The organism is Micromonospora sonneratiae, assembly GCF_042679305.1.
GTDB classification, from domain to species: domain Bacteria; phylum Actinomycetota; class Actinomycetes; order Mycobacteriales; family Micromonosporaceae; genus Micromonospora_H; species Micromonospora_H sonneratiae.
Map to the genome: position 1 here is coordinate 1 of NZ_JBHTMP010000047.1, position 49,968 is coordinate 49,968.

Below are 49,968 nucleotides of genomic sequence, written 5' to 3' on the forward strand. Positions count from 1 at the left end.
GAGGACCGGCTGCTGGCCCTGGCGGAGGCGGCGGGCAGCCCGTACCGCGCGGTGGTCAGTGCCGGCATCTGCGGCGGCTTCCCGGACCGGGCCGCGCTCGGCGCGATCGTCCTCGGCACCCGCAGCATCGCGGCCGACCTCGGCGCCGAATCACCGGACGGGTTCATCCCGGTCGACGACCTGGGTATGTCACCGGAGCAGCTCGGCGGAGGGTCGACCATCACCGCCGACCCGATCCTGCTCGGTCAGCTGTCCGCCGCGCTGCCCGACGCGACGACCGGCGCGGTACTCACCCTCAGCACCGTGACCGGCACCGCCGAGAGCGCGGAGCGGCTGGCCGCCCGGCACCCGGACGCGGTGGCCGAGGCCATGGAAGGGTATGGCGTAGCGGTGGCCGCCGCCCAGGCCGGGCTGCCGTTCGCCGAGCTGCGCGCGGTGTCGAATCCGATCGGCCCACGCGACCGGGGCGCGTGGCGCATCCGGGCGGCGTTCGACGCCCTGACCGCCGCCGCTGTCGCGCTCGGTTAGCCGGGCCCTGGTTGGCTGCCCCCTTGGTTGGCTGGTCAGGCGGGCCACGCCGACGGCCGGGGCAGGGTCAGGGTCAGCTTGACCGGTCTGGTCGCCTCGACCTGGAACCCGCAGGCGGCGTAGAACCTGACCTCCCCATGATCGACCACCACCCGGGCGACCTGGATCTCGGAACGGTCCATCTCGGCGGTAAGTTCCGCCATCAGCCGTCGAGCGATACCCAACCGACGACAGTCGGAGACGACGAAGACGCTGTCCAGCACGACTGCGGGCTCGGCTGCCCCGTAGTCGCTCGGGTAGCCCCCGCGGCGGCGTGCCCGCAGCTCCCCCACCGGACTGCCATCGGGCAGCTCAGCCAACCACTGCCAGGCGCCGACCGGCAGGCCCGCGGTCACCCTCCGCAGCCGTACGCTCCGACGTACCTCCTCCCGCCAGCGGCGCAGATCCCGCCGTTCCCGACACAGGTCGTACGTCGCGGCCGGTACCCGTAGCGGCCATCGCTGCGGCGGCAGGTTGTACCAGTACGCCCACCAGGCACCTGCCCAGTCCTTCGGGTGGCGCACCTCGCGTACGTCCAGATGTGCCGGGTAGTGCCGGCCCGCCTCGTCGCGCATCTCCTCGTGTGGCACCGGTTCCAGCCGCAGCAGCTCCCCGGTCCGAGAAACCGGTCCCGCGTCAACATCAACGCCGGGGGTGGCGTCGGCACCCACATCAAGCCGACCGCCAGCCGCTCGGACCAGCCGCTCCACGGTCCGGAACCGTGGATCCCGCGCCCGCCCCGCCTCGATCCGCGCCACGGTGCTCTTCGGTATGCCAGCCCGGGCAGCCAACTCCCGTTGGCTGAGATCCGCCCGCCGGCGCAGGGTGCGAAGCAACGCCGCAAGATCGATTCGTTCCGTCTGCTCGGCCACGCGCAGAGGGTTCCGCAGGTGCCGGGGCAGCTCAACCTCACGAACCTCAGCTGTGGATAACCAGCAGCCCTGTGGACAACTACGGGCCCGGCTGCGCGCCGACCGAAAGGCGTGCTGGTGACCGCCGGGAGGACCTTCGCGGAACCTGTCGAGCTGCCCCGTTCACGCCTCCGCAGAAGGCCCGCGTAACCGAAGCTGAGCAACCTTACGACAACTGCTGTCTGCCGCCCGTTCTTTGCCGACCGCCGCTCTGTTGCCGACACCGACCGCTCCCGCTCGGCTGCTGCCGCCCTCTTACCGACCGCCCCGCTTGGCTGCTGCCGCCCCCTTACCAACCGTCCCCGCTCGGCTGCTGCCGCCCCCTTACCAACCGTCCCCGCTCGGCTGCTGCCGCCCCCTTACCAACCGTCCCCGCTTGGCTGCTGCCGCCCCCTTACCAACCGTCCCCGCTTGGCTGCTGCCGCCCCGTTTGTGCACCCAGCTCGACAGGGAGTTGGCGCACATACCTGGACCCGCCCGTCGCAGGCCCGACCAGCCGATGGTTACGGTGACAACGTGGCGCTCTCTCTGGCGATCTCGCCCTGCCCCAACGACACGTTCGTATTCCACGCCCTGGTACACGGCCTGGTGCCGGGTGCGCCGCCGGTCGAGGTGACCTACGCCGACGTCGACGTCACCAACACCGCCGCCGAACGTGGCGCGTTCGACCTGGTGAAGGTGAGCTACGCCGCGCTGCCCTGGCTACTCGACGACTACCACCTGCTGCCCTGCGGGGGCGCGCTCGGGCGTGGCTGCGGCCCGCTGGTGCTCACCCGCAGCGACCGGAACCTCGGGGGCCGGAGCAGGGAGGACCTGACCGGCGCGACGGTCGCCGTACCCGGCGACCGGACCACTGCGTACCTGCTGTTCCGCCTCTGGTCGGCGAAGCATCCCCCGGCCCGGATCGAGATCGTGCCGTTCCACGAGATCATGCCGGGCGTCGCGGCGGGTCGCTACGACGCCGGCCTGGTGATCCACGAGGCCCGCTTCACCTACCCCCGCTACGGCCTGACCGCACTGGTAGACCTCGGCGAATGGTGGGAGTCCGACACCGGCCTTCCGATCCCGCTGGGCGCGATCCTGGCCCGCCGAGGTGCGGTCGACCCAGCCGAGGCCGCTGACTGGATCCGGGCCTCGGTACGACACGCGTGGGCCGACCCGGCGGCCTCCCGCGAGTACGTGCTGAGGCACGCCCAGGAGATGGAAACCGCCGTGGTCGACCGACACATCGCCCTCTATGTCAACGAGTTCACCGCTGACCTGGGCGAGGAGGGCCGGGCCGCGATCGACGCACTGCTGCGTCGCGCCGCGGACACCGGCCTCACTCCTCAGATCTCCAGCTCGCGGGCCACCGCGTGGACCAACTGAGCGACCGTCTGGGCGGTCTTCTTGTCGGGGAACCGGCCCCGACGCAGATCCGGCTGAACCTTCGCCTCAAGGACCTTGATCATGTCTTCGACCAGGCCGTGCAGTTCTTCGGCTGGCCGGCGACGCAACTCAGCCACGGACGGCGGGGCGTCCAGCAGCTTCACGCCGAGTGCCTGAGCCCCCCGCCGGCTGTCCACCACACCGAACTCGATCCGCTGGCCCCCCTTGAGGTCGGTGACGCCAGCCGGCAGCGCGCCCTTGGGCAGGAACACGTCGCCACCCTCGTCACTGGTGACAAACCCGTATCCCTTGGCCGCGTCGTACCACTTCACTCGACCCGTCGGCACCTGTAAACCCCTGCCTCGTTGAGACTGCTGTGTCACACAAGGCTAGCTGTAACGGGCGACACAGCGCCGCCGGGAATCGGGTCGGCGCGCTCCGAGCGACCCAGCCGTCCGAGAGGCAGGACAGCCCCTCGGCCGGATAGCGTGGAAAGACGATGACCACCACACTCGCCGACCACCTCAGGCTGCTGCCTGACGACGCCCTGGCCGCCCTGCTGGAGATGCGTCCCGACCTCGTCGTGCCGGTACCGGCCGACCTGTCCGCGCTGGCCATCCGGGCACAGTCGCGGGTCTCGGTCGCCCGTGCGCTGGACGGGCTCGACGATTTCACCCTGAAGATCCTCGACGCTGCCCGGTTGACCCGTGACCCGGACGATGGTCTGACCTCGGTCGACGCCGTGCTGACCATCGCCACCACACCCCGGGGTGTCGACCGGGCCACCGCCCGTCGGGCGCTCGACCGGCTCCGCGCGCTGTTCCTGCTGTACGGCCCCGAGTCGGCCCTTACCGTCGTGGCCAGCATCGAAGAGGTCTGCCTGCCGTACCCGGCGGGGCTGGGCCGGCCGGCGGCGGCGCTGGATTCCCGGGCGGCCCACCTCGTCGCGGACCCGGCCCGGCTGCGCCGGACGGTCCTGTCGGCGTCGCCCCAGGCCCGGGCGATCCTCGACCGGCTGGCCGCCGGTCCACCGGTTGGCACGCTCCCACCAGGGGTCCTGGACGATCTCACGGTTGCCGAGCCAGCCACTTCCGCCGACGGGAGCGAACCGGTCGGCAAGTCGTCCCCGGTGCGCTGGCTGGTCGACAACTCGCTGCTGGTGCCCATCGTCGACGCCGGGGCCCCGACCCGGGGCGCCACCGTGGAACTGCCCCGGGAGGTCGGGCTGCTGCTACGCCGGGACTGCGGCCCACTCGGCCCGTTACTGCCGCAGCCGCCCACGCCCGCCGCACCGAACCGGGAACCGAAGGCCGCCGACTCCGCCGGCGCGGGCCAGGCCATGGAGACCGTACGGCACGCCGAGGCGCTGCTGGAGGCGCTCTCCGCCGAGCCGGCTCCGGTGCTGCGTTCCGGCGGGATCGGCGTACGGGACCTGCGCCGGCTGGCCCGGAGCACCGGGCTGGACGAGTCGACGGCCGCCCTGCTGTTGGAGGTCGCCTACGCCGCCGGTCTGGCCGGGGAAGCCGACCTGGTCGGGGCGGCGACCACCCGTACCGGCGCCGATCAGCAGGTGCTGCCCACGGCCAGCTACGAGGTCTGGCGTAGCGGATCCCTGGCGCAACGCTGGGATCATCTGGCCCGGGCGTGGCTGTCCATGCCCCGGCAGGCGGGCCTGGTCGGCCAGCGGGACGACCGGGACCGGCTGATCACCGCGCTTTCCGCCGAGGTGGAACGGGCCGGCGCACCGGCTGCCCGCCGGGCGGTGCTGGGCATCCTGGCGGACCTCGACCCGGGGGCCGCTCCGGTCGCCGACGAGGTGCTGGAGTTGCTGGCCTGGCACGCGCCACGCCGGAGCAAGGGGCGGGAGGCGGCCTACCGTGAGGTGCTGACCGAGGCGGCCCAGCTCGGCGTCACCGGGCTCGGCGCGCTCACCTCGTACGGCCGGCTGATGCTGACCGAGGTCATCGCCGGGGACGCCCGTACGACGGCAGCCGAGCAGGACCCGCTCGGTCGACGTACCGGGTCCGGGGAGCCGACAGCCGAGCCGGCCACCGCCATCCGGGCACTGGACGCGCTGCTGCCCGCCCCGGTCGACCATTTCCTGATGCAGGCCGACCTGACCGTAGTGGTGCCCGGCCCACCCGAGCCGACGTTGGCCGCCGAACTGGACGCGGTGGCCGAGTTGGAGTCGGCCGGTGGGGCCAGCGTGCACCGGGTCACCGGGGCGAGCCTGCGGCAGGCGCTGGACGCCGGCTACGCCGCCGACGACCTGCACACCCTGTTCAAGCGGCGATCCCGTACCCCGGTCCCGCAGACGTTGACCTATCTGATCGACGACGTGGCCCGTAAGCACGGTGGGCTACGGGCCGGCTCGGCCGGGGCGTACCTGCGTAGCGACGACGAGGCCCTGCTCACCGAGGTGCTGGCGGATCGGCGGATGGCCGTACTCTCGCTGCGGCGACTGGCCCCGACGGTGCTGGTGACGCCGTTGCAGGTGGGGCGGCTGCTCAACGCGTTGCGGGACGCCGGCTACGCGCCGGTTCCGGAGGACGCCACCGGTGCGGCGGTGCTGACCCGGGCGAAGCCCCGTCGGGCACCGGCCCGTACGTCGATCGCCAACCGGGTCACCGATCCGCTGGCCACCCCGAAGCTGACCGTTCCCCGGTTGCTCGGCATCGTGGAGCAGATCCGGCGGGGTGACGCTGCGGCCCGGGCGGCCCGGCGGGTCCCGGCCTCGGTACGTTCCCTCAACGGCCGGGCCGGCGGTGACTCCGGCCAGTCGCAGGCGCACACCCAGGCGATGGCCGTGCTCCAGCAGGCGGTCCGGGACAAGGCACTGGTCTGGGTCGGGTACGTGGACGCGCACGGCGCGACCATGTCCAGACTGGTCCGGCCGGTCTCGATGGCAGCCGGCTATCTGCGGGCCGAGGACGAACGCACCGAGATGCTGCACACCTTCGCACTGCACCGCATCACGGCAGCGGTGTTGGAGGAATAGTCGCTGGTGAACCGATGGACGGCCGTCAACGACGTCGACTGCGGCGCAGCGTACCGACGATGGAAATGATGAGCAGCAGCGCGAACGCGGTGCCGGCCGATTCACCGACCGAGTCGACGAAGCCCTGTTGAAGCACCAACCAGCCGAACAGGAACCAACCGACCAGGATGACCGCCGCCAATGCGTACCAGATGACGGTGGCGCGGGAGACAGGAGCATTGGTGACCAGCGGAACCGTCGGCTCGACGGTCCGCTGTTCCTCGTCGTTGGGTCTCAGCTCGCGGTCGACTGTCATCCGTCCTCCCCACGTGTGCCCGTCCCTGTACCCAAGACTCGCACCTGAGAACCCGTTTTGACAGGGCGCCACCCCCTAGGTACCCCTGGTTATCCAGGCATTTCCCGTACCCGTACCGGTCGCCTGCCGACTGATCCGGCCCAGACAGCAGTGAACCCCGGCTCCCTCATCGTCGAGGGGACCGGGGTTCGTTCCTCTTTCGCTCAACGAGCCTCGAAGGCACCCGACTTGGCGGAGGTGACAAAACCCGCCCAGGCAGCCGGGCCGAAGGTCAACGTCCCGCCGTCACGGTCCTTGGTGTCACGAACCAGGACGACACCGGATAGGTTGTCAGCGACCTCCACACATGCCCCGCCGTTGTTACCGCTGCGGGTGCTCTTGCGCCAAACGGCGCCGGTCAGGTCATCCATGATGATGCCGCTTCCTTGATCAGGGCCAATGACGCAGGACCGGGGAGTGCGAGACTACGTATTCGCTCCCACCTACCCGTGAGGGTAGCAATGGCTTCTGTCCGGTCGGTAGTAACGCCTCCTGTCCGGTCGAGGATGTGCGCCGCGAGTTGGCTGTCCGCGTACACTGCCCGCACCCCGTCGCTCATCTCGGCAAGGATGAACGGTCCGCCGAGGCCGGGATAAAGTCCGGCGCTGGCTGGCACGATATGCAACTCGACGTTCAGCAACTCGGCGCATTGCACAAGCCGCTCGATCTGTGCCGCCCGCAATGCTGTCTCACATTCCCCAAGCCGGGTAATGACGGCCATGTCGATCACCGCGACAAGCAGGGGCGGCTGGTCCTGACCGAGGATGGACTGCCTCTTGAGTCGGGTGGCCACTAGCCGGTCGATCTCGGCCGAGGTCCGCATATCACCGGCGAGAGTGGCCCGTGCGTACGCCTCGGTTTGGAACAGGCCTGGCACCCACGCGGGTTCGTACCAGCGGAGCGCTGTCGCCTCGCGCTCGATGTCCGTCCAGGGACGGAACCAGGCGGGCCCCCGTCGTTTGTAGACGTCCGGCCAAAGGTCCCCAATGTCCCTACCCAGTACGGCAGCCGCCGCCGTCCGATGTCTGGGGTGCGGAATCCGATCCCGCGTCACCCACCGCGCGGCGGTCTTCGGATCCACCCCGACCCGTCTCGCCAGCGATTCGGCGGTCTCGCCCGCGTCAATCATGGCCGTACGAAGTGCATGGTTCATTCCCGCTCCTAGAGGGACGTCCTAAACGTCTGAAGGGCGTTTGATAGCGAGGTGTAATTGCACAACTACGCCGGGCAGCGTACGCCTAAAGCGCCAACTGCGGCAACACTCAGCCAGCAATCAAACACGCATCGGAGCCATCGCCCATTTCCTCGGCACGGGCGCACTCCCCATGCGCCAGCGGAAGGTACTTCGCAATGTCAGGACAGTCGCCGGTCGTACGACGTGCCCGTTACGCCGAAGTCGGTGCCATCGCGGAACTCGTCGCCGAAGCCGCGTACGACCTGCCACTCGCCACCTGGCTCGTCCCTGACCGGCAGCAGCGAGCCGCTGTCCTCACCGAGGCTGTCCGGATCTGGGTCGAACACGCCCTCTTCTTCGGCGAAGTCGACGTCCTCACCGACGCCAACGGCTTCATCGGTGCCGGTGTCTGGTTCCACCGTTACCGCCAGATTCCCCCACCCGCTGCCTACCAGAAGCGACTAACCGTGGCCTGCCACCAGCACATCGACCGGTTCACGACGATCGGCCAACTGCTGGACGGCCAACGCCCCGAGAAGGCGCACGAACATCTCGCTCTGTTGGCGATCAGACCGGACCGGCGGGGCACCGGCATCGCCGGCAGGCTGCTCGACCACCATCACACCCGACTCGACCGCTACGGCACGGCCGCGTACGCCGAGGCTTTCACCGCCGGCCACCGCGACCTGCTCATCCGGTACGGCTACCAGGCTCGTCCGCCGCTCCACCTGCCCGGCCGGGACGCCATCCATCCCATGTGGCGGCCCGGCTGCGCACCCGACCCCGAGACCTGACCCTCCGCCGCCTTGACCAGGGTGAAGTCGCACCGGGGCGGAGCAGCGCCTGCCAAGCTGGCCCGGTCAGAGGGCCAGGAAACTGGTGATGCCGGCGACCTTCAACACGTCGGTACGCACCTGGGGACACTCCGCAGTGGTCAGCCTGTCGATCTCCGCGCCGTTCGGCACGGCTCCGCCCTGCTGGTCGTACCAGCCGCTCAGCCCCATGGTGAGCTGCGCCATCGCGCCCACCTCGGAACCGACCGCCTTCAGGCCGGGGAGCTCGGACCGCAGGTAGTCGCAGAGCGCAGCCGCCGACACGCCACCGCCGGCCGGGGCGGACGTCGCGGTGGGAACGGACGATGCCGAGGGCAGGGGGGCCTGGTCCGGCACGAGTTCCCGTGAACCGCCGCTGTCCTCCCCACAGCCGGTCAGCGCCAGCACCAACAGACCCACCGTCGCGACCATTCCGGTACGTTTCATCGCCCTGTCCCCTGTCCCTGTCCGCGTGTGCGGGGGGGCAGCGTGACACGGCGAGCCTTTACCTCTGCTCCCCTGTTCGTGCCACCTTCCAAAGGGGATGTCGGTCGGCCCGCCGCGTCCGAGTCGCACGGCGGGCCGTCCCGTCGGATCAGTGCTCAGGGCGATACGCCACCGACCTTGACCATGCCGATGGTGATCCGGTCGTTGACGTTGCCGAAGACCACCTTGAGGCTGAGGCTCAGGGCACCGCTCGGCGTGAACGAGGCTGGCACGGTGTAGCAGTTGGCTGTCGGGGTGGTGCGGTTGGTGCCATCGTCCAACCGTACGACGGCTGAGTTGGGTGTGGTCATCTCGCTCACCCGGGTCTGGCTGATGTAGGTGGTGCCCACGACACTGGTGCTGATGGCGTAGCAGACGTCGACCGACGTAATCCCGGCGTTGTCCCAGTTCAGGCCGAGGTCCAGCCACTGAAGGTCGGCCTCCCCGATGACCTGCTTCGGTGTCAGCACGAGGGCGTTGGACGGACAGCAGTGTGGCCCGGCCGTGAACTTCGCGCTCGCCGGACCGGATGGCCCGGTGGCGGTCGCACCGATCGGGTTGTATCTGGCCTGCACCGCGACCGCCTGTACGGAGCCGGAGTCTTCGGCGTTGGCGGAGGGCGCGATGGCCAGCAGACCGCCGGCCAGCAGACCGGCGAGCCCGGTGGCGAGCGCGGCGAGGACGGTTCGTGGACTACGCACCATGAGCTTCACAGAGCCTCCCTGGACAGGTGATTGCCGTCGGTTCCGGAGTTCGACCCGACAGTCGACACATTGAAGCTTGTCAAAGTCTTGAAATCGAGTCCAGCGTCGTACGACCGCACCAACTTCCGCGATCCGCGAGACACAGCAAACCGCCACGACCCGGTTACTTCCAGCAGTCGACCCGGGTCGAAGGTCACTCCAGAGGACGGGCGTGAACCAAATCCGCGACGGGTCGCGATAGTCCAGTCGTGCGGTGGATTCGTAGCCGAAACGTCCCGCCTCCGACGGAGGACAGCGGTGACGCCGACCTGCTACGCGCAGTGGCCGGTCAGCAGGTGGAGGCGCTCCAACTACTGCACCGACGACACGCACCGTGGCTACGGTCGCGCCTGGCCCGTCGGTGCGCCGACCCGGACGTGGTGGACGCGGCCATCCAGGACACGTTCGTCGCCATCTGGCGCGGTGCCCACCGCTTCACCGAGACCGACAGCGACGCCGCAGCCTGGATCTGGACGATCGCCATCCGCCGCCTGCTGTCCACCCTCCGGGGTGCCGGCTACCGGTGGCAGAGCATCCCGGTACCGGAGGTGCCCGAACAGTCCCGCACCGCACCGTCCGCCGAGGAGGTGGTGCTGCTCGGCGTCGAGCACGGGGACCTGGGCGGCGCGCTGTCCCGACTGTCGCCGGAGCTTCGGTCGATCATCCAGGCGACCGTGCTGGACGGGCTGACGGTACGCGAGGCAGCGGTACTGCTCGGCGTACCGGAGGGGACGGCGAAGACCCGGCTGATGCGGGCCAAGACACGACTCCGGGAGTACCTGACGTGACGGGAGGAGCCCCGATGACCTGGCACGTTCCGCCGGAGCTGCTGGTCGACTACGACACCGGTCGACTCGACCCGGCCCGGGTGATGGCGGTCGAGGCACACCTGGCCCGGTGTTCCGCCTGCCGCAGCGCCGTACCGGCGGACGAGGCGTGGCTGGACCGCAACTGGAACGCGGTACTGGAGGTCGTGGACAGCCCACGGCGTAACCCGGTGGAGTGGCTGTTCGCCCGGCTCGGCCTCCCCGAGCACCGGGCCCGTCTGCTGGCCGCCACACCCGCCCTACGCTGGTCCTGGCTCACCGCCACGGTGGCCGTGCTCGCATTCGCCGTACTCGCCGCCCACCTCGCCGAGGGCGGCTGGCCGATGATGGCGTTCCTGCTGGTGGCACCGGTACTACCGGTGCTGGCCGTGGCAACCGCATACGGCCCGCAGGTCGACCCGATGCACGAGATCACCGCGACGACGCCGACGGCCGGACCGGGGCTGGTGCTGTGGCGGGCGGCGACCGTACTGGTTGTCTCGCTGGGACTGGGCACCGTCGCGTCGATGTTCCTGCCGCCCGTCGGCTGGCTGGCGCTGGCCTGGCTGTTGCCCGCGCTCTGTCTGTGCCTGGGCAGCCTCGCCCTGGCCACCGTCCTGCCGTTGCAGGTCGCCGCCGGTGGGCTCGTCACCGCTTGGCTGGTTGCCGTGGTGGCGCTGCTGGATCGCAGCGGTGATCCGTACCCCGCCCCCGCCGTGCGACACCTCTTCGAGCCGGTCGCGCAGTCCGGCTTTCTGGTGGCAGCCGTCTGCGCTGCCGCAGTCCTGATCATGCGGCGTCGCCGCCTCGACGTTGGAGAACCGCGTTGACACCTACCGTGACGATCCAAGGGCTGGTCAAGAGGTACGGCAGCAGGCCGGCACTCGACCAACTCGACCTCGAAATCGGCCCCGGGGTCACCGGCCTGCTCGGCCCGAACGGCGCGGGCAAGACCACGCTGTTGCGGTGCCTGGCCACCGCCCTCGCCCCCGACAGCGGACGGCTCGACATCCTCGGCTACGACCCGAGCCAGGCCGCACAGCGTACCGAGGTGCGGCGGCGTCTCGGCTACCTGCCGCAGGACCCGGGCTTCTATCCCAACTTCACCGTCTTCGGCCTGCTCGACTACGTGGCGATCCTCAAGGAGCTGACCGACCGCCGGCAGCGACACCGGGAGGTACGTCGGGTGCTGGACGAGGTCGACCTCGCCGATCGGGCCAGGACCAAGGTCCGCAAGCTCTCCGGTGGCATGCGTCAGCGGTTGGGCGTCGCCCAATGCCTGCTGGCCGATCCCAAGCTGCTCATCCTCGACGAACCCACCGTCGGAATCGACCCGGAGCAGCGGATGCGTTTCCGGGCACTCGTCTCGCGGCTCGGCGAGCAGCGCACCGTACTGCTGTCGACGCACCAGACCGAGGACGTGGGCGCGCTGTGTGAGCGGGTGGTGGTCATGCTCCACGGCCGGGTGGTCTTCGACGGTACGCCGGCCGGGCTCGCCGGCCAGGCCGTCGGTCAGGTGTGGCTGTCGGCGGACCCACCGGATGGAGCCAGGCTGTACTGGCGTAATGCCGACGGGCGCTACCGGACGCTGGGCGACCGGCCCAACGGTGGCACACCGGCCGAGCCGACGATCGAGGACGGCTATCTGATGCTGGTCGGCGACCAGGCTCGGACCGCAGACACGTCGGTGGTGACCCGATGAAGGCGCTGACGCTGGCCGAGGCCCGACTGCTGGTACGCAGTCCGATCGTCTGGGGCGCCATGGTCCTGGCGTTCGCGCTGGGCGTCACCCTCGGCTGGACCAGGATGCCGGACTGGGAACGGTTCGCGATGAACGCCGGCACGGCCGCGCTGCTGTTGGGTGCCGGGCTGCTGTTGGCCGGGCATCTGGCGGTCAGCCGCGACCACCGTGCCGGCGTCGTCGAGAGTCACACGGTGCTACCCATACCTGCCCGGCACCGTACGGTGAGTTTGCTGGCGCTGGCACCGGTCGCGGCGCTACTCGGTGCGCTGCTGCTCGGTGCGCTGCTGCTCAGTCTCCTGCCGGACTGGCCGGCAGGACGGTTGGAGTGGCCGAATCTACTGGTCGTCGTGGTGGTGCCGGCGCTGGCCGTCAGTGTCGGGGTGGCCCTCGGCCGGTGGTTGCCGGCGACCGCGGCCGGGCCGCTCGGGCTCATCGTGGTCGCAGCGATCGTCCTCGTCCTGCCCGGCCTCGGTAATGGGGACAGCAACCTGGGCTGGTGGCTGTCCCCGGTCCTGCAACACCGAAACGTGGTGCCGGGAGCACCACAGCCCACCGGCTGGCATCTGCTCTACCTGGTCTCGCTGGTGGTGGCGGTCGGTGCGGTGACGCTGCTACGGCACTGGCGGTTGTTGCCGTCGGCAGCCGGAATGGTGGCCCTGACGGTGGCCGTGGCCTCGGTCGGTCCACAACTGGACTCCATTCCGCAGGTGCTGACCCAGGAGTTGGAGGACCGGTACGCCGGGGAGGCGGTGCTGGTGTGCCAGCGCCACAACGAGGTGCGTTACTGCGCCCTGCCCGGATACGAGCGGTGGATCGTACGGTGGCGGGAGGCGGTGGCACCGGTCGTCGCCGTGCTGCCGCCCTCGGTCCGCGCCGACCTACCCCGGGTGCGGCAATTCGCATACTCCTTCCACGGAACCCAGAGCCCGGCCGACGTCGCCACCGACATGATCTGGGGACGGCAGGGTAGTTGGGCTGCTGACTCCCGGGCCCAACTGGCTGCCTCGTTCGCCGCTAAGATCGTCGGTCTGCCTGGTCTGTGGACGGTCGATCCTGCCATCCGGTTCCGAGGGTGCTCGGCCAGCGGGCAGGCCCGTACGGTCATCACGCTGTGGCTGGCGGCGCAGGCACTACCGGACGGCGCGGCCCTGCTACGGGCACATCGGCTCAGCCTCTTTCCGAGCCGCTACGGCCAGCCGGAAATCGACGCGGCCGTGGCGTTGCTCGGCCTGCCCCGACAGCAGGTGGCCGGCATCGTTGCGACTGGCTGGGATCGGCTGACGGCACCAACGGCCGGCTTCGACGTACTCACCGCACTCGGGCTACCGGTCCCGGCCGACGCTTCTGCCAGCGCGGCCAACGCTTCACCCGATTCGGAGGTGACCCGTTGCCCGTGATGCTGCGCGCACGACAGGGCCTTCTGCTGCTCCGGCCGCTGGCGGTCGCCGTACCGTGGGGACCGCTGGCACTGGCCGCCGGGCTCTCCGCCCTCATATTGCTGCCGGCACTGCTGGACGATCCTGCCCCGGCCGCAGCCCTGCTCGAACTACGGCTGGCGGCGGTGCTGCTCGGCGCGGGTGCGTCGTTCGCGATGACCGACGGGATGGCCCCCACCGTCGTCACCGCGACACCGCGCTGGCTGCGGCAGTGGCTACGGTTGGCGATCGTGGTCCTCCCCGCCGCGCTGGCGTGGCTGGCGCTGCACTCGATCGCCATCGCGGTGCTGGGTTCGGGTGCGACGGCACCGGCGGGCGACCTGGCGGTGGAGGCGATCGTGTGTGGGTTCACCGGCGTGGCGGGGGCGGCGGTCGCCGCCCGCTACCGGCACACCCAGACCGCCGCACTCGCCGGGCCGTTGACCCAGTTCACCCTCGCTACCTTCACCTTCTTCATCGACAAGCAGCACTCGCCGTGGCTGCCTCCGGGCAGTCCAAACTGGTCCACTGTCCATCGCTACTGGCTGCTCGGGCTGCCGATCATCGCCATCACGCTGTTGCTGGCCAACCGCGGCACCTGGCCGCTACGGCGTCCCAGCTTCAGACAAACGCCGTCCCAACTTCGGATAACCATTGAGCCGGATCGGATCAGCCGCTGACGGAGGGTTGCCAGGGGATGGCGGTGGGACGCTGGCCGCCGGACCGGAGAAACTCCCGTGCGGCCTGGCGGAGTTGCTCAAGGGAGACCTCCGAATCATGCGGGAAGTCGCGATCGCTGCCCATGTAGCAGTAGTAGACCTCATCATGTTTGCTGGGCGTGCCCTTGCTGTACCAGGTGCCATCGCCCATGTAACGGAGGCCACCGACTGAATCGTCGGCGTTGACGGCCAATAGCAGCTCGTGGTCAGGCACTCCCGAGGCCAGTTTGGGTCGGGCAGTGGAGTACATCGCCGCAACGCTGTTCTCGAATGGTTCGGCCAGCAGTGCGTCGACCAGTCGATCCACGTCCTCGTCGTTGGTTATGACAACCGCGCCCAGGTCATGCCGGAAGTACGCCACGACCTCCGATGTCGTCATTGGTGACCTCCCCGGTAGGTCTTGCTACCTTCCGGCCAGTACACGGTGAGCACAGCGTCCGGCGGCAGGAACCTCGACAACAGCTCGTCACATCCCAGAACTCCCGCACAGGGGGGCCGATCGATCACGATTGTCGCTTCCTGGATCTTGTCCTCGCGCATTCGCATGGCGAACTTCAACTCCACGTCGGCAGCAGAAGAAAGAACGTTTTCCGTCCGTACAACGAGGCCCAGGTCTTGTGCGTGCCGGGGTCGCCGCTGTCCCGGTCTGCGTCCGCTCGGGATCGGGGGCAGCATGGCCAGGTAGGGTGCCGGGTAGAACCCGCTCGGGTCATACGGGGCACCCGGTGGTGAGGATGTGCCCGCCGCTCCTTCGACCAGGCCGGCGTACGCGCGAATGTCGTCGCTGGACTTGCTCAACCAGCGCAGCGCCTCATCGACGAGATCACGTGCTCGACGCATTTCAGCGAAGTCGCGTATCGCCTCAGCGGTCAAGGCCAGAGGAACGCGTACGGCGACACCGCAGGCGCTGTGCCGCCGTACCGGAATTTGGTGATCAGGTGCCGGGGCGACGACCGAAGACGTACACCCGGGTACCGACCTTGCCGAGGGACCACAGTTTCTGGGCGTCGACCGGCAACATGTTGATGCAGCCGTGCGAGCCGATCGGGCCATTGTGGATGTAGGTGGTGGTCTGGTGGAATCCGATGCCCTGGGTGAAGTGCTGCCAGTACGGCATCCACACCTCGTACGGGTCGGACCATTCCTTGATGTTGCGGAAGTTGATTTTGTACGTGCCAGTGGGTGTCGCGTAGCCGGGCATGCCCGTACGGGTGACCGTGGGTGGCATCACGACCTTGCCGTCCCGCATCGCCCAGACGGTCTGCAGGGTCAGGTTGATGCAGAACGTGGTGCCCGAGCCGGCCTTGCACTGGGCGGTGTTGGTGTTCGCCAGCCTCCGGGCGACGTCGGCGGTGAGCGGTCCGGCCCGCCCCTGGACGGGACGGATGTCGTAGCGGGTCTGGAACTTCTTGATCGCCGCGCAGTCCTCGGCGGACTGCTTGCCGTCCACGGTGATCTTCCCGAACCCGCCCAACTTGGCGAGGTACGTCTCGACCTCCCGATGTTTCTCGCCGACCGGGCAGCCACTCGGCTTGGTGGGCGTAGGCGTGGGCTTGGTCGGCGTCACCCTGGGCCGGGGATTCGTCGTCGTCTTCGTCGGCTTGGGGGTACGACGATTGGACTGGTTCGGCCCGGACGTGTCGCTCGCCCCCGATTCCCGTTCCGTAGCGTTGACCCGGGTGGGCTTGTCCGCCCCTGCCCGCTCCTGCTCCGGATCGAACGTACACGCACCGGCGCCGACCAGCGTGACCACTGCCAAAGCTACGAGCCGGGCGACCATGCGTGGATGGATCATTTGCCCTCCCCAGGCAGTTGTCCCCAACGAGACGCATTGAGGTACGGGGATGGTTGCCGTCTGTTGGAAGAGTTTTCCGGTTCGTTATCTCTCGTGCAAGACTGGAGGGTCACCCAATGGGCCGCCAGCGTCGGTAAGCCCTGGTGAACAGGGACGTGGCGGAAAGGAAAACCAGCGTGAGCAGTGGACCGCTGATCGTGCAATCGGACAAAACGCTGCTGCTGGAGGTGGACCACCCGGACGCGCACGCCTGTCGGATGGCGATCGCCCCGTTCGCCGAGCTGGAACGGTCACCGGAGCACGTACACACCTACCGGCTGACCCCGCTCGGGCTGTGGAACGCGCGGGCGGCCGGGCACGACGCCGAGGGCGTGGTGGACGCCCTGATCAAGTACTCCCGCTACCCGGTACCGCACGCGCTGCTGGTGGACGTGGCGGAGACGATGGACCGCTACGGCCGGCTCCAACTGGCCAACGATCCCGCCCACGGGCTGGTGCTACGGGCCCTGGACCGGGTGGTCCTGATCGAGGTGGCCAAGAGCAAGAAGCTGGCCGGGATGCTCGGGGCGAAACTGGACGCCGACACCATCGCCGTACACCCGTCCGAGCGGGGCCGGCTCAAGCAGGCACTGCTCAAGCTGGGTTGGCCGGCGGAGGACCTGGCCGGCTACGTCGACGGCGAGGCGCACCAGATCGAGCTGGCCGAGCAGGGCAAGGACGGCCGCCCGGCCTGGACCCTACGGTCCTACCAGCGGGAGGCGGTGGAGCACTTCTGGGCCGGCGGATCGGGCGTGGTGGTGCTGCCCTGCGGCGCGGGCAAGACGCTGGTCGGGGCCGCCGCGATGGCCGAGGCGAAGGCAACCACACTGATCCTGGTCACCAACACGGTCGCCGGCCGGCAGTGGAAACGGGAACTAGTCGCCCGCACCTCCTTGACCGAGGACGAGATCGGCGAGTACTCGGGCGAGCGCAAGGAGATCCGCCCGGTCACCATCGCGACGTACCAGGTGCTCACCTCGCGCCGGAAGGGTGCGTTCACCCACCTGGACCTGTTCAACGCGCGGGACTGGGGTCTGGTCATCTACGACGAGGTGCACCTGCTGCCCGCGCCGATCTTCCGGTTCACCGCCGATCTTCAGGCCCGTCGTCGGCTCGGGCTGACCGCGACGCTCGTACGTGAGGACGGCCGCGAGGGCGACGTCTTCTCGTTGATCGGCCCGAAACGGTACGACGCACCGTGGAAGGACATCGAGGCACAGGGCTGGATCGCCCCGGCCGAGTGCACCGAGGTACGGGTCACGCTGACCGACGCCGAGCGGATGGCGTACGCGACGGCCGAGTCGGAGGAGCGGTACCGGTTCGCGGCGACCGCCCGTACGAAGCTGCCGGTGGTCAAGGCGCTGGTCGACCAGCATCCCGGTGAGCAGGTGCTGGTGATCGGCGGTTACATCGACCAGTTGCACCAGCTCGGCGAGTATCTCGACGCGCCGATCGTGCAGGGCTCGACCACCAACAAGGAGCGGGAACGGCTCTTCGACGCGTTCCGCTCGGGCGAGGTCCCCACATTGGTGATCTCGAAGGTGGGGAACTTCTCCATCGACCTGCCCGAGGCGGCGGTGGCGATCCAGGTCTCCGGCACGTTCGGGTCCCGGCAGGAGGAGGCGCAGCGGCTCGGCCGGGTCCTCCGCCCGAAGGCCGACCGCCGGCAGGCGCACTTCTACACGGTGGTGTCCCGGGACACGATCGACACCGAGTACGCCGCACACCGGCAGCGTTTCCTGGCCGAGCAGGGGTACGCGTACCGGATCGTGGACGCCGACGACATTCTCGGACCGTCCCTGCCCAGCGTGGATTGATCAGGCCGAGAGGGCCAGCCACGAGAGCAACGGGGACTCGGCACAAATGGCAACAAACTCGCGATCCCGAGGCGACCACGTGACACGGTAGGCGTAGTGGGATACCTCAGGATGGGGATCGCCCGATCGGCTTGCGTTTCTTGCGAATTGCCGTAACACTTGCAGCATGACCGCCGCAGCCCGCGTCATGGACGAGCAGACGATCCTGCCGGATGCCGCCACCAAGGCGGAGGTCGTGGACCTACTGAAGGTCCTACGCGAGCGCGGCCACATTGCGCCGGCGCGAGCGCGACTGGTCAGCGCGAACGGCTCCAGCAGCGTGCCGCTGCCCGACAGCCTGCACGACATCCTGGTCAAGGCGCTGGAAGCGCTCGCCGGCGGATACGCTGTCACGATCGCGCCACAGCACACCACCCTCACCACACAACAGGCCGCCGATCTGCTCGGAGTCTCGCGGCCCACGCTGACCAAGCTGCTCGACGATGGCAAGATCCCTTACGAGCGGCCCAACAGTCACCGTCGCATCAAACTCGCCGACCTGCTCGCGTATCAGCAACAGCGTCGGCAGGAACGTCGGGAACTACTCCGACGAATGACCACGGAGAGCATCGAAATGGGCCTCTACGACATTCCAGCAGCTCAGCAGGAGAATGACGACGTCGAGTTATGACGGCGTTACACAGCGATTAAGCTCTCCTCGTGCCGTTCTCCGCGTTGCTCGATGCAAACGTCCTGGTGCCGAACGCGCTTCGTGACACCCTGCTAAGGCTCGCCGAATCCGACCTCTATCGACCACTGTGGAGTCCGGACATCATCGCCGAGACGCGGCGAACGATCCTGCGCCTACGTCCTGGCATCGAACCAAAGCGCCTCGATGCCATGTTCAACTGCATGAACGAAGCTTTCAGCGACGCTCTGCTCACCGGATACGAACCCCTTGTCGGCGGGATGACCAACGACGAGGGTGACCGGCATGTCCTTGCTGCCGCTGTCGTCGGCCGCGCCGACGTGATCGTGACCAGCAACATCAAGCATTTCCCACGCCGCACCCTCGACCCGCTCAACATCGAGGCACTGGAGCCGGACCGGTTTCTATGCCTCCAATACGACCTTGCTCCTTCCCTGGTCGTCGGCGTCATCAAGGAACAGAGCGCCGATACAGGCCGCGCCGCCGGAAAAATCAGACTCACCGTGGAGACGTTGCTCGACCAACTCAGCAATCTGGGAGCCCCAACGTTCGCCAGCCACATTCGGGGCCACCTGGCAGCCGTCGAGCTGCACCAGAGAGCACCGGAGGTGGCCGCTGCCAAGACTGATACAGCCGCCTCGGAGCCAGCGAGGACCAGAAGAAGTGCCACAAACGGGTGACCGACAACAGAGCCGGATCCGCTCCGAAAGGCAGTGGTCCTGGCCCCGGTTGATCTGTGGAACCATGGATGCCCGTTAGCACCTCCCGACCAACACGAGCGCTTGGTCGAGGTCGGCCTTTGCCGCTGGCGCCATTGACGGCCGTTGCCACACTCTCTGACGCAGGAGAGCGGACGACGTCGGGAGGGCTGCGGTCATGCGGCTGCGTCATGGGAACGTGTTCCGTCGGGCTACGGCGGTGCTGGCGGCGCTGCTGACCGGGTCGGCGCTGACCGGTCCGGCACCGGCAGCGGCGGAACCGGTGGACCCGTACCCGATCGTGACCGCCACGGTCTGGGCACACTCCCCCACCACCGCGGAATACCAGCCCGGCTGGGGCTACACGGTCAACTCCACCGACGGTGCCGTCACCATCCAGCGAACCGGTGTCGGGGCGTACCGGGTCATCCTGGCCGAGGCAGCCACCATCGGCGGCATCACGCACGTCGTCCCGTACGGCGGCGGCCCGACGATTTGCACCGTGGCCGGCTCGTACCCGGTCCTGAACGGGACCGACCACATCATCCTGGTGCGCTGTTTCGGGGCCGGTGGCGCGGCGGTGGACAGCCGGTTCGTGGCCACCTTCACCAACGTGCGGCAGATCAGCCAGGGCCGGCTGGCGTACTTCAGCATCGACCAGGCCGTGCCGACCGGGGTGCGGACCCTGCCGGCTTCCCTGCGGTACGACTCCACCGGCGGGACGATCAGCTACGAACGGCTCAGCGTCGGCCGCTACCGCTACTACAAGAACCCGAACCCGGCCAGCGAGAACGGGCCGATCTTCCCGATGGTGCATGTGACGGCCTACGGCACCAGCGCGGTCCACTGTCAGGCCGACTGGCCCGACGGTGGGGAGGTGTACTGCACGAACGCGGCCGGGCAGCCGGTCGACGCGCGCTTCGCGGTGACGTACGGCTCCCGGGTCGACCTCGTCGGCAGGGCAACCGGCACCCGGTTCGCCAGCGGCACGCTCTACCGGGACTGGATCAGCGGTGGTTCGATCGGTGGGGACAGCTACAACTCGACCCTTCCCGGGTACGGTGGCGCGTCCGGCACGGTCCTCGGCACCGGCCGCTACCAGATGACCTTCCAGGGCACCGGTACGTCCTACGGCACCGCCTTCGTCAACGCACACCGGGGAATGTTCGCCAGTGATCCGCACGGCTACTGCGTCCTGGCCGGCTGGTCGCCGGTCGGTACCGCCGAGTCCATCCGGGTCAACTGCTACACGTACCTCGGTGTCCCGACCAACCTGAACGCCCGGATCTCGTTCACCACCTGGCCGGTCACCTAGCCGGCGGAAGCCCGCTGGGTTCCAGCGGTCGGCTAGCCGGGCAGTTCCGGGCCACCGTCGATCAGGTCGGCCATCAGGTCGCCGTACTCCTCGATGCGGGCCAGCACCTCGGCGGAGCTGAACTGCCGCACGACGCCGGGGATCCCGTCGGCGGCTTCCTCCACCTCCGGCCAGGTCAGCGGCGTGGACACGGTCGGCGTGGCCTGCGCCCGCAGCGAGTACGGCGCGACCGTGGTCTTGGCCGCGTTGTTCTGACTCCAGTCGATGAAGACCTTGCCCGGCCGGAGCCGCTTCGCCATCTTCGAGGTGACCAGTTTCGGATCGTCGTGCTCCAACTCCTCGGCGATCCGTTTCGCGTACGCCGAGACCAGGTCGGCGGACTGGGTGCCGGCCACCGGACAGCAGAGCTGCATGCCCTTCTTGCCGGAGGTCTTCGGATAGCTGGCGATGCCGTCGTCAGCCAACCGGTCCCGCATCCGTACGGCGACCACGCTGCACTCGGGCAGGGCGGCCGGCGAACCCGGGTCGAGGTCGACCACCAGCAGGTCCGGCGGTTCACCGACCCGCCACTGGGGGGTGTGCAGTTCCAGCGCCGCAAGGTTGGCCAGCCAGACCAGGGTGGGCAGGTCGTCGGCCACCACGTAGTCGAGCTTCTCCCGGCCCTTGGTCGAGCCGGGCGCGGGCAGCCGTTCCAGGCGTACCCAGTCGGGGGTGCCGGCCGGAGCGTTCTTCTCGAAGAAGGACGGCGCATCCACCCCGTTCGGGTAGCGGATACGGGTCAGCGGCCGGTCCCGCAGGTGCGGTAGCAGCACCTCCGACGCCCGGGTGTAGTAGTCGATCACTTCGCCCTTGGTGAAGCCGACGCCCGGATAGAGCACCTTGTCCAGGTTTGACAGCTCCAGCTCACGCCCGTCCACCTCGACCCGGACCCGACTCGTCGAACTGCCGGTACGTTCAGCTGTCATCGGTGACCTCTTCCGCTGCCTTGTCTGGGCGCAACCGGCGCAGCCGGGGGAACCGCAGCCGCCCGTCCGGGGTGCGCTGGCCGTACTTCACCTCGACCACGGTCTCTGGTCGTACCCAGATCGCGCCCCGGGCATCCTCACGCGGCATTCCCCGATGGAACGGTGACGTGTCGGTCCGCAGCGGCTCCAGCCTGGCCAGCAGTTCCCGTTCGGTCGCCGCGCCGATTCCGCCGCCGACCCGGCCCCGGTAGACCAGCCGTCCGTCCGGTCCCGGTACGCCCACCAGCAGCCCGCCGATCCTGCGGGCCCCCGGTCGCCAGCCCCCCACCACGAAGTCGCCGGTCACCTCCAGCTTGACCTTGACCCAGTCCGGTGATCGGACGCCCGGGCGGTAGGCCGAGTCCAGCCGCTTGGCCATCACCCCTTCCAGCCCGTGTTCACCCGCTGCCTCGTAGGTGGCCGGTCCGTCGGGGAACACCGGCGGCACCGCCCAGTGCGGTCCGCCGAGCGCCAACTCGTCGAGACAGTCCCGGCGCTGCTGGTAGGGGTGCCGGGTCAGGTCCGCGCCGCGCAGCCGCAGGACGTCGAAGATCATGTACGTCACCGGCATGGCCGCCGCGAGTCGGGCGGCCCTGCCCTTCTCGCGTACGTGCATCCGCTCGGCGAGGGCGGTGAACGAGGGCACCCCGCCCCCGGTCAGCACCACCACCTCGCCGTCCAGCAACGCGTCGTCCACCTCTCCGCCGAGCGGGGCCAACTCGGGATAGGCGGTGGTGATCTCCGATCCGGAGCGTGAATAGAGGTGTATCTTCCCGTTTCCGATATCGGCCAGGGCGCGTACGCCATCCCATTTGAATTCGTAGCCCCATTCGGATCCGGCGGGCAGCTCCCCGGTGCTGGCGAGCATCGGCTTGAGCGGCACACGGGGCACCCCACCAGGCTAGATCCATGACGAAACCCTCGTCTGCCCTTCAATCAGATGCGATCCTGGTCAATACCGGAAGAAGGAGCGGGGGATGCGGGCAATCTGGAAAGGCGCGGTTTCGTTCGGTCTGGTCTCCATCGGGGTCAAGCTCTATTCGGCTACCGAGGAAAAGGACATCCGCTTCCACCAGGTGCACCGCGAGGACGGCGGGCGGATCCGCTACAAGCGCACCTGCTCGGTCTGCGGCGAGGAGGTCAGCTACGACGACATCGCCAAGGGCTACGACATCGGTGGGGGCGAGATGGTGGTCCTCACCGACGAGGACTTCGCCGACCTGCCGCTCACCTCGTCCCACGCCATCGACGTGCTGGAGTTCGTACCGGCCGAGCAGGTCGACCCGATCCTCTACAACAAGGCGTACTTCCTGGAGCCGGAGGGTGCGGCGACCAAGCCGTACGTGCTGCTGCGCGACGCGTTGACCGATTCCGAGCGGGTGGCCATCGTCAAGGTGGCGCTGCGGCAGCGCGAACAGTTGGCCACCCTGCGGGTACGCGAGGGCGTACTGCTGCTCAACACCATGCTGTGGCCGGACGAGATCCGCAAACCCAGCTTCGGCTTCCTCGACGAGGAGATCAAGGTCCGGGGTCCGGAGCTGGCGATGGCCAGCTCGTTGATCGACTCGATGGCCGGGGAGTTCCAGCCGGACGCCTTCACCGACGACTACCGGGCCGCGTTGCAGGAGGTCATCGACGCCAAGGTCGAGGGCCGTGAGGTGGTGCAGCCGGAGGAGGTGGAGGCCCCGCCGGCCGCCGCCGTCGACCTGATGGCCGCGCTACGGGCCTCGGTGGACCGGGCCCGGGCCGCCCGGGGCGAGGCACCGTCCGGCGAGGCCCGCCAACCCACCCCGATCACCTCGGCCCGGTCCGCCCAGCGGGCCGCCACCAAGGCACCGGCCAAGAAGGCCGCTGCGAAGAAGGCGACCAAGAAGGCCGAGGGGGCGAAGAAGGCCACCGGCAAGAAGCCGGCGGAGAAGGCGGCCGGCGCCAAGGCGACCGGGCGGAAGGCAGCCGGCCGGTCGGGCGAGGAGAAGAAGACCGCCGCCAAGAAGGCCGCCCGTAAGAGCGCCTGACCGGCCCCGGACCGTACGACGTCAGCCGCGACGACCGTACGACGTCAGCCGCGTCCCAGCTTCTGGGTGGGGGTGATCCGTACGATCACCCGCTCCTCACCGGGCTGCAACGGGTAACGGTCCTGCCCCATGTACTTCTTCGCCAACCGGTGGATGTGCTCCTCGGCGCCCTCCTCGACCAGTTCCGCCGAGCCCTTCACCCACAGTGTCCGGAAGTCGTTGGCCCGGTCGACCACGGATACGGCCACCGAGGGGTTGCGGGCCAGGTTGTCGTACTTCACCCGCCCCTTGGCGGTGTTGAACACGATGTGCTCCCCGTCGGTGTCCACCCACACCGGGGTCACGTGCGGTGAGCCGTCCGTCTCGATCGTCGCCACGTGCGCGAGGTTCGGCTCGTTCAGCAGGTCCAGATCTTCCTTGGTGAGGATCGTCATGGTCGAAAGCTACCTCCGCGACCGGTTCCGCGTCCCCCTATCCGGTTCCAACCCGGCCCTACGTCACGCCGGTGCCGGTCCCGGTCTGCGAGCCGGGATGGTCCGGGCCGAGGTACCTCTTGGACCCTTCGAGATCCAACCGGGTCCCCTTGAGGTAGAAGTGGGTCCTGGCGAGGAGGCTCGGATCGTTCAGGACGACTACCAACTCGTCGGCGGTGTGCGGCACTCCCTTACCGGCCCGGTGGTCCTCAAGCAGGGTGTGGATGTCCCGGATCCCGGCTCGCGAGTTCCTGACGAAGCCGTCCAGGCTGAAGTGGATCTCCGACGCCAGGCGCATCACCGCCGTGATCCGCTCGATGAGCGTGCCCGAGATCGGGCAGCTCGGGCTCTCTGGATTGTGGTTCCCCCAGTCCCAGTACGGTGCCGCCCCGGCCGCCAGGCCGAACAGTTTCAGGGCCGGAATCTTGCTGCTGCCGGACTGCAGGTCCGGGGAGAAGCGTCGGTTGCCGCCACCTGCTCCGTGCGAGAAGTACAGGTCGGCGAAGCCCAGGGCAATCGAGCTCGGTGCCCCGTTGGTGTTGGCTGCCACCGGGGTCCCCGACGGTCTCGGGCTGCGCCGGACGTACGCCCAGACTCCGCCCTTGGCGCTGTGTGATCTACCGTCGCTGGACAGCGCCTGGTCGAGGACGAGTTTCTCCCGTATCGCGGTCGAACCGTGCCGGATCCCACCGGTGGTTATCTCGGTGATCTGGCCGACGCCACCGAAGATGGTCACGATCGTGTCGCCCACCCGCAGGTAGCTGTCGAAGGTCGGCCCGTTGTCGGACTTCTCGACCGCGTTCCGGTGCTGCGGCTGTTCGTCGAACGGCCAGTGGATGACGTTCTGTCCGGGCTGCGGCACCTCGATGGACCGCCAGTCAGCCTGGTCGCCCGCCTCCTTGTCGACCAACTGATACCCCCACGGCGGATAGACCGGCATCTTCCGGGTGTAGGCGTCCGGTTCCCACCGGGCCTCCTCCCGTTCCGGATTGACCCGCCAGGAACGCTGTACGGACACGGGCCGGGCGGCCGGGTCCGGTCGCGTCCGCCAACCGCCACCGGTCGGAATGTTCCCGGGATGCGCCAGCCGCTGGAGCACGCCCACCACCGCCGAGTTGCCGGCGGCGCGTTGCATCGCCAGGAGCGCGGCTGGGGCGAGGACCCCGCGCCGGGCCGCAACCGATGGCACGACAACCGGCGGTACGGCGAGCGGCGGCGCTGGGACGGAGTCCATGGGCTTCACCGCTCGATTGCCCCGATGGGATATTTCCGCCTCGGCATCAGCGGCCTGCCCGATCCGGCTACGCATCCTGGCCACCAACGGTTGAACACATGCAAAATACATTTACAACAACAGATGTGAAGGGCAAGGCCCAAAAGGGCAACGCGGGAACTCGGGGCGGACAGCGCTGCGGGGCAGCCGGAGTTCGGCTGCCCCTGACCGGCACATGAGCACCACATGAGCGGCCCCGGCCCGGCCGCACACGGCCCGTCGGCCCCCGGTTCGCAGGTCCGGCCCCGCCGGGCCCTGGCTCACACGTCCCGTCGGGACACGACGATCAGGGTGAGGATCGCAGCGACGAGCGGCCAGATCGCGTACACCAGCCACGATTCGGTGATCGTCGCCGGGTAGGGAACGGGCGGACCCAGGTTCACCAGGCTGATGTCGGTCAGCCGCCCCCAGGCGTTGAGCGGCAGGGCGTGGTTCAGGGCGGCCTTCCACGGCTTGTCCGCGTCGATGAAGGTCGGCAGCAGGAGCAGCACCACCGTCGCCGTGACGATGGTGGTCGCGGTGTGCCGGATGAGCGCGCCGAGACCCATTCCGACCAGGGCGCACACCACCGGGAGCAGGGCGGATGCCGTGACCGCCCGTAGCGCCCCCGGGTAGCTGATCGACAGACCGGCGTTCCGGCCGGAAAGGATCGCCTGGGTCACCCCGAACGAGGTGGCGGCGACGACCGCCCCGTAGCCGAGCATCACCGGTGTCACGACGAGCAGTTTGGCGGTCATCACCGAACGGCGGGCGGGTACGGCCGCAAAGGTCGTACGGATCAGCCCGCTGGAGTATTCGCCGACGACCGTGATCGCGCCGATGCTGGCGGTGGCGAGGATGAGGACCAACACGGCGGGGTCGGTGAAGGCGTCCCGGATCGCCCAGGTCGGGACGAAGTTGTCCCTTATCCCCTGGGAGTATGCCGGCCAGTTGTCGTAGTCGGAGAGGGCGGCGTTCACGTTGATCCCGATGACGATCAGGGCACTGACCGCAAGGCCCCAGCAGGTCGAACGCAGGGACCACAGCTTGATCCACTCTGCGACGAAGAGGTCGGTGAACCTGACCCGGGGTTCGGTGACGGCTGGCGGGATCGTTCGGGCTGACGGGATCGTTCGGGCTGACGGGGTCGGCGCGGTCATCGGGGGGCTCCAGCAAGGTATTCGACGCTGTCGGCGGTGAGTTCCATGAACGCCTTCTCCAGCGAGGCGGTGTGCGTGGTCAACTCGTGCAACATCACCCGGGCGTGGAAGGCGAGTTCGCCGATCCGGGCCGCATCCAGCCCGGTCACGGTCAGCGAACCGTCCTCGTCCGGCCGTACCGACGCACCCTCGGTGGTCAGCAGGGTGGTCAGCCCGGCAGGGTCCGGGGTCCGTACGGTCACCGCCGGGCCGGTGCTGCGGGCGGCGAACTGGGCCAGACTCTCCGCGGCGATCAGCTCGCCCCGTCCGATGACGATGAGTTGGTCGGCGGTGTTCTCCATCTCGCTCATCAGGTGGCTGGAGACGAACACCGTCCGCCCCTCGGCGGCCAGCCGACGGAACAGGCCGCGTACCCAGAGCACGCCTTCGGGGTCCAGGCCGTTGATCGGCTCGTCGAAGATGAGCACCGGTGGCTCTCCGAGCAGGGCGGCGGCGATGCCGAGCCGCTGTCGCATGCCGAGCGAGAACCCGCCAATGCGCCGCCGACCGGCAGCGGCCAGGCCGACCTCCTGGAGTACCTCGTCCACCCGGCGGCGCGGGATGCCGTTGCTACGGGCCAGGGCGGACAGGTGCGCCACCGCACTCCGACCGCCGTGCACGTCGTGCGCGTCGAGTAGCGCGCCGACCTGCCGCAGCCCGCGTGGACGGTCCCGGAACGGTCGGCCGTCGATGGTGGCGGTGCCACTGGTGGGATCGTTGAGGCCGAGGATCATCCGCAGGGTGGTGCTCTTGCCCGCTCCGTTCGGGCCGAGGAACCCGGTGACCTGCCCGGGTCGCACCGTGAAGGTCAGGCCGTTTACCGCGTTGACCTTTCGATAGCGCTTGGTCAGTTCGTTGACTTCGATCACCTGGCCAACGCTGCCGCAGTTCACCCCGGCGGCGCAGCCGGCCGTGGACCACATTCGCGCGGGCACCGTCCGCCCGTGGGCGTACGCCCCTGGGCCAATGCCGTACCGGGAGGCCCGTATCTACCATCGGCGGGTGACCACCAGCCCGCCTCCGACCCGGCCTCCGACCCGGCCATCGACCCGGCCGTCGACCCGGCCCGCACCGGGTCGGCGTTGGGCGTCGGTTGCCTGGGCCGTACTCCGGTGGTTCGGGGTCGTCGCGGTACCACTGGTCCTGTTCGTCCTGGTGAACCACGGGGCGAACAACGACACCGAAATTTCGCTGTTCCGGTACGTCCTGCCGGTCCTGGTCATGGCGCTGCCGGCCGGCCTGTTGCGGCGTCACCCGGTGCCGGCTATGGCCATGATGCTCGTCGCGGCACTCGTCGTGGCCGCAGCGGTGCACAGCTGGGAAGTCGGCTATCTGAAGGACATCCGATATCTCCAGTTCCTGACGATCGACCTCGCGGTGGTGTACCTCACAGCCACCCGGTCCCGCTGGTTCTCGATCGTCACCGCCTTCGTGGCACTGGTCGGGCAGGCCGTCGCTGCGGCGACGAACCCCGAGTGGATCGACGACCTCGCCGCGGAAGCCATCCTCTACACCCTGGCGATGATCACCGCCTGGATGATCGGCAACTCGATCCGTCAGCGCCGGGAGCACGCCGCGGCGCTGCGGGTGCAGGCCGCGACGCAGGCCATCACCGCCGAGCGGCTGCGGATCGCCCGCGAACTGCACGACATGGTCGCGCACAGCATCGGCATCATCGCCATCCAGGCGGGTGTGGGCAGCCGGGTGATCGACACACAGCCGGCCGAGGCCCGCAACGCGCTGAGTGCCATCGAGACCACCAGCCGGGAGACCCTCGCCGGGCTGCGGCGGATGCTCGGCGCGTTACGCCGGGCCGAGCCGGATTCCGATTCCGAGCCGGTGCCGCTGGACCCGACGCCGGGGCTGGCCGACCTCGACCGGCTGGTCGCCTCGGCAGGGGACGCCGGTATCCGGGTCGACGTGCAGTGGCGGGGACAGCGGCGGTCGGTACCACCCGACATCGACCTGTCGGCGTACCGCATCGTCCAGGAGGCGGTGACCAACGTCGTACGGCACGCGGGCACCCACGACTGCCGGGTGGTCGTCGACTACGCGGACGAGGAACTGTCCGTCGAGGTCGTCGACGACGGCCGGGGCGGTGCCGTCGGCGGTACCGGTTACGGCATCGTCGGGATGCGGGAACGGGTCAGCCTGCTGCACGGCCGGTTCACCGCCGGGCCACGCCCGGAGGGCGGCTTCCGGGTGACCGCCCGACTACCACTGCCGACAGGAGCCCGATGACGATCCGTGTGGTACTCACCGACGACCAGCCGCTGGTCCGGGCCGGGCTGCGCGTACTGCTGGCCGACACCTCCGACATCGAGGTCGTCGGCGAGGCCGCGAACGGGGCGGAGGCGGTCCAACTGGTCAGGGAGCTCCGTCCCGATGTCGCGGTGATGGACATCCGGATGCCCGGGATGGACGGTATCGAAGCTACCCGGATCATCACGGCCGGCAGCGGCAACCAGACCGGTGCGGACGGCAGCAGCGGGCGCTCGACGGAGGGCGGTACCGGGCGGACGCGGGTGGTCGTCCTCACCACGTTCGACGACGACGAGTACGTCTACGGTGCACTTCGTGCCGGGGCCAGCGGATTCCTCGTCAAGGACATGGTGCTGGAGGACATCCTCGGTGCGATCCGGGTCGTCGCCGCCGGGGACGCGCTGATCGCGCCGAGCGTCACCCGCCGGCTGATCGGGGAGTTCGCCGGGCGGCCCGAACCCAGCCGGAGACCACGGGCGATCGAGGGCATCACCGAACGCGAGCGCGAGGTGCTGACGCTCGTCGGGCAGGGCATGTCCAACAGCGAGATCGCCGCTCAACTCTTCATCAGCGTGGCCACGGCAAAGGCGCACGTGGCCCGGCTGTTCACCAAGCTCGACGCCCGGGACCGCGTCCACCTCGTGATCATGGCGTACGAGTCGGGTCTGGTGAGTCCGCCCCGGTGACAGCCTCCGGGGCGACCTGCCGGGGAGTGCTCATCTGCCGGTAGGCGATCACGCCCACGACGGCGGCCAGGATGCCACCGCCGAGGATCACCGGCCGGGTGCCGTCGATGATCATCGTGGTGTCCCACAGGGTGAGGGTCCGTGGCCTGACCAGGGTGACCAGCAGCGGCGCGACGGCCACCGAACAACCCGCCACCACCTTCAGCATCGACTGGTAGAGCGCGTTGATCCGCCCGCGCATCGCGTCCTCGACCCGCGAGCCAATGATCGTGGTGCCGGTCAGGAACGCCATCCCCGCACACGCCCCCACCAGCGCGACGGCCAGCATGGAGAAGGCCAGGTGCGGGGAGAACGCGACCGGGACCAGCCCGATCCCGGCGGAGACGATGGCGATGCCGAACACCCGCTCGTGCGACAGCCTCCGGGCGAGCCGGGAAACGCCGACCAGGCCGACGACCAGCCCCGCGAAGATCGACAGGAGGAGCAGCCCGAAGGCCGCCTGGCCGCCGAGCAGGCTCAGCGCGTAGGTCTGTGCGGTGCCGACGATGGCACCCCCGGCGGCGAAGGCTCCCATCATGCCGACCAGCAGGCCGCGTACGAGCGGGGTGCCCCGGATGTATGCGGCGCTGTCGCGCAGCATCCGTACGGCGTTCGGCCCGCCTGCGGCGGCTGTCTGCGTCCCTGCGGTGTTGGCCGGATCATCATGCTCGGGTACGGCCTGCGCGGGCCGCTGCGACAGCTCAGGCAGCGCCGTGGCGATGATCATCGCACTGGTCAGGTAGAGGAGTGCCGCGAGGACGACCGCGATCTTGGTCAGACCGACCGCGTCGAGGACCTCGGGCGGCACGCCCAGCGTGGTGCCGGCACCGGTGATCAGGGTGAACAGGCCGCCCCCGACGAGGACCGCGACACCATAGGTCATGACCAGGCCCAACTGGGTGGCCGACTCCATCTGCGCCGGCCGGCGCAGCAGGTTGGGCAGCGCCGCGTCCTTCGACGGAATCCACATGATCGTGGCAGCCTGGACCAGGAAGGTCCCCGCGAAGATCCACCAGTAGCTGCCCACCAGCACGATCGACAGCAGCAGACCGGCTCGTACCAGGTCGGCGACGACCATGATCACGCGTCGGTTGAACCGGTCCGCCAGCAGTCCGCCGATCGGCGCGAACAGCAGCCCCGGCAGCAGGTTCGCGAACAGCACGCTGCTGAACGCGGCGTTCGCCCCGGTCTCGCTGGAGGCCAGCAGGCCGGCCAGCGCGGCCAGCGCCAGCAGGGACAGCCAGTCTGCGGAGCTACAGAAACCGGTGACCATCCACAGCCGCCGGAACGGCCGTAGTGCCAGTACCTGCCGGGCCCGACCAATGGTGGAAGTGCGCGGATCCGGCAACACACTCCCCGTGGCGCCGACCGCCGTCTTCCCGCCCCCGCTAATCCCCGACCCACTCTCATCCAGGTTGCCACCCGACGCGCCCGGGACCAACACCAACAGCAACCATCCGGTACGTCGAGGCAGCATAACCGGCGGGCGCACCCGGCCGGTTCCAGCGGACCCGGTCGGCTCGATCAGCCACCCCGGGTCATGCCCCGGTTACGCGCCCGTACGACACGAGTGCCCAGGCGAGGCAGCCGAACGCGCCGGTGCAAACCACCGCACGGGCGATGTTCCAGCGGACCCAACCCGCCTCGAACCGTTCCCGGATCGCTGCGAGCGCGGTGACGTCGCCGAGGTCACCGGCGCTGGCCAGCGCGTTGTTGAGTGGGATGTTGGCGCCGAAGGTGATGACGAGCATCACCGCGCAGAGAACGAACGCGGCGGCGATCCAGGGCAGTACGGATCGTCCGTCAGCGCGAAGGTGGAGTACGGCGGCCACGGCGGTCAGCAGTGGCGCACCGACGAAGATGACGGCGAACCAGCCGTTGAGGATCGCCTCGTTGATGTGGCGCATCGCGCTGACGAAGGTCCGGTCGTCGGTTCTGCCCAGTCCGGGCATGACGGAGCAGGCGTAGGCGTAGAACAGGCCCGCGACCAGCCCGGTGGTGAGGGTCGCCGCGATCAGCGTGGCGACTCGGAGTAGTGCCATGTCGGATTGCTCCCGGTGGTCAACGGTTCCAGACGCCGCTGGCGGCGGCATCGCGGACGTAGTCAGTGAAGTCTCGGGGTGCTCGGCCGAGCGCCTGTCGTACCCCGTCGGTGAGGTGGGCATTGCGGCCGTCGAGGACCCGGGTGAACAGGTCGGTCAGCGCGGTGACCTGCTCGACCGGTACGCCGTGTGCGGTCGCGGCGGCGGCGTACCGGTCGGGGGAGACCGGCACGTACCCGACTTCCCGACCGACGGCCCTGCTGATCTCGGCGGCGGCCTCCGCGAAGGTGAGCAGGCGGGGACCGGTCAGGTCGTAGAGACGGCCGGTGTGCCCGTCTCCGGTCAGGGCCGCGACCGCCACGTCGGCGATGTCGTCGGCGTCGATGAACGGCTCAGCCACGCTGCCGGCTGGAAGCGCAATCTGGCCGTCGAGCACCGGCCCGAGGAGGAAGTGCTCGCTGAAGTTCTGGAAGAACCAACTGGCCCGCAGAATGGTCCAGTCAGCACCGGAGTCCCGTACGGCCTGTTCGCTGGGGATGGCCTCTTCCTCACCACGTCCGGACAGCAGCACCAGCCGTCGGGTGCCGCCGTCCACCGCGAGCCTGGTGAACGCCCGGATCGCGTCGGCGGCACCGGGAAAGGCCAGGTCCGGGTAGAACACCAGGTACACCGAGTCGATGTCGCGAAGTACGGGCGCCCAGGTGTCCTGGTCCGTCCAGTCGAATGGTGTCGCCGCGGCGCGGGAGCCGACCCGTACCGGCAGGCCGCGTGCGGTGAGTCGGGCGGCCACCCGACGGCCGGTCTTTCCGGTGCCGCCGAGGACCAGAATGGTTTTCGTGCTTTCGGTCATGTCACCAGCCAAGCCCAGTTTGCTGCGATGATCCATGGCTGAAAAGCGCTGAACCATGTTCCATCGTCTACGCTCGGGCCGATGGACGCTTTGGTGGGACTACTGGACGGGCCCCGGGCCCAGGGAGCGTTCCTGCTGCGGTCCATCCTTGATCCACCGTGGAGTCTGCGGATCCAGGATCAGGCACCGCTGACTCTGCTGGCGCTCGTACGGGGCGAGGCCTGGGTGGTGCCCGAATCGGGTGATCCGGTGCGGCTGCGCGCCGGGGACGTCGCGATCACGCGCGGCCCGGAGCCCTACACGGTGGCCGACCACCCGGCCACCCCACCTCGGGCGGTGATCCATCCCGGGCAGCGGTGCAGCACCCCGACCGGCGAACACCTGACCGACCTGACGGAGCTGGGGATCCGCACCTGGGGTGCCAGTTCGGGCGGTACGACCGTACTGGTCACCGGCACGTACCAGTTGGCCAGCGAGGTCAGCCGCCGACTGCTCTCCGCGTTGCCGGCACTTCTGGTCGTCCCCGACGACCTGTCGGACAGCCCCCTCGTCCCGTTGCTGGCCGAGGAGATCGCCAGGGACGAGCCGGGCCAGACGGCGGTCCTGGACCGGCTGCTCGACCTGCTGCTCATCGCCACGCTGCGGACCTGGTTCGCCGGCCAGGAGACGCGCACCCCGGCCTGGTATCGGGCGCACGGCGATCCGGTGGTGGGACGGGCGCTACGGTCGCTGCACCACGAACCGGCCCGGGCGTGGACGGTGGCCAGCCTCGCCGCCGACGCCGGCGTTTCCCGGGCAGCACTCGCCCGCCGGTTCACCGATCTCGTGGGTGAACCGCCGATGACGTACCTTGCCGGCTGGCGGCTGGACCTGGCCGCCGACCTGTTACGTCACTCGGACGACACGATCGGCGCGATAGCGCGACGGGTCGGCTACGGCAGCGCGTTCGCTCTCAGCGCCGCCTTCAAGCGGGCGCGTGGAATCAGTCCACGGGGCTACCGCGTAGGGACGTCCCACGACGACTGACCCCACGGCGTCGACCCGGCACTCCTGTCCGCAGGGACGATTCCTGCCCCCGACGGTCTTCCCTCACGCCTGAACCAGCGTTAAGTTCAACTCGTGGACACGATCGACGACCCACAGCGGCTGGCCCGACTGATGTGGACGCATTTCGAGCCGGTGCACGCGATCACCTACTTCCATCCACGCTCCCGGGCGGCATACGAGGCTGCCGGGTTGCGTGGCACCTGGCGTGGCTACTTCGCCGGCCGGGCCGCACCGCTGGGTGCGGTGGCGGCGGCTCCGGTCGTCGCCGCGTTCTTCGGGTTCGCCCCCGACATGGTGGCTCGCGCCCTGCCCTCGGTATGGCAGTTGGCCACCCCGCAGGAGGCACTACGCACCCGGCTCACCGGGGCGGTGCAGGCACTCGCCGAGCTGACCTACGACCTGCCGGAGACCCAGCTCGCCGAGGCCGCCGAGCTGTTGGAGGCAGCGGCTGGACGACTCGACCACGCTGGCCGGCTGCTGGGCGCGGTCAATGCCGCGCTCCCCCGGCCCGATCAGCCCCTCGGCCGCCTCTGGCAGGCGGCGACCACACTGCGTGAACACCGGGGCGACGGGCACATCGCCGCGCTGGTGACGGCCGGGTTGGACGGACCCGAGTCACTGGTCTGGCGGGCCAGTCTCGACATGACCCGGCAGGCGTTGCAGCCCTACCGGGGCTGGACCGACGACGAGTGGCAGGCGGCGCTGGACCGGCTGACCGTCCGGGGCTGGCTTACCCCGGAGGGCCAACCGACCGAGACCGGTCGTACGGCCTTCCAGGCCATCGAGGAGGCCACCGACCGGGCAGCGGCCGGCCCGTGGCGGGCGCTCGACCCGGCGGAGATCCGACGGCTGCGCGAACTGCTGGCCCCGATCGCCCGCGCCTGTTACACCGTGCTACCGGCCAGCATGCCGATCAGTCTGCCCGCCCCGGTTGGATAGCCGACGGTCGTCCGCCGTCGATCCGGCAGGATGTGAGGCGTGACGGATGCGGTGATCTTCGACCTGGACGGCGTGATCGTGGACTCCGAGCCGGTCTGGGAGCAGGTGCGTCGGGCGTACGTCGCGGCGCACGGCGGCCAGTGGCAACCGGACACCCAGCACCGGCTGATGGGGATGAGCACCGGTGAGTGGTCGCGCTACCTCAGCGGCGAGCTCGGCGTCGACCGTACGCCCGAACAGGTCGCCGAAGAGGTGATCGAGGAGATGACCCGGCGGTACGCGGAACACGTACCGCTGATCGACGACGCCGACCGGGTCGTCCGCCGGCTGGCCGCGCGGTGGCCGCTGGGGTTGGCCAGCTCCTCACCGACCCGGCTGATCGCGGCGGCGCTGACCGCCACCGACCTGACCGACGCCTTCCGGACCACGCTCTCCACCGAGCAGACCGCCCACGGCAAGCCCGCGCCCGACGTCTACCTGGCGGTGGCGCAGCAGCTCGGTGTCGACCCGACGCGCTGCGTCGCGATCGAGGACTCGTCCAACGGTGTACGCTCCGCAGCCGCCGCCGGGATGCGGGTGATCGCGGTGCCCCACTCGGCGTATCCGCTCGACCCGGATGCCCAGCAGCGGGCCACGCTGGTCCTGCCGGCCATCGCCGAACTGACCGAGCAGACGATCGCCACCGCGGTTGGACGTTAGGAAGGGCTTGCTCCTGACGTAACGTCAGGTCCTAGCGTCGGTCGCATCGCCGCAACGGCGGCGACGCGAGAGGGAGTTTGACGTGGGTGAGCCCGGTGCGCGGACGTGGAAGATCGGTGAGCTGTCCCGGCTGACCGGCCTGACCGTACGGACACTGCACCACTACGACCATGTCGGGCTGCTCCGGCCGTCGGGGCGTACCGGGACGGGACACCGGCGCTACGACGAGTGGGACGTGGCCCGGCTGTACCGGATCCTGGCGCTGCGCGAGTTGGGCCTGCCGCTGGAGAAGATCGGTGGCCTACTACTGGCGGAGGGTTCCGACCAGGCCGAGGGTTCCGACCAGGCGGAGGGTTCCGACCAGGCCGAGGGTTCCGACCAGGCGGAGGCCGACGATCGGGCCGGTGGTTCGGATCGGACCGCTGGTCCGGACCTGGCTGCCCTGCTGCGGGAGCATCTGGGGCACGTCGAGGCGCAGTTGACGGCGTTCCGTCGGCTGCACCGCCGGCTGGCCACGCTGCTGTCCGCCGTACGAGGGGCCGGGCAGCCCACGTCGACCGATCTGCTCGCCCTGATCGAGGAGATGAGCAAGGTGGAAGAGACGATCAAGAACTACTTCACCGAGGACCAGTTGGCAGCCCTCGACGAGCGACGGCAGCGGCTCGGTGACGCGGTGATCGAGAGCGTGCAGGACGAGTGGCCGGAGCTGATCGCCAAGGTGCAGGCCGAGTTCGACGCCGGGACCGACCCGGCCGACCCGAGGGTTCAGGCCCTCGCCAAGCGCTGGATGGAACTGCTGGAGGCCTTCCACGGTGGTGACCCGGGGCTACGGGACTCGCTCTACCGGATGCAGGCGGAGAACAGCGAACAGATCAGCCAGCAGTACGGTGGCCCGTCACCCGAACTGATCGAGTACGTGACGCGGGCCAACGCCGCCGGCTGAACAGCGCAGCGGGGGTGGTGCACCAGGCTGGTGCACCACCCCCGACGTACGAACCGGGTTACTGGGTGTTGACGATCAGGCCGATGTGCGTGAAGAAGTTCAGCGCACCGAAGAGGGTGAAGGCGATGCCGGCCAGCCCCCAGGCCACCCCACCGATGACGACCAGGGGCCGGCTGAACCGGCGCAGGGCGAACGGGAGGAGTACCGCGCCGATGCCGGTCAGGACGTAGAGGCCGGAGATGAAGGTGGCCTCTACCAGCGGATACTCGGCGAACTCGCCCGAGATCGGCTCCTCCGGCGGGGCGGCGAAGAGGGTGTACGTCCAGCCTGCGGCGGCGATGGCGAAGCAGGCCAGCCCGAGCGCGAAGACGAACACCGAGATTGGTGCGACCAGTTGCCGGATGTGTTCCCGGCGGTCGGTTCCGACCCCGCTGCCAGGCACCCCAGCCCCGGACGCAGCCGATCCGGCCCCGGAGGCAGCCGACCGGGTGCCGACCGGTCCCGGCCCGGCGGCAGCTGACACATCCCCGGCCGCCACCGATTCGAACAGCGGGGCGCGCCGCCACAGTACGATCGCGCCGCCGAGCAGCAGTGCGCCGAACGCCAACGCCGGCTCGCCGAAGATGATGTTGTCGAAGGCGAATCCCCCGCTGGCCAGCGGCCAGGTCAAGGTCATGTGCAGTCCGGTCAGAAAGAGAATCGCGCCGAGGATCGCGAAGGCGACCGCCCACCCTTCGGCGACGATCGGTTTGTGGTCGACGATCCGCCGCCCGAGGGCGACCACCAGGAGGAGTCCGACTCCCGCCGCCACCGCCATGATCGTGTTGTAGGTGGGCATTTCCACCCAGTTGATCTTCAGGCCGTCCTCCGCCAACGTGCCGGTAACCATCCCGACTCCCTTCAGGCCACCGACCGGGGGCACCTGAGCGGCGTCCCGGCCGCCCTGGGCAGGGCACGGCCACTCGCGCGGGTTCCCCCGCGCCGGGGCGTGAAACGCATCGAGCAGCGCAGCGCAGGTACGGTTCGACGGAAGGGACTTCTGCTACGTACGGGTAACAAGTCGGTGTGCTGGTTCGTGGTTGTCGAATGCTCGTAGATTGACGCGATGAGCGTTTCCTGGGCTGAGTCGTACGTCGGCCAGTTACGTGCGCTGGCCGGCGACCGGACACTGATGTTCGTGGGAGCCCGGGCGGTGATCCGGGACGAGACCGGAAAGGTGCTGTTGATCCGGCGTTCCGACAACGGACACTGGGCGATGCCGGCCGGGGCGATGGAACTCGGCGAGTCGATCTCCGGTTGCGCGGCCCGGGAGGTGCGCGAGGAGACCGGGCTACGGGCCGGATCGGTCACCGCCTTCGCCCTCTACACCGGACCGGATCGCATCAACACCAACATGTACGGCCACACCTACCAGATCTTCACCGTGGCGTTCCGGATCGACGACTGGTCCGGAACCCTGTTGACCAGCACCGACGAGACCACGGACGCGCGGTTCTGCCGAACGGACGGGTTTCCGAGCCCACTCTCGCCGACCGTCGTGGAGACGCTGGCGGACCTGGCCGCCTTCGAGCGAACCGGACGGATGGTCCTGAAGTAGCCACGGACATCGGGCCGGAAAGCAGCCACGAACATAGGGCCGGAACTAGCTGCGGCCCCTGGCCGAGCGGCTTCACTGGCCGAGCAGCTCAGATCATCGTCTGGCTCTTGGCCTCCATCTCGGCTGCCGCATCCGCCTTCGACTCGTCCGCCAGCGGTTTGCCGCCCGGTGCGGCTGCCCTGCCACCGGCCGGCCCGACCCCACCGGTCGCCCCCTGCGGCCCGGTACCGCGTAGCTCCCGGTTCGGTAACGCCAGGGTGACCACCACCGCCAGGATCGCGATCAGTCCGGCGACCAGGAAGACCAGATGCAGCGAGCTGACGAACGACTCCTGGATGGCAGCCCGCACCGGCTCGGGCAGGGCCAGGATCTTCGCCGGTTCGTTGATCGAGATGTCGCCCCCGCCACCGACCGCAGCGGCCTGCTCCGGCGGGAGCTGGGCCAGCGCCGCCGGCATCCGCCCGGACAGTTCACTGTTCAGCCGGGTCGAGAGCACCGCACCGAGGATCGCCACGCCGAACGACCCACCGAGCGACCGGAAGAAGGTCGCTGCGGACGTACCGGCTCCCAGATCGCGTAGGTCGACCGCGTTCTGCGCGGCGAGGATCAGCGACTGCATGCACAGGCCGAGACCGACCCCGATCACCACCATGTAGCCGAACGCCAGCCACAACGAGGTAGCCACCTGGAGCCGGGTGAAGAGCAGCATCCCGACCAGCAGCACCACCGATCCGGCGACCGGATACCACTTGTACCGCCCGGTCCGACTCATCGCCCGTCCGGTCAGCACCGACGTGACGATCACTCCGGCCATCATCGGCAGCATCAGCAGACCGCTGCGGGTGGGCGACGCGCCCTTGACGATCTGCAGGTAGAGCGGAATGAAGATGATCGACCCGAACATCACCAGGCCGAGCACGAAACCGGCGGCGTTGGCCAGCGCGAACGTCCGTCGTCGGAACAGCTTCAGGGGCAGGATCGGTTCGCCGACCCGGGCCTCCTGGAGAAGAAAGAGTACGGAGAGCACCGCACCGGCGACGAACAGCCCGATGATCACGGACGAGCCCCAGGCGTACTCGTTGCCGCCCCAGCTCAGCGCCAGCAGCAGACAGCTCACCCCGGCCACCAACAGGGCTGCGCCCAGCCAGTCGAGCGAGTGGTCCCGCCGCTGGAACGGGATCAACCGCAGGACGCGGTAGCAGACCAGGATCGCCAGAATTCCCAGCGGTACGTTCACATAGAAGATCCACCGCCAGTTGGTCTCGGCGAAGTAGCCGCCGACCAGCGGACCGGCCACCGAAGAAAGGCCGAAGACCGCGCCGAAGAGCCCCTGGTAGCGTCCCCGGTCCCGAGCCGACACCACGTCGGAGATGATGGTGAACGCCAGCGTCATCAGACCGCCGGCACCCAGTCCCTGGATGCCCCGGGTGACCACCAACTGGGTCATGTCCTGGGACAACCCGGCCAGCAACGACCCGACCAGGAACGTACCGATCGAGAACAGGAACACCGGGCGGCGGCCGTAGAGGTCGGCCATCTTGCCGTAGAGCGGCGTTGAGGCGGTCGAGGCCAGCAGATACGCCGTGACCACCCAGGAGTAGTGGCTGATCCCGCCGAGTTCGCCGACGATGGTCGGCAGCGCGGTGCCGACGATGGTCTGATCCAGCGCGGCCAGCAACATGCCCGTCATCAGGCCGCCCATCAGAAGCAGAATCTGGCGGTGCGCCAGTGCCGGACGGCCGTCCTGCGCGCCCTGCGCAACGGTCATTACGCCTCCCCCGGGGTCGTCATGCCTCTGCCAAGGCCACTGCGCCTCAGGGTCAGTCTCGAACGCGGCCGACGCGCCCGCCCCGGGATCGGGCAGATCCGGCCCCGACTCGTCCCCGTCGCTCCGGCTCTCCGGCACCTTCCCGGTTTCGGGTGGTTCCCACCGTTCCCGCACCACCACCATTCCGACTCCGGTCAGCCAGGTTTGATCCCGCCGACTCGGGGGACCCGACCACGCATGGCGACAGGCGCAGCGGACATGGGACAACTCGCCGCCGTGGTGGAGGGCTGGATCGGGCGCGGCGTGCTGGTGGTGGGCGACGCGATGCTCGACGAGTGGCGGTTCGCCGAATCGGACCGGCTGTGCCGCGAAGCACCCGCCCCCGTACTGACCCTGCGTCGGCGACTCACGGCAGCCGGCGGCGCGGCGAACACGGCGGTCAACCTGGCCGCGTTGGGCGGGCTGGCCGCACTGGTCTCCCCCATCGGCGCGGACGTAGCCGGTGACGAGCTGCACGACTGCCTGGACCGGGCCGGGGTGCTCGACCGTACGGTGACCCAGCCGGGACGGCCGACACCGGTGAAGCGCCGGCTGCTGGCGGCCGACCAGATCCTGATCCGGGAGGACGAGGGCGACTCCGACGACGAACTCACCGAGGAGGCGATCGAGCGGCTGCTCAGCGCGCTGGCCTGCGCCACCGAGGAACTGCTCACCGGGTCGGACGGTCGACCGCCCACCCTGGTGGTCTGTGACTACGGCCTCGGCGCGCTACCCGAACCGGTACGCGCCTGGCTGGTCGCACACCGCGACCTCTTCGCCACCGTGGCGCTGGACGCCCATGACCTGGCCAACTGGCGGGGGCTCGCCCCCACCGTGGTGACCCCGAGCTTCTCCGAGGCAGCCCGCCTGCTCGACGTCGCCTCCGGTCCCCGGGACGGAACCGCAGCGGCCGACCTGGGCATCGGCCTGCCGGACGACAGACCGGTCGCACCGACTGATGGGATCACGGCGGTGAGTGCCGTGGTCGACCGGGCCGGCGTCGCCCAGGCGCACCTCGCCGAGCTACGCGAGCGTACGGGTGCCGAGGTGGTGGCGGTGACCCTCGACGCGGACGGCGCGGTCGTCGGTGGTGCCGACGGAAATCCTCGACGCAGCCATGCCACCCCCGTGCCGGCCAGCCACGCCGTCGGTGCCGGCGATGTCTACCTGGCCGCCATGACCCTGGCCCTGGCCGCCGACGCGCCACTGCCGACGGCGGCCCAGCTGGCCCAACTGGCCGCCACCATCACCGTCTCGGACACCGGCACCTGTGTCTGCCTGCGCGAGGATCTGCTCACCGCGCTCGGCTCGGCCGACGCCCAACCGGATTCGGCGGCGGTGGTGGTCGACCACGCCGGGCTGGCCGCGCTCGCAGCCCGGCACCGGCAGGCCGGGCGCAGTCTGGTCTTCACCAACGGCTGCTTCGACGTCCTGCATCGCGGCCACGTCCGCTACCTGGACCAGGCCCGTACCCTGGGCGACCTGCTGGTGGTCGCGGTCAACTCGGACGACAGCGTACGGCGACTCAAAGGGCCGGACCGCCCGGTGAACCCGGTCGAGGACCGGGTGGCGGTGCTGGCCGCGCTCGCCTGTGTGGATCACGTCGTGGTCTTCGAGGAGGACTCGCCGTCCGCACTCATCGAAGCCGTCCGACCGGACGTGTACGTCAAGGGCGGCGACTACCCGCCGGAGATGGTCCCCGAGGCACCCCTGGTACGCAGTCTCGGCGGCCAGGTGCACACCCTCGGCTACGTCCCCGACCGGTCGACCTCGGCGATCATCGACCGGATCCGGGCGCAGACGCTCGGCGACGCCCCGGCCGCTGGCGAGGGCGGCAGCATGGGCATCGCCGCCACGACGGCTCACCATGAACCGACCGCCTGAGCCGGGCCGCACCGTGGGCTCACCGGCAGACCTGAACCGACCACTCGATCCGGGGCACCCGGACGGGTTCCGGGCCGACCGGCTGTTGGACGTACTGGTCCCGACCCGGGAACGCCGGGCTGAGCTGGCCGTCACCCTCTCCGGTCTGGCTGCCCAGGCCGGGCCGCCCGGATTCGGGGTGGTGGTCAGCGACCAGTCCGACGGTCCCCCACCCTGGACCGAGCCGGCGGTCGCGGCGATGGTGCGGGCCCTGCGACATCGGGGACACCCGGTGCTGCTGACCCGCCGGCTGCCCCGGCGTGGGCTGGCCGAGCACCGCGCCTACCTGCTCGACCAGTCGACCGCCCGGTACGTCCTCTACCTGGACGACGACGTCTGGCTCGAACCGGGCACGGTCGACCGGCTGGTGACCGCCATCGGCGAGCTGCGCTGCGGGTTCGTCGGCAACGCCGTACACGGGCTGTCCTACCTCGACGACGTACGCCCGCAGACGCACCGGCACTACACAGAGTGGACCGGTCCACCGGTGCCCGAGGACGTCCGGCCCGGCACCCCGGAATGGGACCGGGCGCAGATCCATTCGGCCGCCAACCTGCTGCACGTCACCGAGGCGCTACGCATGCCATCCGGGCAGTGGCGGGCGTACCGGGTCTCCTGGATCGGCGGCTGTGTGCTCTACGACCGGGCACTGCTGCGGGCGGCCGGCGGTTTCGACTTCTGGCCCCGGGTGGGTGACCGCCACCAGGGCGAGGACGTGGCCGCGCAACTCGCGGTGATGAGGCGGTACGGCGGCGCGGGCATCCTGCCCAGCGGCGCGTACCACCTGGAGTCGCCGACCACGGTCACCGACCGGGAGGTCGAGGCGTGGCAGATCATGTTGGCGGAGAACCCGGCCCCTGAGCCGACACCATCCTGAGCCGATGCTGCTGTGGGTCGGCACCGCCGTGGGTCGACCCGGTCAGTGCTGGTTACCGACCAGGTCGGCGACGGCGGCCAGCACCTCGACCGTCGGCACGTCGGTGACGAAGGAGACCCGGTGTGGACAGTCACCGTCGCCGGGGCGGTCCGGATAGATCTCCCGGCTACAGTCGACGCCGCAGACCGGGCAGTTGAGGGTCCACGAACCGATCGGGCGGTGCCGGGCCCGCAGTGGTGTCGCGCAGTTGAGCAGATTGCCGACCCAGAAGATCCCGACGGTGGGCGTACCGACCGCTGCGGCGACGTGCACCGGTCCGGTGTCGTTGGAGACCACCACCTGACATTCGGCGTAGCAGCCGATCAGGCCACCCAGCGACAGGGCACCGACGAGCGACCGTACCGGCACCCGGGCCGCGGCGACCACCTGGTCGGCCAGTTCCCGTTCGTCCGGTGTGCCGGTGACCACCACCTCGTACCCGTCGTCTACCAGCGCGTCGGCCACCTCGGCGAACCGTTCGGCGGGCCACCGGCGGCGGGGATCGCTGGCTCCGGGGTGCAACGCGACACGCGGGCCGGTCGGTTCGCCGAGCACGTCCCGGGCCTCGGCCAGGTCCGCTCCGGTCACCGCGAGCTGCGGCGTCAACCGGACGGGCGGGGCCCCTACCAGACCGGCGACCTCCAGGTAACGGACGATCTCCGGCTGGTAGTAGACGTAGCGCATCCAGCGGTCCAGCGGTGGAGCGTTCTCGGCCCGCAGACCGGCGGTCAGCCGGGCTCCCAGGGCCGCCACGAGCGGATTGGAGTTGGCCCCGCCACCGTGCATCTGCAACGCGAGGTCGAACCGTTCCCGCCGGGCGTCCGCCAGGAACCGGGCCATCGCCTCCTCCGACGGCTCCGGTTCGGCGACGCCCGCCGTCCTGATCCCTTCGGCGGGCGGCACCACCAGCACCCGGTCGACCGGGCCGGGGCGGTGCCGCAGCAGGCGAGCGTGCCAGGGCGCGCCGAGCAGCACCAGCTCCGCGTTCGGGTACGCGGCCCGCAGGGCGTCCAACGCCGGCAACACGAAGATGAAGTCGCCCAACGCGTTGGCGCGCAGCACGGCGATCCGTTCGACGTCGGCGACCGGGTCGCCGATCTGCCCGATCATGCTCCGCTGCCGCTCAGCCGCTCAGCCACCGGTCAACCGCCCTGCCACGGTCAGCCGCTCTGCCACCGGGCGGTACCGGGCGCTCCCGCCTCCGGCCGGTGCAGCTCCCGGTCGGCGGCGGGGTCACCGGGGATCGGCCGGGTGAGGCCGCCTCTGGGGGTATCCCCGGTGGTCGTCGTCGGGTCGTACAACCGGCGACCGACGGTGATGGTGCGCGGCGCGGACCGGGCGGCCCGGGGCAGCATGACGGTCAGCAGACCGTGGTCCATCACGGCGTCCGCCCGGTCCAGGTCGGCCTGGGCCGGCAGGTTGACGCGATATTCGAAGGCCCGGGTACGGGAGCCGCTGCCGGCCATTCCGATGTCGGCGTTGACCTCCTCCTCCGAGCGGGCCCGGATGCACAGTTCCCGGTCGTCGAGTTCGAGCGCCACCTCCTCCGGGGCGACCCCGGGCAGCCGAGCGATCACCGCCCACCCCTCGTCGGTGGCCCGTAGTTCCACGTCCGGATTTCCGCCGCCGATACTGGCCAGCGCCGAGCCGACCATCCGGCCGATCTCGGCGCGTAACGTCTGCAACTCGGTACGGGGATCCCAACCGCGATCCGTCGTCCGCTTGGTTCCTTCTTCCCGCTCACTCATCGTGTCTCTCCCATCCGACCGAGTCGGGTGGCCGAACGTCCACGCAGCGAACTGGAAGCGTTGAGATCGGCGTCCGGGTCCACCCCGACACCGAGCCGGTCGACAAGTTCGCCACCGAACCACGCGGCGAGGCCGAGTCCGGCGAGCGCGACCACCTCGATGACCAGCAGCGCCGTACCGGCGGTGCGCTGGTCGGCGGACATCCGGACCGCCCAGACCCCGGCGAAGAGCAGGATCACGCATCCGTTGACCAGTGCATGGGTGGTGCCGATCCGCTTGGCTCGGGTGCCGGACGGGATCGCGCGCAGGTCGACCGCGCCGGCGAGGGCAGCCAGCACACCGCCGATCAACCCGACGACGATGTTCCAGTACGCCACGTCGCCGAGGAATCTCGGACCGCCGAAGATGTCGATGGCGTCGAAGATGACTGCGGTGACGAAGAGTGCTACCGGAAACATCACCAGCATGGGATGCACCGGGTGGCCCAGTGCCTTGACTCGACTCTCCACGGTCGTCCTCCCAGCTCAGATCCGGCGCGGACGATCCGGGCTCGGCTGTCCTGGTATGTCGGGAAAGGCGGTACCCACAATCCGCCCCACCAAACGCAGCCCGCCGCGCCCGACAACACGGATATAACTCATGTTAGCCACTAAATAGTTCATTACTGCTAGGATCAGCCCACACCCCGAAAATTAGCCACTAACAGCCTGGTTTTCGGAGGTTCCCCATGCGGGGTAGACGCGCATTCCTTGCCGTACTGGCCAGCACAGCTCTCGTCCTCGCCCAGCCGATCACAGCCAGTGGAGCCGGCAGGGCCAGTGGGATCGAAGCGCCTGCGCCGGCAATCAGCCAGCCCCCGTGCCGGCCGGAAACGCCTGATGCCGCAGACCCCACGCAGGAGTTCCACGCCGGCAACCCACTCCTCGGCCCCGCCAAGCTACCGATCGCATTACCGGTCGGGCCGCTGGTGACGGACTACCGGCGGTTCGGCGCGCTCAGCCAGGAGGAATTCGTGGAGCAGTACGGCAACGCCGCGAAGGACGGCTGGGTCTACCCACCTGCCCTCGGTTTCGTCATCCTGCCCAACGGGCGGCCGGTCAAGTTCCCCTACCTGTTGCAGTCCGGCAGCCGGATCGACCGCTTCGGTTTTCCCGGCGGTACGTTCCTCGCGCCGGCCGGCACCCCGTACGCCCGACGCGCGCTCCCGCCGAACTCGCTCAACACCCCGATCCAGGCACCGTTGAGCAACTACCACGTCTACTGCGTGGTCCGGCCGTTCATCGTGGACGCCGGGCCGATCGCGCCCTGGTTCGCCCAGCCGGGTCTGGGGTTCCAGTACAAACTTGAGCAGAAGTACCTACCCGAGGCGGGCCCGGCGCTCAACGTCACGTGGCTACTCAACAACGGCTACCTGGTGGAGGAACGGCCCGGACTGTCCGCGCCCGTCGGGGACAGCGCCGGCAGAAACAACGCCGGCACGAACGACGCCGACCGGAGCGGCACCGGCAGGAACATGATGCTCCTGCTCCACGAGTGAACCGAAGGACATGGTGGACCGGTACGAGCTACGCGACGCCCTGCTGACAGCCGGCGTACCGCCGGAAGCGTTCCGGATCGCCGGCGTGCACGAGCCCGTACCGGTCCCGCCCGACTTCTGGTTCGTACGCCCCACCGCCGAGGGCTACTGGGAGATCGGTCCACACGAACGGGGTGCCGACGAGGTGCGCGCGGTGTTCGAGTCCGAGGACGCCGCCTGTGCCCAGGTCTACCGGACGCTCACCGGTCGGGGTGCCCCGGCTTGACCGTACCGAACAGTTCCAGGCAGGGTTCGAGTCCGGTGACGGTCACCGTTGGCCGGTCGGTCTGCTCCCAATCCTGTCGGGTCAGGCGCAGCCGTTGCGAGACGACGGCCCGGCCTTGCAGTACGTCCCGGGTGATTCCGTCGGGCCGGTAGCCGAGCCGGCGGGAAACGCCCAGCGGCGCGGGGTTGTCGACGAACGACGCAGTCCTCGCCTCACCCGCGTCGAGCCCGGCGAAGGCCAGGTGCAGTACGGCAGAGCGCATCTCGCGCCCGATGCCCCGCCCGTGGTGTTCCAGTCCGAGCCAGGATCCGGTGCTCACCTCGCGGAGCGTCGCGAAGTCACGGGCCGCCAACTCCTGTACGCCCACCGGGCGGCCCTGCTCGAAGACCGCCAGGTCGAGGGTCCAGTTCTCCGGAGTCCAGTTTCCCCGCCAACGCCAGTGACGTTGCAGCACGGTACGGGCCCGCTGCGCCGGCGGCACATCCGTCCAGGGGACCAGGAACGGCTGCTGGCCCGGCTCATGGACTCCGTGCGCTGCGACGTCCGCCAGTTCGGCCAACTCCGCCTCGGTGGGCACCCGCAGTTCCAGTCGGGCGGTCCGTACGCGCAGCCCCAGCAGGGGCCAGTGATCGATCAGCACAGCGCATTCTCCAGCCGCGCCGCCGTCTGCGCACCCGATTTGTTCGTCGGCCCCGGACCGGACCCAGGCTGGCCGCCCCGTCTTCGGCCCTCCGCGAACACCGTCGCCAACGGTGGTGGATGCCACCTATCGTCACCAGATGACACGAACCGCCCTGGTGGTCGGAGCCACCGGACAGATCGGACATGCCACCGTACGGGCGCTGGCCCACGACGGGTGGCGGGTACGCGCCGCCGCCCGTGGCACCCGGGCCAGCCACCCCTGGCCGGCCGAATGGGACGTCGAACCGGTCCGGCTCGACCGTGACGACGACACCCAACTGGCTGCGGCGCTCGGTGACGGTGTCGACGTGGTCGTCGACACCATGGCGATGAACGCGGGACACGCCCGACAGCTGATCCGGCTGGCCGACCGGATCGGCTCGGCGGTGGTGATCTCCACCGCCGGTGTCTACCTCGACGACCACGGCCGGGGATTCGGCGAGGCGGGGGTCCGGTTCCCCGTACCGATCGTCGAGACCCAGCCCACGGTCGAGCCGGGCGAGGGCAGCTACCCCACGGAGAAGGCCGCAGCGGAACAGGAGTTGCTGGCCGCCGGGTCGACGCTGCCGACCACGCTGCTACGGGCCGGCGCGATCCACGGCCCACACACGACACACCCCCGCGAGTGGCACTTCGTCAAGCGGGCGCTCGACGGTCGACCGGTCCGGATCCTGGCCCACGGTGGGCAGAGCCGGTTCCAGCCGATCGCCACCGCCAACCTGGCCGAACTGATCCGACTGGCCGCCGCCCGGCCCGGCTCCCGGGCACTCAACGCCGCCGATCCTCAGGCACCGACCGTACGGGAGATCGGCGCGGCCATCCACGCGGTGCTCGACCACCGGGCCGACGAGATCCTGATCGACGGCCCGCCACCGTCGCCGACGGTCGGCTACACGCCGTGGTCCGTGCCGGAACCGATCGTGCTGGACATGTCCGCCGCCGAACGTGACCTCGGCTACCGGCCGGTGGTCGGTTACCTGGACTCGCTGCCCGCGACGGTGGCCTGGCTGGTGGATGCCGCCCGGGGCCGGGACTGGCGGACGGTCTTCCCCGACCTGGCCAACAACTATTCGACGGACTTCTTCGACTACCCGGCCGAGGATGCCTGGCTGGCCGGACGCAGCGCCGGGTGAACCCGTACGGAACGCTCGGCCGGGCGACGCCGACCGAGCGTCCGGGTGTCGGCGTACCTGATGTCGCATTAGCCCGTCCCCGTATCGCATCATCGGTGTCGGACGTGCTCAATATGCGACATGAGACAAACAGCAGATTGGCTCTGATTACATTTTCGACCGCCCCAGGCCATTGCCACTGGTTCGAATACCCAAAACGGGTCCGGTAAGCAGGCCATCCCCGTTTCAACGCGCGTGCCAGCAGCGTAGCAGCGCATCCGTCCACGACGTACCGTCGTATGCAGCGACCGGGCCCAGACAGGGGCTCGGCCACTACCTCCAGGCAGGGAGGCCACTACTCATGGCGCGGCCCACCATCGGCGACAACGTTGCGAGCTACCGCCGCACGCAGATGACTCAGGAACAGCTAGCGGAGGCATCCGGAATCAGCGTCGAAACGATCCGAAAGCTTGAGCAGAACGAGCGACTGGACGCGCGTATGGACACATTGCGGAAGCTCGCAAGAGCGTTGGGCGTCCAGACATCGGCGTTGCTGGCAGGCAGCACAGCCAAGAGCACAGCGCAACGCGAGACCGAAAACGACAATCTTGCGCTGATGGAACTGCGAAAGATGCTGACCCCCGTACCAGGCACGCAGCTTCTGGCGCCAGATCCAAGCGCCCCTGCCCCCACCACTACCAGCGTTCGCAATTCCCTCAACATGATTCATCGGGCGTACGACAACGACGAGTTCGCCGCAGTCCTGGACGGGCTCTCACCCCTGCTCGCTGCCTCTCAGGCCCTGGCCGGCAGTGCACCGACCAGTGACCAGCAGACCGCCAATGGGCTACTCGCCCATGCATACCGCATAGCAGGACGGACCCTGATCCAACTCCGCGCACACGACCTTGCGTATCAGGCACTGAACACCGCACTGGACGCGTCCACCAAGTCCGGTAACGAGCTACGCAGGGCGGGCGTCATTTCATCAATGTGCTGGCTACTCATGCGGCAGGGACGGTTCGCAGAGGCGCAGCAACTCGCCTTGGACTGCGCTGACAGCATCGAGCCTCGATTTTCTCGCGCCGCTCCGCCACAGCTCGTGGTCTGGGGATGGCTAATGCTGCGCGGCGCAGCCGCCGCCGCTCGTGACGCCCGAGATGACGACGCGAACGCAATGCTCGATGCCGCCGCAGCAGCCGCCGCCCGGCTCGGTGATCGGAACCTGGATAGGAACTTCGATACGGCAGGATTATGCGTCGCAAAGGTCCAAATGCAACGGGTGGAAACGGCGGTCGTGCTCGGAGACCCCGACCGGGCGCTGGCTCTGTCCGCGACCATGCCATCCACCAGCCAGGCCAGCCCATCGTGCCGTTGGCGACACCAACTCGACGTTGCCTGGTCCCACACGCAGTTAGGCCAGTACAGCAAGGCGACCGACGTCCTGGTCGGCGTCAGGAGACACGCGTCGGTGTGGCTGCGACAGCAGACGTATGCGCGAGAGATCGTGGAAACGATTGCTGCCGGTCGACGGAGAGCCATGAGTAAGCAACTTGCGGAACTAGCCAATCTTGTGGGAGTGGGCCTCTGACCTGCGCAAGTAGTACATTGCGTACTACTTGCTGATACACCGCCAGCAAGTCGCACCCCTCGCACCTTCACTCTGCGTAGCTTCATCAGCACCATCGGTCTGGGATATGGCGCGACGCTGCACGAACCCATCGGCATTCCTGGTCCGGCTGCCGTCGCGCCCCTAAACACGGGCGCGGCGTTGCGTTCTCCCCCACTATGCCGCCGCGCCCCCGTATGGGTGCGGCGGTCGGCAACAGCGCTGACCGTCGCACCCTCCACACCGGAGGTGCGCGATGGTCAAATGGTGGTTGAGCAGGTACGACGAGGAAAAAAAGCCGCCCTCGACCCGGTCGCAGCCGCCACCCACCCCGCCGATCCCGAGGCCGCTGCCCGCCGCCCCCTCAGACGGTGACGATCCGCCGGAGCCGCCCGGCCCGACCCGCCTCTGCGGGGACATGCGATGAGCCGCCACCGCGACACCGGCTACCAGGGACGCCACCGTCCAGAGACCGTCCGCCCCCTCGACCCCCGCCACCGCACCGAGCCCAGACCCGTCGGGCTACTACTACGTCCGGCCTGGGCTGACCAGCCCACCACCATCCTCAGCGGGCTGGTACTCACCCACGCGCAACGGCTACGCCTACCCGACATCGGGGGCCGCCGATGACCACGCCGCCCCTGCCACACATCCCGCCCGGCACGGTCCTCACCCTGCACTCCACAGACTGGTACCACCCCGAAAAAGCCAGCCACGACAACCCACACAACATGGTCATCATGGTCGAGAAAGTCCATACGGACGGGGCCACCGCCACCGCCGTGTCCGTATGGGTCACCGGCCACACCATCACCTGCACCTGGCCCACCAGCGAATCCCACCCACCGTGCGTCGAGCTACGCGTACGGGTGGACGCCCTTCGTCGGACCGTCG

Annotated in this window: 54 protein-coding genes; 29 read left to right on the plus strand and 25 right to left on the minus strand. The window is 69.3% G+C overall.

Annotated features, from left to right (window positions below):
• Nucleotides 1–528 (plus strand): futalosine hydrolase (locus tag ACFQ4H_RS25110; RefSeq protein ID WP_377574892.1); only part of this gene is annotated, 528 nt, incomplete at its 5' end.
• Between the two features lie 35 nt (nt 529–563).
• Here the strand turns inward: ACFQ4H_RS25110 and ACFQ4H_RS25115 are convergent.
• Nucleotides 564–1,439, minus strand: coding sequence for a GNAT family N-acetyltransferase (locus ACFQ4H_RS25115; RefSeq protein ID WP_377574895.1), 876 nt, complete (start codon nt 1,437–1,439; stop codon nt 564–566).
• A gap of 555 nt (nt 1,440–1,994) precedes the next feature.
• Between ACFQ4H_RS25115 and ACFQ4H_RS25120 the strand changes: the two genes are divergently transcribed.
• Nucleotides 1,995–2,846 (plus strand): 1,4-dihydroxy-6-naphthoate synthase, encoded by an 852-nt coding sequence (locus ACFQ4H_RS25120; RefSeq protein ID WP_377574897.1) that lies wholly within the window; start codon nt 1,995–1,997, stop codon nt 2,844–2,846.
• On the opposite strand, the gene ACFQ4H_RS25125 is transcribed toward ACFQ4H_RS25120, so the two are convergent.
• Nucleotides 2,807–3,193 carry a cold-shock protein gene (locus tag ACFQ4H_RS25125; protein ID WP_377574899.1) on the minus strand — a complete coding sequence of 129 codons (387 nt, stop codon included), beginning with the start codon at nt 3,191–3,193 and terminating at the stop codon, nt 2,807–2,809. The genes ACFQ4H_RS25120 and ACFQ4H_RS25125 overlap by 40 nt on opposite strands.
• A 152-nt stretch (nt 3,194–3,345) precedes the next feature.
• Between ACFQ4H_RS25125 and ACFQ4H_RS25130 the strand changes: the two genes are divergently transcribed.
• The gene (locus ACFQ4H_RS25130; protein WP_377574901.1) at nt 3,346–5,844 is read left to right on the plus strand and encodes a helicase-associated domain-containing protein; all 2,499 of its coding nucleotides are present in this window, start codon (nt 3,346–3,348) and stop codon (nt 5,842–5,844) included.
• Between the two features lie 25 nt (nt 5,845–5,869).
• On the opposite strand, the gene ACFQ4H_RS25135 is transcribed toward ACFQ4H_RS25130, so the two are convergent.
• From ACFQ4H_RS25135 to ACFQ4H_RS25145, 3 genes are all read right to left on the minus strand, one after another.
• Nucleotides 5,870–6,139, minus strand: coding sequence for a hypothetical protein (locus ACFQ4H_RS25135; RefSeq protein ID WP_377574903.1), 270 nt, complete (start codon nt 6,137–6,139; stop codon nt 5,870–5,872).
• A gap of 203 nt (nt 6,140–6,342) precedes the next feature.
• Nucleotides 6,343–6,549 (minus strand): DUF397 domain-containing protein, encoded by a 207-nt coding sequence (locus ACFQ4H_RS25140; RefSeq protein ID WP_377574906.1) that lies wholly within the window; start codon nt 6,547–6,549, stop codon nt 6,343–6,345.
• Nucleotides 6,537–7,331, minus strand: coding sequence for a Scr1 family TA system antitoxin-like transcriptional regulator (locus ACFQ4H_RS25145; protein ID WP_377574909.1), 795 nt, complete (start codon nt 7,329–7,331; stop codon nt 6,537–6,539). Before ACFQ4H_RS25145 ends, ACFQ4H_RS25140 begins: the two co-directional genes overlap by 13 nt.
• A 197-nt stretch (nt 7,332–7,528) precedes the next feature.
• Between ACFQ4H_RS25145 and ACFQ4H_RS25150 the strand changes: the two genes are divergently transcribed.
• Nucleotides 7,529–8,146: a GNAT family N-acetyltransferase gene (locus tag ACFQ4H_RS25150; RefSeq protein WP_377574912.1), complete on the plus strand. Its 618-nt coding sequence runs from the start codon at nt 7,529–7,531 to the stop codon at nt 8,144–8,146.
• 66 nt (nt 8,147–8,212) lie between these two features.
• On the opposite strand, the gene ACFQ4H_RS25155 is transcribed toward ACFQ4H_RS25150, so the two are convergent.
• Both ACFQ4H_RS25155 and ACFQ4H_RS25160 read right to left on the minus strand, forming a co-directional pair.
• A complete protein-coding gene (locus tag ACFQ4H_RS25155) occupies nt 8,213–8,611 on the minus strand; it encodes a hypothetical protein (protein WP_377574914.1) in 399 nt (132 codons plus the stop codon).
• A 155-nt stretch (nt 8,612–8,766) separates the two neighbouring features.
• Complete coding sequence (locus ACFQ4H_RS25160; protein ID WP_377574917.1) at nt 8,767–9,363, minus strand: hypothetical protein; 597 nt, start codon at nt 9,361–9,363, stop codon at nt 8,767–8,769.
• 239 nt (nt 9,364–9,602) lie between these two features.
• On the opposite strand from ACFQ4H_RS25160, the gene ACFQ4H_RS25165 reads away from it, so the two are divergent.
• Genes ACFQ4H_RS25165 through ACFQ4H_RS25185 form a run of 5 tightly spaced genes read left to right on the plus strand, consistent with a single transcriptional unit; the run spans nt 9,603 to nt 14,038 of the window.
• The gene (locus ACFQ4H_RS25165) at nt 9,603–10,181 is read left to right on the plus strand and encodes an RNA polymerase sigma factor (protein WP_377574920.1); all 579 of its coding nucleotides are present in this window, start codon (nt 9,603–9,605) and stop codon (nt 10,179–10,181) included.
• 14 nt (nt 10,182–10,195) lie between these two features.
• On the plus strand, nt 10,196–11,029 hold the full coding sequence (locus ACFQ4H_RS25170) for a zf-HC2 domain-containing protein (RefSeq protein WP_377574922.1): 834 nt from the start codon (nt 10,196–10,198) through the stop codon (nt 11,027–11,029).
• Complete coding sequence (locus ACFQ4H_RS25175) at nt 11,026–11,901, plus strand: ABC transporter ATP-binding protein (protein ID WP_377574925.1); 876 nt, start codon at nt 11,026–11,028, stop codon at nt 11,899–11,901. The genes ACFQ4H_RS25170 and ACFQ4H_RS25175 overlap by 4 nt, the downstream gene beginning before the upstream one ends.
• On the plus strand, nt 11,898–13,340 hold the full coding sequence (locus tag ACFQ4H_RS25180) for a hypothetical protein (RefSeq protein ID WP_377574928.1): 1,443 nt from the start codon (nt 11,898–11,900) through the stop codon (nt 13,338–13,340). Before ACFQ4H_RS25175 ends, ACFQ4H_RS25180 begins: the two co-directional genes overlap by 4 nt.
• Complete coding sequence (locus ACFQ4H_RS25185) at nt 13,337–14,038, plus strand: hypothetical protein (protein ID WP_377574931.1); 702 nt, start codon at nt 13,337–13,339, stop codon at nt 14,036–14,038. Before ACFQ4H_RS25180 ends, ACFQ4H_RS25185 begins: the two co-directional genes overlap by 4 nt.
• Here ACFQ4H_RS25185 and ACFQ4H_RS25190 read toward each other — a convergent pair.
• The 3 genes from ACFQ4H_RS25190 to ACFQ4H_RS25200 form a co-directional block, all read right to left on the minus strand.
• The gene (locus ACFQ4H_RS25190; protein ID WP_377574933.1) at nt 14,028–14,456 is read right to left on the minus strand and encodes an Imm1 family immunity protein; all 429 of its coding nucleotides are present in this window, start codon (nt 14,454–14,456) and stop codon (nt 14,028–14,030) included. The two genes, ACFQ4H_RS25185 and ACFQ4H_RS25190, sit on opposite strands and share 11 nt — an antisense overlap.
• Nucleotides 14,453–14,917, minus strand: coding sequence for a DddA-like double-stranded DNA deaminase toxin (locus ACFQ4H_RS25195; RefSeq protein WP_377574936.1), 465 nt, complete (start codon nt 14,915–14,917; stop codon nt 14,453–14,455). The genes ACFQ4H_RS25190 and ACFQ4H_RS25195 overlap by 4 nt, the downstream gene beginning before the upstream one ends.
• A 94-nt stretch (nt 14,918–15,011) precedes the next feature.
• Entirely contained in the window at nt 15,012–15,872 is an 861-nt protein-coding gene (locus ACFQ4H_RS25200) for a L,D-transpeptidase family protein (RefSeq protein ID WP_377574939.1), read from the minus strand.
• A 176-nt stretch (nt 15,873–16,048) separates the two neighbouring features.
• On the opposite strand from ACFQ4H_RS25200, the gene ACFQ4H_RS25205 reads away from it, so the two are divergent.
• The 4 genes from ACFQ4H_RS25205 to ACFQ4H_RS25220 all read left to right on the plus strand — a co-directional run bounded on the left by ACFQ4H_RS25205 (nt 16,049) and on the right by ACFQ4H_RS25220 (nt 20,429).
• Nucleotides 16,049–17,728, plus strand: a complete 1,680-nt coding sequence (locus tag ACFQ4H_RS25205; protein ID WP_377574942.1) for a DNA repair helicase XPB — start codon at nt 16,049–16,051, stop codon at nt 17,726–17,728.
• Between the two features lie 166 nt (nt 17,729–17,894).
• Nucleotides 17,895–18,398 (plus strand): helix-turn-helix domain-containing protein, encoded by a 504-nt coding sequence (locus ACFQ4H_RS25210; protein WP_377574944.1) that lies wholly within the window; start codon nt 17,895–17,897, stop codon nt 18,396–18,398.
• 29 nt (nt 18,399–18,427) lie between these two features.
• Complete coding sequence (locus tag ACFQ4H_RS25215) at nt 18,428–19,096, plus strand: PIN domain-containing protein (RefSeq protein WP_377574947.1); 669 nt, start codon at nt 18,428–18,430, stop codon at nt 19,094–19,096.
• Nucleotides 19,097–19,292: 196 nt separating this feature from the next.
• Nucleotides 19,293–20,429, plus strand: coding sequence for a hypothetical protein (locus tag ACFQ4H_RS25220; protein ID WP_377574949.1), 1,137 nt, complete (start codon nt 19,293–19,295; stop codon nt 20,427–20,429).
• A gap of 32 nt (nt 20,430–20,461) precedes the next feature.
• Here ACFQ4H_RS25220 and ligD (ACFQ4H_RS25225) read toward each other — a convergent pair whose 3' ends face one another.
• Both ligD (ACFQ4H_RS25225) and ligD (ACFQ4H_RS25230) read right to left on the minus strand, forming a co-directional pair.
• Nucleotides 20,462–21,394 (minus strand): non-homologous end-joining DNA ligase, encoded by a 933-nt coding sequence (ligD, locus tag ACFQ4H_RS25225; protein WP_377574952.1) that lies wholly within the window; start codon nt 21,392–21,394, stop codon nt 20,462–20,464.
• Nucleotides 21,384–22,325 carry a non-homologous end-joining DNA ligase gene (ligD, locus tag ACFQ4H_RS25230; protein ID WP_377574955.1) on the minus strand — a complete coding sequence of 314 codons (942 nt, stop codon included), beginning with the start codon at nt 22,323–22,325 and terminating at the stop codon, nt 21,384–21,386. Before ligD (ACFQ4H_RS25230) ends, ligD (ACFQ4H_RS25225) begins: the two co-directional genes overlap by 11 nt.
• An 85-nt stretch (nt 22,326–22,410) precedes the next feature.
• Between ligD (ACFQ4H_RS25230) and ku the strand changes: the two genes are divergently transcribed.
• Nucleotides 22,411–23,448, plus strand: coding sequence for a non-homologous end joining protein Ku (gene ku / locus ACFQ4H_RS25235; RefSeq protein WP_377574957.1), 1,038 nt, complete (start codon nt 22,411–22,413; stop codon nt 23,446–23,448).
• A 44-nt stretch (nt 23,449–23,492) separates the two neighbouring features.
• Here ku and ACFQ4H_RS25240 read toward each other — a convergent pair whose 3' ends face one another.
• The 4 genes from ACFQ4H_RS25240 to ACFQ4H_RS25255 form a co-directional block, all read right to left on the minus strand.
• A complete protein-coding gene (locus ACFQ4H_RS25240) occupies nt 23,493–23,882 on the minus strand; it encodes a PPOX class F420-dependent oxidoreductase (protein ID WP_377574959.1) in 390 nt (129 codons plus the stop codon).
• Nucleotides 23,883–23,940: 58 nt separating this feature from the next.
• Complete coding sequence (locus ACFQ4H_RS25245; RefSeq protein WP_377574962.1) at nt 23,941–25,155, minus strand: hypothetical protein; 1,215 nt, start codon at nt 25,153–25,155, stop codon at nt 23,941–23,943.
• Between the two features lie 299 nt (nt 25,156–25,454).
• Nucleotides 25,455–26,333, minus strand: coding sequence for an ABC transporter permease (locus tag ACFQ4H_RS25250; RefSeq protein WP_377574965.1), 879 nt, complete (start codon nt 26,331–26,333; stop codon nt 25,455–25,457).
• A complete protein-coding gene (locus ACFQ4H_RS25255; protein WP_377574968.1) occupies nt 26,330–27,241 on the minus strand; it encodes an ABC transporter ATP-binding protein in 912 nt (303 codons plus the stop codon). The genes ACFQ4H_RS25250 and ACFQ4H_RS25255 overlap by 4 nt, the downstream gene beginning before the upstream one ends.
• A 133-nt stretch (nt 27,242–27,374) precedes the next feature.
• Between ACFQ4H_RS25255 and ACFQ4H_RS25260 the strand changes: the two genes are divergently transcribed.
• Complete coding sequence (locus tag ACFQ4H_RS25260) at nt 27,375–28,613, plus strand: sensor histidine kinase (RefSeq protein WP_377574970.1); 1,239 nt, start codon at nt 27,375–27,377, stop codon at nt 28,611–28,613.
• Nucleotides 28,610–29,320 carry a response regulator gene (locus ACFQ4H_RS25265; protein WP_377574973.1) on the plus strand — a complete coding sequence of 237 codons (711 nt, stop codon included), beginning with the start codon at nt 28,610–28,612 and terminating at the stop codon, nt 29,318–29,320. Before ACFQ4H_RS25260 ends, ACFQ4H_RS25265 begins: the two co-directional genes overlap by 4 nt.
• Here the strand turns inward: ACFQ4H_RS25265 and ACFQ4H_RS25270 are convergent.
• The 3 genes from ACFQ4H_RS25270 to ACFQ4H_RS25280 form a co-directional block, all read right to left on the minus strand.
• Nucleotides 29,280–30,707, minus strand: coding sequence for an MFS transporter (locus tag ACFQ4H_RS25270; protein WP_377574976.1), 1,428 nt, complete (start codon nt 30,705–30,707; stop codon nt 29,280–29,282). The two genes, ACFQ4H_RS25265 and ACFQ4H_RS25270, sit on opposite strands and share 41 nt — an antisense overlap.
• A 190-nt stretch (nt 30,708–30,897) precedes the next feature.
• Entirely contained in the window at nt 30,898–31,401 is a 504-nt protein-coding gene (locus ACFQ4H_RS25275; RefSeq protein ID WP_377574979.1) for an anthrone oxygenase family protein, read from the minus strand.
• 19 nt (nt 31,402–31,420) lie between these two features.
• Entirely contained in the window at nt 31,421–32,251 is an 831-nt protein-coding gene (locus ACFQ4H_RS25280; RefSeq protein ID WP_377574982.1) for an NAD(P)H-binding protein, read from the minus strand.
• An 81-nt stretch (nt 32,252–32,332) separates the two neighbouring features.
• On the opposite strand from ACFQ4H_RS25280, the gene ACFQ4H_RS25285 reads away from it, so the two are divergent.
• The 4 genes from ACFQ4H_RS25285 (at nt 32,333) to ACFQ4H_RS25300 (ending at nt 35,879) form a co-directional block, all read left to right on the plus strand.
• Nucleotides 32,333–33,277 carry an AraC family transcriptional regulator gene (locus ACFQ4H_RS25285; RefSeq protein WP_377574985.1) on the plus strand — a complete coding sequence of 315 codons (945 nt, stop codon included), beginning with the start codon at nt 32,333–32,335 and terminating at the stop codon, nt 33,275–33,277.
• Nucleotides 33,278–33,409: 132 nt separating this feature from the next.
• Nucleotides 33,410–34,237 carry an SCO6745 family protein gene (locus tag ACFQ4H_RS25290; RefSeq protein WP_377575032.1) on the plus strand — a complete coding sequence of 276 codons (828 nt, stop codon included), beginning with the start codon at nt 33,410–33,412 and terminating at the stop codon, nt 34,235–34,237.
• 39 nt (nt 34,238–34,276) lie between these two features.
• Nucleotides 34,277–34,936, plus strand: coding sequence for an HAD family hydrolase (locus tag ACFQ4H_RS25295; RefSeq protein ID WP_377574988.1), 660 nt, complete (start codon nt 34,277–34,279; stop codon nt 34,934–34,936).
• A gap of 82 nt (nt 34,937–35,018) precedes the next feature.
• The gene (locus tag ACFQ4H_RS25300; RefSeq protein ID WP_377574991.1) at nt 35,019–35,879 is read left to right on the plus strand and encodes a MerR family transcriptional regulator; all 861 of its coding nucleotides are present in this window, start codon (nt 35,019–35,021) and stop codon (nt 35,877–35,879) included.
• A 58-nt stretch (nt 35,880–35,937) separates the two neighbouring features.
• Here the strand turns inward: ACFQ4H_RS25300 and ACFQ4H_RS25305 are convergent, their stop codons facing one another.
• On the minus strand, nt 35,938–36,768 hold the full coding sequence (locus tag ACFQ4H_RS25305) for a DUF981 family protein (RefSeq protein ID WP_377574994.1): 831 nt from the start codon (nt 36,766–36,768) through the stop codon (nt 35,938–35,940).
• Nucleotides 36,769–36,984: 216 nt separating this feature from the next.
• On the opposite strand from ACFQ4H_RS25305, the gene ACFQ4H_RS25310 reads away from it, so the two are divergent.
• Nucleotides 36,985–37,476 carry an NUDIX domain-containing protein gene (locus ACFQ4H_RS25310; RefSeq protein WP_377574997.1) on the plus strand — a complete coding sequence of 164 codons (492 nt, stop codon included), beginning with the start codon at nt 36,985–36,987 and terminating at the stop codon, nt 37,474–37,476.
• An 88-nt stretch (nt 37,477–37,564) separates the two neighbouring features.
• Here the strand turns inward: ACFQ4H_RS25310 and ACFQ4H_RS25315 are convergent, their stop codons facing one another.
• The gene (locus tag ACFQ4H_RS25315) at nt 37,565–39,244 is read right to left on the minus strand and encodes an MDR family MFS transporter (RefSeq protein WP_377575000.1); all 1,680 of its coding nucleotides are present in this window, start codon (nt 39,242–39,244) and stop codon (nt 37,565–37,567) included.
• Nucleotides 39,245–39,481: 237 nt separating this feature from the next.
• Here ACFQ4H_RS25315 and rfaE2 point away from each other — a divergent pair, with 237 nt between their 5' ends.
• Both rfaE2 and ACFQ4H_RS25325 read left to right on the plus strand, forming a co-directional pair.
• Nucleotides 39,482–41,167, plus strand: a complete 1,686-nt coding sequence (rfaE2, locus tag ACFQ4H_RS25320) for a D-glycero-beta-D-manno-heptose 1-phosphate adenylyltransferase (protein ID WP_377575003.1) — start codon at nt 39,482–39,484, stop codon at nt 41,165–41,167.
• Between the two features lie 31 nt (nt 41,168–41,198).
• Nucleotides 41,199–42,083: a glycosyltransferase family 2 protein gene (locus ACFQ4H_RS25325; RefSeq protein WP_377575035.1), complete on the plus strand. Its 885-nt coding sequence runs from the start codon at nt 41,199–41,201 to the stop codon at nt 42,081–42,083.
• A gap of 42 nt (nt 42,084–42,125) precedes the next feature.
• On the opposite strand, the gene ACFQ4H_RS25330 is transcribed toward ACFQ4H_RS25325, so the two are convergent.
• Genes ACFQ4H_RS25330 through ACFQ4H_RS25340 form a run of 3 tightly spaced genes read right to left on the minus strand, consistent with a single transcriptional unit; the run spans nt 42,126 to nt 44,379 of the window.
• The gene (locus ACFQ4H_RS25330; RefSeq protein ID WP_377575006.1) at nt 42,126–43,232 is read right to left on the minus strand and encodes a glycosyltransferase family 9 protein; all 1,107 of its coding nucleotides are present in this window, start codon (nt 43,230–43,232) and stop codon (nt 42,126–42,128) included.
• 50 nt (nt 43,233–43,282) lie between these two features.
• Nucleotides 43,283–43,870: an Hsp20/alpha crystallin family protein gene (locus tag ACFQ4H_RS25335; RefSeq protein WP_377575008.1), complete on the minus strand. Its 588-nt coding sequence runs from the start codon at nt 43,868–43,870 to the stop codon at nt 43,283–43,285.
• A complete protein-coding gene (locus tag ACFQ4H_RS25340) occupies nt 43,867–44,379 on the minus strand; it encodes a DUF2231 domain-containing protein (protein ID WP_377575011.1) in 513 nt (170 codons plus the stop codon). The genes ACFQ4H_RS25335 and ACFQ4H_RS25340 overlap by 4 nt, the downstream gene beginning before the upstream one ends.
• Before the next feature lie 218 nt (nt 44,380–44,597).
• On the opposite strand from ACFQ4H_RS25340, the gene ACFQ4H_RS25345 reads away from it, so the two are divergent.
• On the plus strand, nt 44,598–45,407 hold the full coding sequence (locus tag ACFQ4H_RS25345; protein WP_377575013.1) for a TNT domain-containing protein: 810 nt from the start codon (nt 44,598–44,600) through the stop codon (nt 45,405–45,407).
• A 10-nt stretch (nt 45,408–45,417) separates the two neighbouring features.
• The gene (locus ACFQ4H_RS25350; RefSeq protein WP_377575016.1) at nt 45,418–45,672 is read left to right on the plus strand and encodes a hypothetical protein; all 255 of its coding nucleotides are present in this window, start codon (nt 45,418–45,420) and stop codon (nt 45,670–45,672) included.
• Here ACFQ4H_RS25350 and ACFQ4H_RS25355 read toward each other — a convergent pair.
• Nucleotides 45,647–46,312: a GNAT family N-acetyltransferase gene (locus tag ACFQ4H_RS25355; protein ID WP_377575019.1), complete on the minus strand. Its 666-nt coding sequence runs from the start codon at nt 46,310–46,312 to the stop codon at nt 45,647–45,649. The genes ACFQ4H_RS25350 and ACFQ4H_RS25355 overlap by 26 nt on opposite strands.
• Nucleotides 46,313–46,451: 139 nt before the next feature.
• Here ACFQ4H_RS25355 and ACFQ4H_RS25360 point away from each other — a divergent pair, with 139 nt between their 5' ends.
• From ACFQ4H_RS25360 to ACFQ4H_RS25375, 4 genes are all read left to right on the plus strand, one after another.
• Nucleotides 46,452–47,486, plus strand: a complete 1,035-nt coding sequence (locus ACFQ4H_RS25360) for an NAD-dependent epimerase/dehydratase family protein (RefSeq protein WP_377575022.1) — start codon at nt 46,452–46,454, stop codon at nt 47,484–47,486.
• 340 nt (nt 47,487–47,826) lie between these two features.
• A complete protein-coding gene (locus tag ACFQ4H_RS25365) occupies nt 47,827–49,056 on the plus strand; it encodes a helix-turn-helix domain-containing protein (protein ID WP_377575024.1) in 1,230 nt (409 codons plus the stop codon).
• Nucleotides 49,057–49,497: 441 nt separating this feature from the next.
• On the plus strand, nt 49,498–49,704 hold the full coding sequence (locus tag ACFQ4H_RS25370) for a hypothetical protein (protein WP_377575026.1): 207 nt from the start codon (nt 49,498–49,500) through the stop codon (nt 49,702–49,704).
• Nucleotides 49,701–49,968, plus strand: a 268-nt coding sequence (locus ACFQ4H_RS25375) for a hypothetical protein (protein ID WP_377575029.1), incomplete at its 3' end; no start/stop codon positions are given. The genes ACFQ4H_RS25370 and ACFQ4H_RS25375, both read left to right, overlap by 4 nt.

Excerpts from the sequence above, each read along its gene's own strand:
- ACFQ4H_RS25130 (WP_377574901.1), top strand. The coding sequence starts at position 3,346 with ATGACCACCACACTCGCCGACCACCTCAGGCTGCTGCCTGACGACGCC.
- ACFQ4H_RS25135 (WP_377574903.1), bottom strand. The coding sequence starts at position 6,139 with ATGACAGTCGACCGCGAGCTGAGACCCAACGACGAGGAACAGCGGACC.
- ACFQ4H_RS25140 (WP_377574906.1), bottom strand. The coding sequence starts at position 6,549 with ATGGATGACCTGACCGGCGCCGTTTGGCGCAAGAGCACCCGCAGCGGT.
- ACFQ4H_RS25145 (WP_377574909.1), bottom strand. The coding sequence starts at position 7,331 with ATGAACCATGCACTTCGTACGGCCATGATTGACGCGGGCGAGACCGCC.
- ACFQ4H_RS25150 (WP_377574912.1), top strand. The coding sequence starts at position 7,529 with ATGTCAGGACAGTCGCCGGTCGTACGACGTGCCCGTTACGCCGAAGTC.
- ACFQ4H_RS25155 (WP_377574914.1), bottom strand. The coding sequence starts at position 8,611 with ATGAAACGTACCGGAATGGTCGCGACGGTGGGTCTGTTGGTGCTGGCG.
- ACFQ4H_RS25170 (WP_377574922.1), top strand. The coding sequence starts at position 10,196 with ATGACCTGGCACGTTCCGCCGGAGCTGCTGGTCGACTACGACACCGGT.
- ACFQ4H_RS25180 (WP_377574928.1), top strand. The coding sequence starts at position 11,898 with ATGAAGGCGCTGACGCTGGCCGAGGCCCGACTGCTGGTACGCAGTCCG.
- ACFQ4H_RS25190 (WP_377574933.1), bottom strand. The coding sequence starts at position 14,456 with ATGACGACATCGGAGGTCGTGGCGTACTTCCGGCATGACCTGGGCGCG.
- ACFQ4H_RS25195 (WP_377574936.1), bottom strand. The coding sequence starts at position 14,917 with ATGCGTCGAGCACGTGATCTCGTCGATGAGGCGCTGCGCTGGTTGAGC.
- ACFQ4H_RS25200 (WP_377574939.1), bottom strand. The coding sequence starts at position 15,872 with ATGATCCATCCACGCATGGTCGCCCGGCTCGTAGCTTTGGCAGTGGTC.
- ACFQ4H_RS25210 (WP_377574944.1), top strand. The coding sequence starts at position 17,895 with ATGACCGCCGCAGCCCGCGTCATGGACGAGCAGACGATCCTGCCGGAT.
- ACFQ4H_RS25220 (WP_377574949.1), top strand. The coding sequence starts at position 19,293 with ATGCGGCTGCGTCATGGGAACGTGTTCCGTCGGGCTACGGCGGTGCTG.
- ligD (WP_377574952.1), bottom strand. The coding sequence starts at position 21,394 with ATGACAGCTGAACGTACCGGCAGTTCGACGAGTCGGGTCCGGGTCGAG.
- ku (WP_377574957.1), top strand. The coding sequence starts at position 22,411 with ATGCGGGCAATCTGGAAAGGCGCGGTTTCGTTCGGTCTGGTCTCCATC.
- ACFQ4H_RS25240 (WP_377574959.1), bottom strand. The coding sequence starts at position 23,882 with ATGACGATCCTCACCAAGGAAGATCTGGACCTGCTGAACGAGCCGAAC.
- ACFQ4H_RS25245 (WP_377574962.1), bottom strand. The coding sequence starts at position 25,155 with ATGGACTCCGTCCCAGCGCCGCCGCTCGCCGTACCGCCGGTTGTCGTG.
- ACFQ4H_RS25250 (WP_377574965.1), bottom strand. The coding sequence starts at position 26,333 with ATGACCGCGCCGACCCCGTCAGCCCGAACGATCCCGTCAGCCCGAACG.
- ACFQ4H_RS25265 (WP_377574973.1), top strand. The coding sequence starts at position 28,610 with ATGACGATCCGTGTGGTACTCACCGACGACCAGCCGCTGGTCCGGGCC.
- ACFQ4H_RS25275 (WP_377574979.1), bottom strand. The coding sequence starts at position 31,401 with ATGGCACTACTCCGAGTCGCCACGCTGATCGCGGCGACCCTCACCACC.
- ACFQ4H_RS25280 (WP_377574982.1), bottom strand. The coding sequence starts at position 32,251 with ATGACCGAAAGCACGAAAACCATTCTGGTCCTCGGCGGCACCGGAAAG.
- ACFQ4H_RS25285 (WP_377574985.1), top strand. The coding sequence starts at position 32,333 with ATGGACGCTTTGGTGGGACTACTGGACGGGCCCCGGGCCCAGGGAGCG.
- ACFQ4H_RS25290 (WP_377575032.1), top strand. The coding sequence starts at position 33,410 with ATGTGGACGCATTTCGAGCCGGTGCACGCGATCACCTACTTCCATCCA.
- ACFQ4H_RS25305 (WP_377574994.1), bottom strand. The coding sequence starts at position 36,768 with ATGGTTACCGGCACGTTGGCGGAGGACGGCCTGAAGATCAACTGGGTG.
- ACFQ4H_RS25310 (WP_377574997.1), top strand. The coding sequence starts at position 36,985 with ATGAGCGTTTCCTGGGCTGAGTCGTACGTCGGCCAGTTACGTGCGCTG.
- ACFQ4H_RS25315 (WP_377575000.1), bottom strand. The coding sequence starts at position 39,244 with ATGACCGTTGCGCAGGGCGCGCAGGACGGCCGTCCGGCACTGGCGCAC.
- rfaE2 (WP_377575003.1), top strand. The coding sequence starts at position 39,482 with ATGGCGACAGGCGCAGCGGACATGGGACAACTCGCCGCCGTGGTGGAG.
- ACFQ4H_RS25330 (WP_377575006.1), bottom strand. The coding sequence starts at position 43,232 with ATGATCGGGCAGATCGGCGACCCGGTCGCCGACGTCGAACGGATCGCC.
- ACFQ4H_RS25335 (WP_377575008.1), bottom strand. The coding sequence starts at position 43,870 with ATGAGTGAGCGGGAAGAAGGAACCAAGCGGACGACGGATCGCGGTTGG.
- ACFQ4H_RS25345 (WP_377575013.1), top strand. The coding sequence starts at position 44,598 with ATGCGGGGTAGACGCGCATTCCTTGCCGTACTGGCCAGCACAGCTCTC.
- ACFQ4H_RS25350 (WP_377575016.1), top strand. The coding sequence starts at position 45,418 with ATGGTGGACCGGTACGAGCTACGCGACGCCCTGCTGACAGCCGGCGTA.
- ACFQ4H_RS25360 (WP_377575022.1), top strand. The coding sequence starts at position 46,452 with ATGACACGAACCGCCCTGGTGGTCGGAGCCACCGGACAGATCGGACAT.
- ACFQ4H_RS25365 (WP_377575024.1), top strand. The coding sequence starts at position 47,827 with ATGGCGCGGCCCACCATCGGCGACAACGTTGCGAGCTACCGCCGCACG.
- ACFQ4H_RS25370 (WP_377575026.1), top strand. The coding sequence starts at position 49,498 with ATGAGCCGCCACCGCGACACCGGCTACCAGGGACGCCACCGTCCAGAG.